Source organism: Streptomyces arenae, from assembly GCF_022343545.1.
Classification (GTDB): domain Bacteria; phylum Actinomycetota; class Actinomycetes; order Streptomycetales; family Streptomycetaceae; genus Streptomyces; species Streptomyces humi.
Genome location: NZ_JAKQYH010000080.1, coordinates 1 through 42,150, shown reverse-complemented (window position 1 = coordinate 42,150; position 42,150 = coordinate 1). Strand labels below are relative to the sequence as shown.

The following is a 42,150-nucleotide window of genomic DNA, read 5'->3' as shown; positions in this document are numbered from 1 at the left end:
CCCCGTGGCCCTCGGCTTCCCCAGTTCCCCCCGATTCCCCCGGACCCCCCGTCCCCTCCCAGGGCACCATGACCGTCGCCACCCCGCACGGGACCTCCCCCGTGGTGTACGGCAGCCGCAGCACCCCGTCCTGCGTCCACACCCCGGCGCCGGCCAACCACCCCTCCGGCGCGGGGAGATGGCACATCCGCCGGCCCCCTGGCCGCCAGGCGCCGACCCAGCTGCCCAGCGGACCCGCGATCCACAGGGCCACCCCGCAGCTCTCCGGCGTCAGCACCTGCCCCGGCTGGATCGCGAACGGCGTCACCGTGCAGTCCGGCACCTGCGGCACCCGCAGGCTCTCCGGGAACCGCAGCGGCAGCGTGCTGCCGAGGACGCCCCAGCCCAACCGTTCCTGCCCGGGAGAGGGCGCGTCCGAGCCGACCAGGATCAGCCCGCTGTCCGGGTCGGCGAGCAGCAGCCGGTCGTCGCTGTCCGCCGCGATCTGCAACAGCGGCGACACCTCGCCGCCCCGCTCCAGATCGACCACGACCGCCTTGGTGCGCCCGCCCAGCTCCCGGTCCAGCGCCAGCATCCGCCCGCGCCGGTCCAGCCAGACCCCGCCCGAACACCGGCCCGGAACCACCGCCAGCCGCTCGGGCCCGAAGGCCCCGCCCGCCACCAGCCACACGGTGGAGGAGCGCGGCCCCACGGCGAGCGCGTAGGCGTGAGCGCCGCCCGGCGCCGGCGGCAGCAGTCGTAGCGAGGCGTCCGGGTCCGGGCACTCCACCGCGCCCAGCGGCAGCTCGCCGGTGCCCGGACCGGTCGGGTACAGCAGGGCGAAGTGGTGCCGCCCGTCCACCAGCCGGCGGATCAGCACCCGTCCGTCGCCCAGCGGCTGCACCTCGGTGTCCGGCTCCTCCGGCTGGTTTCCGGGCAGCGGCACGGCGTACGGCTCGGGTCCGTCCAGCGTCCAGCGCTCCGGGTAGCAGGAACCATCCTGCTGGGCCAGCCGGGCCGCGTACGCCCCGTCCACCGTGATGGTGCAGCCCGCTCCCGGCACGCTGTCGTCCTCGTCCGCGGCCGAGGGGTCGATCGCACAGGCCGTCATCGTTCGGTCACCTCCGGCCACGAAGCTAGTTTTCGCACGCACAGGCGGGGGACCGGCAGCCCCCGGCTTCACACATACGGGTGCACGCTGGACGATTCGCCTGAGGAAACGGGGGCGGATGTGCTGCGGGCCGTCTCCCGCGGGCGAGCGGGTACAGCCCCGCGGAACAGGCAGGTAGCCTTTCCCCGTGCCCCGTCTGTCTGAAGTCATCGCCGCCCTGGAGACCCTGTGGCCCGCCGAGCGGGCCGAGTCCTGGGACGCCGTCGGCACGGTCGTGGGCGACCCCGACCAGGAGGTCACCCGGGTCCTGTTCGCCGTCGACCCGGTGCGGGACACCGTCGACGAGGCGGTGAAGCTGGGCGCCGACCTGCTGGTCACCCACCACCCGCTCTACCTGCGCGGTACGACGACGGTCGCGGCCGGTCACTTCAAGGGCCGGGTCGTGCACACCCTCATCAAGAACGACATCGCGCTGCACGTCGCCCACACCAACGCCGACACCGCCGACCCGGGTGTCTCCGACGCCCTCGCGGGCGCCCTGGACCTCAGGGTCGTACGGCCCCTCGTCCCGGACCCCACCGATCCGGAGGGCCGCCGGGGCCTCGGCCGCGTCTGCGAGCTGGACCACCCGGTGACCGTCCGCGAGCTCGCCGACCGGGCCGCCGAACGCCTCCCCGCCACCGCGCAGGGCATCCGTGTCGCCGGCGACCCCGAGGCCCTGGTCCGCACGGTCGCCGTCAGCGGCGGCTCCGGCGACAGCCTCTTCGACGCCGTGCGGGCCGCCGCGGTGGACGCCTTCCTCACCGCCGACCTGCGCCACCACCCGGCGTCGGAGTTCACGGCGGCCGTCGCCCGAAGCCCCCTCGCGCTGCTCGACGCGGCGCACTGGGCCACCGAATGGCCCTGGTGCGAGCTGGCCGCGGCCCAGCTCGACGAGATCTCCGACCGCCACGGCTGGGACCTGCGCGTGCACGTCTCCAAGACGGTCACCGACCCCTGGACCAGCCACTCACCGTCCCTTGGAGCCCCCAACTGAACGCAGCGCCCGCCGACCAGATCCGACTCCTCGACGTCCAGGCCCTGGACGTACGCCTCCAGCAGCTGGCGCACAAGCGGAAGTCGCTGCCCGAGCACGCCGAGATCGAGTCGCTGACGAAGGACCTCACGCAGCTGCGGGACCTGCTGGTCGCCGCGCAGACCGAGGAGAGCGACACCGCCCGCGAGCAGACCAAGGCCGAGCAGGACGTGGACCAGGTGCGCCAGCGCGCCGCCCGCGACCAGCAGCGCCTGGACTCCGGCGCGGTCACCTCCCCCAAGGACCTGGAGAACCTCCAGAAGGAGATCGTCTCCCTCGCCAAGCGCCAGGGCGATCTGGAGGACGTCGTCCTGGAGGTCATGGAGCGCCGTGAGTCGGTGCAGGAGCGGGTCGCCGAACTGTCCGAGCGGGTCGGCGCCGTCCAGGGCCGTATCGACGAGGCGACCGCCCGGCGGGACACCGCGGCGGAGCAGCTCGACACCGAGGCGGCGACCGTCACCAAGGAGCGCGAGGTCATCGCGGCAGCGGTCCCGGCCGACCTGCTGAAGCTGTACGACAAGCTGCGCGAGCAGCAGGGCGGCATCGGCGCGGCCAAGCTGTACGCCCGCAGCTGCCAGGGCTGCCGCCAGGAGCTCGCCATCACCGAGCTGAACGAGATCCGCTCGGCCGCGCCCGACACGGTGGTCCGCTGCGAGAACTGCCGCCGCATCCTGGTACGCACGTCCGAGTCGGGCCTGTAGGACCACCAGAGGGGCTTGAGGGGCTTACGTGGCAAGGGAGTTCATCGTCGAGGCGGACGGCGGATCCCGGGGCAACCCGGGCCCCGCCGGCTACGGCGCCGTGGTCATCGACGCGGCGACCGGCGAGACGCTGGCGGAGACGGCCGAGTACCTCGGCGTCGCCACCAACAACGTCGCCGAGTACCGGGGCCTGCTGGCGGGCCTGCGCGCGGCCCACGCCCTGGACCCGACCGCCACCGTGCACGTCCGCATGGACTCCAAGCTGGTCATCGAGCAGATGTCCGGCCGGTGGAAGATCAAGCACCCGGACATGAAGCCGCTGGCGACGGAGGCGTCCCGAGTGTTCCCACCGGACCAGGTCGCCTACGAGTGGATCCCGAGAGCCGAGAACAAGCATGCCGACCGCCTGGCCAACGAGGCGATGGACGCCGGCAAGCGCGGTGAGCGGTGGTCGCCTTCGGCATCGACGGCGGAGCTGGACGCACGGGCGTCGGCGCCCCGTGCCGAGCGCGGATCCGAGCGGCCGCGCGTGACGGGGGACGCGGTGGCGGGCGCCGCGAAGGCACGGGCGGCACTCGCGGCGCCCCGAAAGGAGCGCGGGGAACCGCGCGACCAGCCCCCGCTCACCGGCACCGTGACGACGACCGCCGACGCACCCCGCGCCGACACCCGCGCCGCCCGCGCCGTGGCGAGCCCCGGCTGGAGTTCGGCCCCCGACCTCGGCGCACCGGCGACCTTCGTCCTCCTCCGCCACGGCGAGACCCCCCTCACCCCCCAGAAACGCTTCTCCGGCAGCGGCGGCACCGACCCCGCCCTCTCCGACATCGGCCAGGACCAGGCCCGCCGGGTCGGCGAGGCACTCGCCCGGCGCGGCACGGTCGAGGCGATCCTCGCCTCCCCGCTCACCCGCACCCGGCAGACGGCGGCGGCCGTCGCCGACCGCCTCGGCCTCGACGTGACGATCGACGAGGGGCTCAAGGAGACCGACTTCGGCGCCTGGGAGGGCCTCACCTTCGGCGAGGTCCGCGAGCGCTACCCGGACGACCTGACCGCGTGGCTCGCCGACCCGGAGGCGCACCCCACGGGGGGCGGTGAGAGCTTCGCCGAGACGGCCACCCGGATCGCGGCCACCAGGGACCGGCTGGTGGCGGCCTACGCGGGCCGCACCGTCCTGCTCGTCACCCACGTCACGCCGATCAAGACGTTCGTGCGGCTCGCCCTCGGCGCGCCGGCGAAGTCGCTGTTCCGCATGGAACTGTCGGCGGCCTCGCTCTCGGCGGTGGCGTACTACGCGGACGGCAACGCGAGCGTACGGCTCTTCAACGACACGTCCCACCTGCGTCCCTGAGACCGCCGTCGCCGAGGGTGCCGTCGCCGAGGCTGCCGTTCCTGGGGCCGCCGTCTCCTGGGCCGCCGTCTCCTGGGCTGCCGTCTCCTGGGCTGCCGTCCCGTGGGCTGCCGTCCCGTGGGCTGCCGTCCCGGAGTCCCGCCGCCGAGCGTGCCAGTGACTCGACGCGGGCCCAGTCCCGGGCGGCGACGGCATCGGCCGGGATCATCCACGTGCCGCCGACGCAGCCCACGTTGGGGAGGGCGAGGTACTCCGGCGCGTTGCCGGGGCCGATCCCTCCCGTCGGGCAGAACCGGGCCTGGGGCAGCGGTCCGGCGAGGGACTTCAGATAGGCCGTGCCGCCGGCTGCCTGCGCCGGGAAGAACTTCATCTCCCGCACCCCGCGCTCCAGGAGTGCCACGACCTCGGAGACGGTCGACACCCCGGGCAGGAACGGCACGCCGGACCCGGCCATCGCCGCCAGCAGCCCGTCCGTCCACCCCGGGCTGACCAGGAACCGTGCCCCGGCGGCCACGCACCCGGTGACCTGCCCGGGAGTGAGGACGGTCCCCGCGCCGACCACCGCGTCCGGTACCGCGCCGGCGATCTCCCGGATGGCGTCGAGCGCGGCGGGCGTCCGCAGCGTCACCTCGATCGCGGGCAGCCCGCCGGCCACCAGCGCCCGCGCCAGCGGCACGGCGTCGGCGGCGTCCTCGATCACGACCACGGGCACGACGGGGGCGAGGTCCAGCACGGAGGTGGGCATGACGAGCATCCTGCCGACGTGATGCAGCCTCCGCAAAGGGTGTTGCGCATGTTGCAATTAGAGGGTGTTGCTGACGTTAGCCCCTCAAGCGGCAGCGGCAGCGGCCTGCTCCTGCTGCCGCTATAGCCTCAGCGACTGCTCCAACTGTCGCTATAGCCTCTAACTCTAGTGAACCTCTGTAACCAACACGTCCAGTGCCCAGCCCTGCCCCGGCTTCCCCGGCCTCCCCGCCTGACCCGGCGCGGGCGCCGTCACCTCCACCTCGTACCCCAGGTCCCGCAGCGCCTCCACCAGCTCGGCCGGGCCGGCCGGCGCGGCCCCGTCGGTCAGCAGGCTCCGCACGATCCGCCCCTTGGTCGCCTTGTTGAAGTGGCTGACCACCTTCCGCGTCGGCGCGTGCAGCACCCGTACCGTCGCCGTCCGCGCGGCCACCTCGCCCTTCGGCTTCCAGGCCGCCGCGTAGGCCGCCGACCGCAGGTCCAGCACCAGCCCCGACCCGGCCGCCTCCGGCAGCACCTCGGCCATCGGCCCGCGCCAGTGCGTGCCCAGCGCCCCGAGCCCCGGCAGCCGTACCCCCATCGAGCAGCGGTAGGACGGGATCCGGTCCGTCACCCGGACCGCACCCCACAACCCCGAGAACACCAGCAGCGACCGCGCCGCCCGCCGCTTCGCGGCCGGGTCCAGGGACGCCAGGCCGAGGGCGTCGTACAGCACCCCCGTGTAGATCTCCCCGGCCGGGCGCGCGCCCGCCGTCCGCAGCTGCGCGTTCTTCGCGACCTCGCCGCGCAGTCCCTCGCTCAGTCCGAGGACCTCACGGGCCTTCTCCTCGTCGCCCGCGCACAGGTCGACCAGTTCGGCCAGCACGGCCTCGCGGGCCTCCGCGAGCCCCGGCAGCGACAGCGACCCGGGCTTCAGCGGGGCGCCACGACCCGAGGACGCCTTGCCTTCCGAGGGCGGCAGCAGGACCAGCACACGTACTCCTCTTCATGATGGGCCTTCACGACCGGCCTTCACGACCGGCCTTCACGACCGGCCTTCACACTCGACCTTGGTGACCGACGTTCGTGACCGACGTTCGTCATCGACGCTTCGCGCCAGCGTAAGACGCCGGAGCCGGGCGATGTGACTACGCTCGACCTATGCCCCGCCGTCACATCCGCGTCAAGGGTGCCCCCGAGGCCCCCCTCCGGGCCGCGCTCAGCGCGCTCCGGGCCGACCTCGGCGTCCCCGACAGCTTCCCGGTCGAGGTCCTCGCGGAGGCCGAGGGCGCCGCGAAGGCCCCGGCCGTGCCCGCGCACGACGCGACCGACATCCCCTTCTTCACGGTCGACCCGCCCACGTCGAGGGACCTGGACCAGGCGATGCACCTGTCCCGGCACGACGGCGGCTACCGCGTCCGGTACGCCATCGCCGACGTCGCCGCCTTCGTCGTACCCGGCGGAGCGCTGGACTCCGAGGCGCACCACCGCGTGACCACGCTCTACTTCCCGGACGGCAGGGTCCCGCTGCACCCCGCCGTGCTCAGCGAGGGCGCCGCGAGCCTGCTCCCGGACCAGACCTGCCCGGCCGTGCTGTGGACCCTCGACCTGGACGCGGAGGGGCGGACCCGGGCCGCCGACGTCCGGCGGGCCCTGGTGCGCAGCCGGGCCAAGCTCGACTACGCGGATGTGCAGCGGCGGATCGACGACGGGACCGCCGAGGAACCCGTCGCGCTGCTCAAGGAGATCGGCGAGGCGCGGGAACTGCTGGAGGTGGCGCGCGGCGGCATCTCGCTGAACGTGCCGGAGCAGGAGATCGTCGAGCACGACCACACCTACGAGCTCGCCTACCGCGCCCCGCTGCCCGCCGACGCCTGGAACGCGCAGATCTCCCTGCTCACCGGCATGGCCGCCGCCGAGATGATGCTCGCCCACGGCACCGGTGTGCTGCGCACCCTGCCGACCGCCCCCGACGGCGCCGTGGTCCGGCTGCGCCGTACCGCGCGGGCGCTGCGCATCGAGTGGCCGCACCATGTGTCGTACGCGGAGCTGATCCGCTCCCTGAACCCGCGCCGCCCCCGGCACGCGGCCTTCCTCCAGGAGTGCACCACCCTGCTGCGCGGCGCCGGGTACACGGTCTTCCGGGACGGCGTCCGGCCCGCGGTCACCACCCACGCGGCGGTGGCCGCCCCCTACGCCCACTGCACCGCGCCCCTGCGCCGCCTCGCGGACCGCTACGCGTCCGAACTCTGCCTCGCGGCGGCGGCCGGCGAGACCCCGCCGGACTGGGTGCTGATGGGGCTGGACGCCCTACCCAAGGAGATGGCGGAGGGCTCGCGGCGCTCGGGCACGGTGGAACGGGAGTGCGTCGACATCGTCGAGGCGGCCCTGCTGAAGGACCGGGTCGGCGAGGTCTTCGACGGCTGCGTGGTCGAGGTCGAGGAGCACCGGCCGACCGTGGGGCGGGTGCTGCTCCAGGAGCCCGCCGTCATAGGCCGGATCGAGGACGGGGTGCGTCTTCCGCTGGGCGAGCGGCTGCCGGTACGGCTGGTCGAGGCCGATCCGGGCACGGCGAAGGTGCGGTTCGCGCCCGCGTGAGCGCCTGACCGAGCTGTCGTACGAGACCGGTCGCGTCGTCGGCGTGCAGGCGTACGACGCTCACCTCGCGGGCGCGGCCCAGCAGCGTGAAGTGGGTGACGGGCTCGGCGAGTTCGACGGTCACCGAGGTCTGGGAGCCCACGGGCACGTCGAGTTCGGCGGCGGCCTTCCTGTCGTGCAGGTAACGGGTGTCGGAGCGCACGGACTTGATGAGGTGCAGCGGTATGCGCTGCTCCAGCCGGACACCGTTGCGGACGAGCAGGGCGTCCTGGGTCAGCAGGTGCGGGTGGACCACGCTCGCCGCGTGCAGGCCGACGACCATGAGGACCGTGTAGACGTCCAGGACCAGCATCACCCGTTCCACGGCGGGCCAGTCGCGCAGCAGCACCGACACGGCGACCGTCTCGACCACGCAGACGAAGGCCAGCCCGGACATCATCGCGCCCTGGCCCTCGGCGTACCCGAACCGCGTGCCTGTTCCGCTGGTGCGCCGGGCCGCCCACCGCACCAGGCTCGCCATCAGCCGCGCCTCGTGCCGCAGGATCGCGCGGGCCGTCCTCACGGTCCCTCCCCGGTCGTCAGGATGTCGAGCGCCCGGCGGATCGCGGCGGCCTGGGCCGGGGCGAGATCGGCGTAGAGGGCGCGCAGGAAGCTGTTCTCGTGGTCGAAGCCGTGGTCCGGGACGACACCGGCGGGGACGGTGTCGGCGATCACCCGGGCGGCCTCGGCCACCCGGGGATCGTCGGGGCCGGCGTCGGCGAGCGCGTCGAGGAGCGTGTACGCCTCGCGGGCCCTGGCCCTGGCCGTGGCCCGTGCCGACCCCGCCATGGCGCCGGCCAGGGACATCAGCCGGGCCCGTTCCTCGGGGTCCACGACCGTCTCCAGCATGGCGAATACCGCACGGTCCTTGGCGGCCATGGGGGAGTCACCGAGGTGCGGGGCGGTCGCCCTGAACAGGGCGGCCAGTTCGGGCGAGACGGGCCCCTCTGCGGGCGGTTCGCCCGCGTCCAGGAGGGACCGCAGCCGTTGCCGGCGGTCGTGGATCTCGGCCTCCTGCCGGGCGAGGTCCGCGTCGAGCTCGGTGAGCACCTCGACGAGATCCCTGCCGGCCTCGTCCGCGAGCACGTCCCGCACCTCGGCGAGGCCGAGACCCAGCTCGGTCAGCCGCCGGATCCGGGCGAGGACGACGGCGTGCCGGAGGGTGTAGTCCCGGTACCCGTTGGCGAGCCGCCCGGGCTCGGGCAGCAGTCCCTGGTGGTGGTAGTGCCGCACCGTGCGCGTACTGACGCCGACGGCGGCGGCGAGTTCTCCGATCCGCATGCCACCAGTACAGACGTTGACGCCGCGACAGGGTCAAGCCACGGGGTGCCCCCGCGCGGCAAGCCACGGGGTGCCCCCGCGCGGCAAGCCACGGGGTGCCCCCGTGCGGCAAGCCACGGGGTGTCCGTGGGCAGGTGGTGCTGTGCCCGGGGTGAGGTGGTGCTGTGCCCGTGGGTCAGGCGGCGACGTACCAGCGCGTCAGGGTGGCGTCGAGATCGTCTGCCTGGTGGCCCTGGTCCTGGTCCTGGTCCGCGGCCCAGGCGACGAAGCCGTCGGGGCGTACGAGCAGGCCGGTCAGTTCCGGACGTGCGGGGCAGGCCACGGTCAGTACGTCCACCCGGTCGGCGTACCCCTCCGCGCGGGCCCGCAGCTTGGGGTCGTCCGCGAGGTCGAGCAGCACGGCCCGGCCGCCGTGCAGCCGGTCACCGAGCCGGCTGCCGTCGGAGAGCTCCAGGTCGGGGGCGCTGCGCCCGGTCAGCGGGTGCTCGCCGGGCAGGTCGTGACGCTGCCAGACACCGGAGATCCGCCCGACGAGGTACGTCGTCCCGGTCGTCGTCAGCGCCAGGTCGGTGACCACCCGGCGCAGCGCACGGGCGTGCGGGTCGGGCCGCATCACGGCGATCTGGGCGCGGGTCCAGTCGAGCACCCAGGCGCCGACGGGATGCCGTTCGGCGGTGTAGCTGTCCAGGAGGGCGTCCGGCGCGAGCCCGCGCACGACGGCGGCGAGCTTCCAGCCGAGGTTCATGGCGTCGCCGAGCCCGAGGTTGAGTCCCTGCCCGCCGAACGGCGAGTGCACGTGCGCCGCGTCCCCCGCGAGCAGCACCCGGCCCCGCCGGTAGGTGCTCGCCTGCCGGGCGTTGTCGGTGAACCGGGTCGAGGAGTGCACCTCGTGGACGGTCACCTCGTCGACGCCCGACACCCGGCGCAGGGAGGTCTGCAATTCCTCGGCGGTGATCGGCGCCGAGCGGTCGGCGGGCGGCCCGTCGAACTCGACGGTGAGGATCCGGCCGGGGAAGGGGCCGTTGACGTACGTCCCCACGTCGGTGGTGTTCCAGCCGACCCCGAGCCGCTCGCCGCCGCTCATCTCGACGACCGCCTGATAGCCGGTGATCTCCGGTTCGGTCCCCGGGAAGTCGAACCCGGCGAGCTTGCGGACGGTGCTCCGCCCGCCGTCGCACCCCACCAGCCACCCGGCCCCGATCCGCGTCCCGTCGGCGAGGCGGACGACCACTCCGTCGTCGTCGGCGTCGAAGCCGGTCAGCTCCGCGCCGCGGCGGACCTCGACGCCGAGCCGTTCGGCACGGGCGCCCAGGATCCGCTCCAGGTCGGCCTGCGGGACACCGAGGCCGACGCCGTCGGCGGGGCCGATGTCGGCGAACGCCGGGTCGGTGTGGTCGAACAGGTCACCGCGCATCATGATCCCGGCGAAGTGCCCGGCGAACTTCGGGGGCGTGCGGGTCGCGCCTGCGCCCTGGTCCGCGGCCTGCTCCCCGCCCCGCTCCCCGAGGAAGGCCCGCATCCGCCACCGGTTCTTCTCCCAGGCCGCCGCGAGGTCGGGCAGTAGCCCCCGCCGGTAGAGCGCCACCGCGCCCGCCGTGTTGATCCCGCCCGCCTTGATGGTCTCGTCCACCTCGGTCAGCCGCTCCACGACCAGGACCCGCGCCCCGCCGAGCCGCAGCTCGCAGGCGAGGAAGAGCCCGACGGGGCCGCCGCCGGCCACCACCACGTCGTAGTCGCCGCGGTCGCCGTTCCCGCCGTCGCTGTTCTTGCCGTTGCCGTTGCCGTTGCCGTTGCCGTTGCCGTTGCCATCGTTCATGGCGTGTGTCGTCGTCATGGCTTCACTGTAGTCACTAAAAGTTTCGAGCGGCTATAGTTTTCTTGTGATCGATGACAGCAGGCCAGGGGAGTCCCTGCGGGAGCGCAAGAAGCGGGAGACGCGGCAGCGGATCTCGAACGTCGCGACGGTGATGTTCCGGGAGCGCGGCTTCGACCGGGTGACCGTCGCGGAGGTCGCACGGGAGGCCGGCGTCTCCGCGATGACCGTCTTCAACTACTTCCCGCGCAAGGAGGACCTGTTCCTCGACCGCATCCCGCAGGCGGTCGAGGCCTTCGCCGGCGCGGTACGGGGGCGCGCGGCCGACGAGACGCCGCTCGCGGCGCTGCGTGGCCTCGCGTTCCGGTTCATCGACGCGGGGCATCCGCTGGGCGGCCTGGGGGAGGGCTTCGCGGGCTTCTGGTTCGTCGTCGCCGACTCGCCCGCGCTGCTGGCGCGGGCGCGGGAGGGTGCCGAGGAGGTCGAGCGGGCGCTGGCCCGCGCCCTCGCCGAGGCCGGCCTCGGCGACCCGGAGCTGATGGCGGCCGTGTTCGTCGCCGCGTACCGCTCGGTGTGTGTCGTCTCTGTGAGTCGTGAGCTCGCGGGCGAGCCGTTCGAGGAGGTCGCCGTGGACCACCGGGTGCGGATGGCGGCGGCGTTCGACGCGCTGGAGCGGATGTTCCCCGGCGCGTGACGGGCCGACCGGCCGAGCGACTGACCGGCGGCCTTGACGGCTAATGCCGTTAGCCGTACGGTCATGGCTAACGGCGTTAGCCGATATGCCTTCGGGAGGCAGCCATGACCACCACGACGACCACTGCAATCACCGCAACCTCTGCGATCACCGCAACCAGCACCGCCTCTGCAACCAGCACTGCCTCTGCAACCTCTGCAACCTCTGCAACCAGGAGTGCCACCCCCCGGGTCCGCGGCGCCGCAACCGTGGCCCGCCGTACGGCCTGGCTGGCCGGAGCCCTGTTCTGGACGGCCTTCGCGGTACTGGAGGGCGTGAACCACGGCTGGCTCGCCGGCGCCCTCGCCCTGCTCTTCCTCCTCCTCCCGGACCTCACCTTCCTGATCGCCCTCGACGAGGCGCCCCGGATGGCGAAGGGGCAGCTGCCGCCGCGCGCGGTGCCGTACTACAACGCGATGCACCGTGCGCTGGTCCCGCTGGCGCTGCTCACGGCGTACGCGGTGCAGCCCTTCTTCTTCTGGCCCCCGGCCTTCGCCGCGCTCTGCGGCTGGCTGGCCCACATCTCGTACGATCGCGCCTTCGGCTACGGACTGCGGACGAAAGAAGGCTTCCAGCGTGACTGACGACCGGCTGACGGCGAGGGCGCGGGAGATCGTCGCGGCGGCCAGGGAGCTGCTGGAGGAGTCCGGCCCCGCCGACCTCACCATGCGCACCCTCGCCGACCGCCTCGGCATCAAGGCCCCCTCCCTCTACAAGCACTTCCCGGACAAGCACGCCGTGGAGGTGGAGCTGACCGCGCAGATGCTGGAGGAGGCGGCCGCGGCCATGGAGGCGGCAGAGACCCGGCACCCCGGATCCCTGGAGGCCCTGGCCGAGGCGTACCGCGCCTACGCCCTGGCCCACCCCCACCTCTACTGCCTGGCCACCGAACGCCCCCTGCCGCGCACCCGGCTGCCGGACGGCCTGGAGGCCCGGGCCGCCCTCCCGCTCCTGCGGGCCTGCGGCGGCGACCAGGACCTGGCCCGCGCCACCTGGGCGTTCGCGCACGGCATGGTCGTTCTGGAGATCCACGGCCGGTTTCCGGACGACGCCGACCTGGACGCGGCATGGAAACGGGGTGTGAGGGCGTTGCACTCTTAGCGGAGGGGGTGCGAACGTGGCTGAACAGGCACGGTGGACGAGGGCGAGGCTGGGCCGCTGCGGCCCGTCACTCGACCTGCTGACGGCGAACTTCGAACGGCACACCTACGCCCCGCACGCGCACGCCGAGTTCACGATCGGGGTGTGCGTCGGCGGCTCCGAGGTCATCGACTACCGGGGCGGCCACATCAGTACCGGCCCCGGTTCCATCGTCGTCCTGGCCCCCGGCGAGATGCACACGGGCGGCCCCGCCACCGCGACCGACGGCTACGCCTACCGCGCCCTGTACGCGGACCCGGCCCTGCTGGCGGACGGCACCCTGGACGCCGTACCGCACTTCCGGGACCCCGTACTGGACGACCCCGAGCTGGCCGCGGTCCTGCGCCGGACCCACGCCGAACTGGCCGCCTGCCCGGACCCGCTGGAAGCGGAGTCCCGCCTGCCGTGGCTGCTGACGGCCCTGTCCCGGCGTCACTCCACGGCACGGCCGGCGACGGACCGGGTCGCCGGAGCGCACGGCATCTCCCTGCTGGTCCGGGACCGCCTGGCCGACGAGCTGACCTGCCCGCCGTCGCTCGCCGACCTGGCCGCGGACCTGGGCCTCTCCCGCTACCAACTGCTCCGGGCGTTCCGTACGACGATGGGCGTGCCGCCGTATGCCTGGCTGGCCCAGCACCGGGTGAACCGGGCCCGCGGGCTGCTGGAGGCGGGTCTGCGACCGGCGGAGGTGGCGACGCTGGTGGGCTTCGCCGACCAGGCCCATCTGACCCGCTGGTTCCGGCGGGTGCTTGGGGTGACCCCGGCGGCGTACCGCAACAGCGTTCAAGACGCGGCACGGCGCTGACCGCGAGACTCTCCCCATGACTGCACGCGGCTGGCTGTTGTTCTCCCTGATGGGAGTGGTCTGGGGCATCCCCTATCTGATGATCAAGGTGGCGGTGGACGAGGTGTCCCCGTCGATGGTGGTCTTCGCGCGCTGTGCGGTGGGAGCGCTGCTGCTCCTGCCGCTGGCGATCCGGCAGGGCGGCCTGCTGGGCACCCTGCGGGCCCACTGGCGTCCGATGCTGGCTTTCGCCTGCATCGAGATCATGGGCCCGTGGTTCACGCTCACGGACGCCGAACGGCACCTCTCCAGCTCGACGGCGGGCCTGCTGATCGCGGGCGTGCCGATCGTGGGCGTGGTGGCGGCGCGCTACTTCGGCGGCGAGCGGGAGCACATGGGTGCCCGCCGGATCGCGGGCCTCCTGATCGGCCTGGCCGGCGTGGGCGTCCTGACCGTCCCGCACCTGACCGGCGGTGACGCGCGCTCCCTCGGCGAGGTCCTGCTCACGGTGATCGGCTACGCGACCGCGCCCCTCATCGCGGCCCGCCGCCTGAAGGACGTCCCGACGCTACAGCTGATAGCGCCGTGCCTGACCCTGACGGCCCTGGTCTACGCCCCCGCGGCGGCGGTCACCCGGCCCTCCACCCTGCCCTCCACGAACGCGCTCCTCTCCCTCCTCGCGCTGGGCGTCCTGTGCACGGCGGTGGCCTTCGTCGCCTTCCTGGAACTCATCAAGGAGATCGGCCCGACCCGCTCCACCGTCATCACGTACGTCAACCCGGCGGTGGCGGTGGCGGCCGGGGCTCTCTTCCTGGACGAGAGCTTCACCCCGACGATCGCCGCGGCCTTCGCACTGATCCTGACGGGCTCGGTACTGGCGACGATGGCCTCGGCACCGAGGAGGCCGGCCCGCCCGGTAACATGGTCGCCACGGCAGACGAGCCGGGCGGACGGCCGCGTGGAGTCCCCCTAGGGGGCTTCCCGAGGAACGTCCGGGCTCCACAGGGCAGGGTGGTGGCTAACGGCCACCCGAGGCGACTCGCGGGACAGTGCCACAGAAAGCAAACCGCCGGGGACCTCGGTCCTCGGTAAGGGTGAAACGGTGGTGTAAGAGACCACCAGTGCCCAGGGCGACCTGGGCAGCTAGGTAAACCCCACCCGGAGCAAGGTCAAGAGGGGCGCCGTGAAAAGCGCTCTGCGGGGACGTTCGAGGGCTGCCCGCCCGAGCCCCCGGGTAGACCGCACGAGGCCGGTGGCAACACCGGCCCTAGATGGATGGCCGTCACCCCGACTCCCGCGAGGGACCGGGGAACAGAACCCGGCGTACAGCCCGACTCGTCTGCCTTCAGGACTCCGACTTGGCCGAATAGCCCGGTGCGAGCCCTTGCCCTGTCGGGGTGTATCCCGCTTCTACCCAGGAGTCCCCGCGACTTCCCGCGGAAGTGTGCACGCGTTGTGCACCGGCGTGGGCCTTGGTCGGCGGGTTCGGTGGCCGCGGGCGCCGGGTCCGATCAGGGGGCCGCAGCGGGAGGAGCGGCCTCGCCCTCGATGCGTGGGTCGGCCGTTGTGCGCCTTGGTAGTGGTTCGCCTTCCTCTCGGGGATCGCGGTGTCGCTGGCTGCGGAGATCGCTGCATCCCCGGCCTAGACCCGGAAGCCGGCCTCTGCCACCGACGACCCGAAAGTCGTACGCACGTGCGGCGTGTAGACCCTATGATCACTCCGCCTCAGCGTCCGCTGCGGCCACACACGCCCCCGAGACAGGCCGAAGACGATGACGAGCACCGCCCGCAAAGCTCCCTCGTGTGGCTCGCCCGGTCCCGGCGTAACGCCCAGGAGCTGTCCCCTGAGGCCTCGCTCCCGAGTCGGGGCTGGACGATTGGCGCGTGGTTCATACCGGTGGTCAACTTCTTTGTCCCTCGCCGGTTCGTCCTCGACATCGGGCATGCGAGCTCAGCGTCATGGGAGCAGAACCGAGGCGCGAGACTGGTGAACCTGTGGTGGGCCGCCTGGGTCACGCACGCGGTGGTGCTCGTGGTGGGGGACCGGGTGGCCCCGGGATCGATGGCCTTCCTCGTGGTAGCGGAGGCGCTCATGATCGCGGCGGCCGTGCTGCTGGGGCTCGTCATTGAGCGCATCACGGCGTTGCAGAGCGCCGCGTTCGGCACCACCGTCCCGATCGCACCTCTAGCGACGTGACTTGCTACGCGCGTGACCGGCAATTACCTGGCCTCGGTTCTCCGCACGAGCTGTCCGAGGATTGATCAAAAAAACGAGAAGCGCTTCTGACCTGCACCGATCGGACCCAAGCGGGGTCCAGTCAGTCGCTTGGAAAGCTGCACTTCTCAGGTGAAGAAGAGCATTGGGTTGTACCCGCGGGTCCACGTCGAGAGCGCACACCTTCTTCGACTGGCTCTCCTGCCGGGGTCGGTGGCTGTTGTACTCCGAGCGGCCCGGCGCCTGGGTTGCGGAGATCACCGACATTCCCGAACTGAGCACCTGGCCGAAAGACATGAGGCTGATCGTCCGCAAGGAACGGCCGTACCTGGGCGCCCAGTTGTGGTTCACCGACGACGACGGGCTGCGGCTGACCCCTTTCGCAACCAACACAAAGGGTGGCCAACTCGCCGACCTCGAACTGCGTCACCGCCGCCGGGCCCGCTGCGAGGACCGCATCCGAGGCGCGCGCGACGCCGGTCTGCGAACTCTGCCCCTGCACGGCACCGCACAGAACCGGATCTGCCGCTGTGTTCCGCGTCGATGGGTGTGCGGTTCAGTTCCGTCACGCTGGAGTGTGTCTGATCTGGGATCACCGGACGGGCCGTCAGAACTGGAGCGAGCTCCTCCCTCTGTGAGGGTGTGTGCGCAGGCCTTAAGATCAACCAATCTTTAGTCAAGATGGCTGAAAGGAATCCCTGTGCACCACTCCGCCCCGGCCGCCCCGGCCCCCGGCCGACGAAGATCCCGCCGGAGGCAACGAGCCTTGGCGGCGGCCCTGTTGGCCGCTCTCGTATGTGCCCCGCTGCCTCTGCTCAACGAGCCCGCGTTCGCCGACGACGCCGACTCGACCACCGAAGCCCCAGCGGTGCAGCGGACGTCTGGTGCCCGGACCGAGCTCGTCTCGGAGCGCACCGCGTCGACCACCACGTGGGCCAACGCCGACGGCACGACCACCGTCGAGTCGTACACCGGCCCGATCCGGGTCAAGCAGCAGGACGGCAGCTGGCAGCCGATCGACACCACCCTCATGTCCGAGGACGGCGTGGTGCGGCCGAAGAACGCGGCCGCCGACATCACTTTCTCCGGCGGCGGTTCGGGCGAACCGCTGGCCGAGGTCTCCCGGGGCGGCCGTACCCTCGGCCTCGACTGGCCCACCAAGCTGCCCGAGCCGCGCCTGGACGGCCCGACCGCCGTCTACCCCGGCGCCGTCGAGGGCGGTGACCTCGTGGTGACCGCCCTCAAGGAGGGCTTCTCCCACTCCATCGTCCTGCGCCAGCGCCCCGACGGCCCGGTCAGCTATCGGCTGCCCGTCTCGGCCGACGGCCTCACCCTGCACGAGACCGCCGACGAACGGCTGCGCTGGAGCGACAGCAGCGGTCATACGGTCGCCACCGCGCCGATGCCGGTGATGTGGGGTTCGGGCGAGAAGCGCGCCTCCGGTGAGCCCGAGGACCTTGCGGCCATCGACGTCACGGTCGAGCGGGACGCGGACACTGGCGACCAGGTCCTGGTCATGGAGCCCGACCCGGAGTTCCTCGCCGATCCCGAGCTGAAGTATCCGGTCACCATCGACCCGACCGACTCCCTGTTCGGCCCGGTCACCGACACATGGGTCCAGTACGACGACTACCTCACCTCGCAGCGCGGCTCGACCGAGCTGAAGGCCGGTACCTACAACGGCACCGAAAAGGCCCGCTCGTACCTGAAGTTCGACGTGGCGAAGTACGCCGGCAAGCACATCGTCGACACCGACCTGCGCCTGTACTCGTACTACTCGTCCACGTGCTCCACCACGAACTCCGGCAACCAGGTGCGCCGTATCACCTCCACCTGGGACCCGTCGGCCATCACCTGGGCCGACCAGCCGACGACCACCTCGACCGGCGCCGTGACCTCCACCGCAGCCAAGGGCTACAACTCCAGCTGCCCGGCCGGGCACGTCTCCTGGGACATCGACGGGATCGTCCAGGCCTGGGCCGACGGCCAGCCGAACTACGGTGTGCGGATGGCGGCCGTCGACGAGACGGACCCGCTGACCTGGCGCCGCTACTACTCGGCGAACCAGACGGACGGCTCGCACAACGCCGCCTATGAGCCCTCCCTGACGGTCACCTACAACACCAAGCCCGGTACCGCGACGGCCGTCTCCCCGCTGTCCGGCACCTATACCTCCGACACCACGCCCACTCTGTCGGCCAAGGCCGTCGATGCCGATGCCCAGCAGCTCACGCTGACCTTCGAGGTCTGGGCGGCGAACGGCACCGCGGCCCTGCAGTCCGGCACCTCCGGGTCCGTGGCCTCCGGCGCGGTGGCGACCCACACGGCCGGCACCTTGGCGGCGGGCGACTACAAGTGGCGGGCCAGGGCGTCCGACGGCACCGACAGCGGGGCCTGGTCCGGGTGGCAGACGTTCACCGTGGACACCACCGTCCCGTCCGCTCCCGCCATCACCTCCACAAGTCACCCCTCCGCGTCGGCCTGGTACGACGCCACCACGTTCACGGGCACGCTCGCCGCGACGGATGCCTCCGGCGTGAGCGGATACGCCGTCAAGCTCGACCAGAGCCCGACGACGTCCGCCGGAACCACCGTCACGCAGACGACGGCCGACGTGAACTGGTCCGGGCGTACCGACGGCACCTGGTGGGTGCACGCGGCCGCCAAGGACAAGGCGGGGCTGTGGTCCCCGACCCAGCACCGCAGCTTCAACGTCGACACCACCGCCCCGGGCGCGCCCGGCGGCCTGGTCTCCTCCACGCACCCCGTGACGACCAGTGCCTACGCCAACCGCACCGCCTCGTTCAGCTGGTCGGCGCCCACGGACCTGTCCGGCGCCGCTGGTTACGTCGTCACCGTGGACCGTGTCGCGGACACCCTGCCGGCCACCACAGGCACGGTGCAGACGTCGACGAAGCTCACCACCACCGTGAACGCGGACGGCACCTGGTACCTGCACGTGCGGGCCAAGGATCAGGCGGGCAACTGGTCGTCCACCGCCGCGCATCTGCCGTTCCGCGTCGACATGACGCTGCCGCCCAGCCCGGTGATCAGCTCCGCCACGCACCCGGACCAGACGGGCGCGTACAAGAGCGGTTCCTTCAGCGCGACGTGGACCGCGCCCTCCGGCTCCTCCGCCGGGTACAGCATCGTCGTCGACGACACCGCCGACACCACGCCCGACAGCACGGCTGAGACGACCGGCACCTCGTACACGACGACCCGCACCGAGGGCACCTGGTACCTGCACGTGCGCGGCATCGACGGCAACGGCACAGGCGGGGCGACCTCCCACTACCGGTTCACCGTCGACACCACGGCGCCCGGCGCCCCGGCCGTGACCTCCGTGGCCTACCCGTCGAACGCCTGGGCCGGTGGAGCACAGGTGACCGGTACCTTCACGCTGACGCCCGAGGGCACCGACACCCGAAGTCTGACGTACTCGGTCGACGGCGGCACCGCGCAGACCGTCACCACCACAGGCGGCCCGGTGGCACTGCCGATCACCCCGGCCACCGAGGGCAGCCACCAGCTCGTCGTCACCGCGACCGACCGGGCCGGCAACGTCTCGCCCCAGACCAAGCGCGCCTTCCACGTCGGACGGGCGGTCGTGACCGCGCCCGCCAACGGCGAGGTGCTCGTGGGTTCGGCCGATCTCGCGGTCAGCGCCCCGGCCTCGCTCACGGACGTCACCTTCCTCCAGCGAACCGCGTCCGCGGACCCGTGGCAGGTCATCCCGGCCTCCCAGGTCACCCGCGCCGATGGCACCGCCGTCACCTGGCCGGTGCCGCTCACCGGCGGCGCGGCGCCGAAGCTGCTGTGGGACACCTCGTCCCTGTCCGGCAGCGGCAGCCGGCAGATCGGCGCCCGATTCGGCGGGACGTACGCCCCGCCGGAGGCCGAACCGGTCTCGGCAGTGGTCGACCGCGTCGAAGTCATCGACAGCGGCCAGAGCGACACCATGCCGGAATCGGAACCAGCCCAGGCATACGCTCTGGAGCAGGCAGAGGCCCGCGCGGCCGAGAACCCCGATACCTTCGCCCCGCCCTACGTCGACGCGGCGACGGGTGAACTGGTCGCGCCGGTCGCGGAGTCGGCCTCGGCCGACGAGGCGTCCGCCCCGATCCAGGTGACTCAGGCCCCGTCCGACGAGGGCAGCGGACTGCCCACGGACGACACGGAGGACGGCACCAAGCCCGACACCGAGCCCAACGAGGCCGAGACTCCGGCGCCGCCCGCCGACGGGTCCGTGGAGACCACCGGCGAGGAGTCGTTCCCGATGCCCGAGGACACCACTGAGACCACTCCGGCGCCTACCGGGCCGACCCTCACCGAGCAGGTCGTCCCGCGCACCGAAGTGGTGGACCACAGCGTCACCGCGCTGGCGTCCGTGCGCGACGAGGTACTCCAACTGTCGGAGGCGGAACTGCCCGGCGTGAGCGGACTGCGCGTCGCGTCCGTCGACGCCGCGGAGAACCGTGTCGTCGTGGGGACCGAGACGGCCGCCCCTGAGCTGGTCACCGCCCTGGGCGAGCGATACGGCACCGACACCGTGGCGGTGCAGCTCATGTCCGGAGCCGACGGCCTGGAGCCCCAGGCGACCCGCTACAACGACACCTCGCCCTACTACGGCGGGGCACGCATCTACTCGCAGATGACCGCCAGCTCGGCGGCCTGGTGCACGGCGGGATTCGCCTGGAGGTACAGCGGCAAGTGGTACATGGTGACCGCGGGCCACTGCACCTCCGGCAACGGAGCCATAACGAACCCCAGCGGCACCGACTACATAGGTCCCGTCGTCCGGGACAACTGGAAGAACGGGTACGGTTCGGTGAAGCTCTCCGGCCAGAGCTACTACTCGGGTGACCTGTCGCTGTACCGCGTCAACAGTGACAGTTCCGCCTCGGCCCGGATCTACAAGGGCGGCAAGACATCCAGCTCGTCCCGACCGGTCCAGGACTACTGGCGGCGCTGGGCACAAGAGGGCGACAAGATCTGTACGGGCGGCATGATGACCGGCGAGAAGTGCGGCTGGGAGGTCACCGACACGCAGGCGACCGTCCACTATTCCGGCGGTACGACTGCCAAGAACATGGTCGTCGCCAAGAAGACGTCCGGATCCTGCACGATCAAGGGTGACTCCGGCGGCCCCGTGTACACCGTCGACGGCAGCGGACGCGCCTACGCCAAGGGCATCATCTCCGGCGGCGGTGGCGGCGGCAGCGACAACAGCGGCGGGTTCTTCGACCCGTGCTGGCTGTACTTCACCGACATCGGACTGGCCAACAGCGCCTTCCCCGGCACAGTAGCGAGGTACTGACATGCGCCGTGCCCTTCTCACACCGTTGCTGGCAGTGGCCCTGACCGGTTGTTCGCTCCTCGGCCAGGACGCGTCGTGCACCGAGGCCGACGCGGACTCGCAGGTCTCCGCCGTGTGGCGGCCCGCCGACTTCGGCGGCCGGGACGCGGTGAGGATCCGGCTGTGCGTGGACGGCACCTGCGAGGAGCGGACATCGGGCCGTCCCGATGACCCGATCGCCTCGCTGTCGGTCCACCTCCCCGACGACATCGGTGCGTCCACCGTGCCGGTGCGGCTCACCGTGACCTCCGTGAAGAGCGGCGACACGGTCGTCGAGGACAGCACTCGGGCCAGACTGACGGAGCAGCACCCCAACGGCACGTCCTGCCCGCCCACCACTTGGACGGCAACGTTCCGTGCCCACCCGCAAAAGGGCCTCACGTCGCCCAAGGGCATGAAACTCCAGGGCTGAGCCCCTACGCAAGCGCCCGTTCCCCCGGCACGACCGGAGGGACGGGCGCTTCGCGCCGTTCCCCCGCCATGTCGTTCTGATCGCATGCGTCTGAGCTCCGTAGAGTCACGGGAATGACCGATGAGCAGCAGTATGAGCGGGCCGTGGTGGGGGCCTGGGTGAGGATCGAGGCGTGGCTCGGGCGGCACGCGCCTACCGGATCCACAACGGCACCGGTCATCCAGCGGACTTCGGCTGGACGCCCGAACCCGGGACCGGGCTTCCTCCTCAAGGGGAGGGAACAGCCTGGCTGTTGCCGATGCGGCACGCGATCCCCCCCCCGGTGCAGCATCTGCCGGCCTGGGACGAAGGCCCCCACACCATCGGCCGGCCCGCCGACCCCGGCCACAGGACCGTCCGGTCAGGGGTCGGCCGGCTCCGATGACGATCGCGAGGATCGATCAGGCGCTTGCGGCGAAAACCATGGCCGAAGTCATGGTCTGGGAGAGGAGGGAAAGAGGTGAGTCACCTCGTGGGGTGGGTGGGGGCGGAGGGGGTGGTGTGGGGGAAGGGAGGAGGTGCGGGGGTACAACCTTTTGCGGGGTCGGGGGTCTGAACAGGCACAACACACCTGCGCTAGCTACCGGGGGGTAGGCATGCGACGGATAGGTACTGTGCTGGCCGCGATGATGCTGGCTGGTGGTGGGCTGCTGGGCGGTGCGGTTCCGGCGGTGGCCGCGCCGGCCGCCGTGGACTGCGGCGTGACGTGGGGAAGCCTCGACAAGAGCGGGGACTCCGTTGTCAACAGGCGGCTGGTCGGCGTGCGGGCCGGGCAGCACGAGTGCTACGACCGGCTGGTCTTCGATGCCCAGGGCACCTCGGCCGACCCGATCCGGTACTCCGTGCGCTACGTCGACGTCCTGCACCAGGACCCCAGCGACGTCGTCGTTCCCATCAAGGGCGGCGCCATTCTGGAGATCTCGCTGTTCTCCTCGCGCTACGACCCGGCGACCGGACAGCCTTACCCGGCGCTTCCGGCCGTCGACGTCACCGGATACCGGACCTTCCGGGAGTTCAAGGTCACGGGCGGGTCCGAGGGTTACACCCAGGCGGGGCTGGGTGTCCGCGCCCGGCTGCCGTTCCGGGTCTTCCAGACGGCCAACCACCTCGTGGTGGATGTGGCCCACACCTGGTGAAGCCGTGGTGCTGTCGGGGGCGCTCGACATGAGTGCCGAGCGCCCCCGGGTGCCTCGACGGGTTACTGCTCCTTGACCCCGGGGCCGATCTCCACCGTGGGCGGGACCGCCTCGGCCGGGCGGCGGTCGGCGGTTCGCGGGCGGGGGACGCCGATGCCGGCGGCGGGGATCGTCTGGCGGGTGGGGAGCGGGAAGAGGCGGGCCACCCGGGCGGTCGTCTCGGCCGCCTCCCATTCCTCCAGCAGCGCCCGCGTCCGTTGCTCGCCCAGCCGGCGTCCGGTCTGGCGGTGGACGGCCAGCGCGCGACGGGCGAAGTCCCGGGCCTCGGGACCGCCCGGCGTGTGCGTGCGGGCCAGGATCAGCAGGCTGTCGGCCTCCGACATCCGGTAGTGGTGGGTCACCGCCAATTGCAGCGCCTGGTGGGCGTAGTCACGCGCGGTGTCCGGGCGCCCCAGCGCCTCGGCCGTGGCCGCGGCCGCCACCAGGGCTCTGCTGTGCCAGCCCGGGTTCCCCGACTCGTCCGCCAGGACCACCGCCGCGAGGTGTTCCTCCATGTTCCGGTCGACCGTGGCCAGGACGCTGCGTGCCAGCCAGCTCCAGCGCGGGGCCTTCAGACCCCGCGCCAGGCGCCACGCCTGTTCCGCACACTCGCGCGCCGCCACCGGCCGGCCGGCGTCCAGGTGGACCGTGGCCAGCTCGCTGCGGACCGCCGACTCCAGGTCGGCGTCGCCGAACCGCCCCAGGGTGACCAGGGCCCGCGAGTACAGCGCGCCGGCCTCCTCCACGTCTCCCAGGGCGTGTTTCGCGAGCGCCAGGTTGACCAGGACGTACGGCTCCTGGTTCCGCGCGCCCGCCGCCGTGGCCAGTTCCAGCGCCCGGCACCGGACACGCAGCGAGTCGCCCAGCCGGCCCAGCTCGAAGTACACCTCGCCGAGCCGCGACAGCGTGACCACCGTGCCGGCGGTGCCACGGTCCGACGGCGCCGCGGGCAGCACCGACTCCAGGCGGCCCGCCGCCTCGTCGAGGTGCCCGGTGAAGATCAGGATCTGCGCGATGAAGTTCTCACAGCCGTCGATGCCGTGGCGGTGGTCGATGGCCCGCGCGATCGACAGGGCCGACTTGAAGCACCGCATCGCCTTCGCGTAGTCGTTCACGCTCAGGTTCGCGTGCGCCAGGCTGTACCAGCCGCTGAACCGGGCCTCCGCGTTGCCCAGGCGTTCGGCGGCCGTGATGGCGGCGTTGGCGGCGTCGATCCAGTCACCCACGTTCATCCGGCTGGCGAAATAGGGGCGCAGACCGTCGGCGATCCGCCAGGTGTGGGTGCCGATCGGGTCGTCGTGCAGGGCGGCGATCAGGTTCGGGATCTCGTTGTCGAACCAGGCCAGCGCCTCGGCAGCGGTGTCGAAGTCGGCGTCCGGGGAGTGTTCCGCGCCGGACAGCCGGGCGTATCCGGGGTACGCCAGGGTCTGCGCCGCGAGCGTGCGTTCCAGGTACCAGCGGGTCAGCCGGCCCCGGGCCCGCTCCCGTTCCGGCGCGGAGTCCTCCGCCTCGGCGCGTGCCCGTGCGTACAGGCGGGTCAGGTCGTGGAGGGCGAAGCGGTCCGCCGCCGACTGGCCGATCAGGTGGGCGTCCAGCAGCCGGTCCACCAGCCGGCCGGCCTCGGCCCGGCTCAGACCGGCCAGCACCGCGGCCGCCGCTACCGTGAAGTCGGGGCCCGGGGCGAGCCCGAGCCGGCGGAACAGGCGCCGGGCGTCGGGGTCCAGTGCGTCGTACGACTGCCCGAGGACGGTCTGCATCGTGCTGTCGCTGTCGCCGGGGGTCTGGAGCGCGGTCAGCCGGTTGCCGTCGAGCAGGTCCCTGATGTGGTCGGCGATCGACGCCGGCGGATGGTTGGCGATGTTGGCCGCGGCGATGCTCAGCGCCAGCGGTATCCGCCCGCACGCCTCGGCCAGGCTGTGGGCCGCGTCCGGCTCGGCGCGCAGCCGCTCGGTGCCGAGCATGCGCTCCAGCAACTGCTCGGCCTCCTCCGGAGACATCGGCCCGACGGCCACCTGACGCGCCCCGTCCCGCACCACCAGGCCGGTCAGCCGGAAGCGGCTGGTGATCAGGGTCGCCGAGCCCGGCCCGGTGGTCAGCAGGGGGCGGACCTGGTCGACGGAGCGCGCGTTGTCCAGCAGCACCAGCAGGCGCTTGTCGGCGACCGTCGACCGGTACAGGTCGATGAGCTCGTCCGACTCGGCCGGAATGGCGTCCCGGGGCAGACCCAGCGAGCGCAGCGCGCGGGCGATCGTACGGGCCGGGGTCATCGCGCGTTGAGTGTCGTGGCCATGCAGATTGATGTAGAGCTGGCCGTCGGGGAAGCGGTCGGCCATCGTGCGGCCCCAGTGCACGGCCAGCGTCGTCTTGCCGACGCCGGCCGGGCCGACCACCGCGACCGTGCCCGGGGCCCCTTCGTCGGACAGGTTCCCGGCCAGGAAGGCGTCGAGCTGGTCGAGCACGTCCCGCCGGCCCACCAGCGGCGGCGTCGACGGCAGTTGCATCGGCACCGGGGGCGCAGGGGGAGCCGGGGGCGCGACCGGGGTGTCGGGCAGCGCGCCGTCCGACGGGGCGTCGGGGACGGCGACGGCGGGGGCGGGTTCGGGCTCGGCGCGGACGTGCACCGGCTCGGCCTGCGGGACCGGGGCCAGGACGTCCAGCGCGGGATCGGCCCGCAGGATCGCCAGTTCCATGTCGGTGAACCGGCGGCCCGGGGTGAGCCCCTGCTGCTCGGCCAGCAACGAGCGCAGCTCGCGCGCCTGTTCCAGCGCCGCGGTCTGCCGGCCCGAGCGGTACAGCGCGAGCATCAGCTTCGCGCGCAGGTTCTCGTGCAGGGGGTGCGCCGCGACCAGCGGCATCAGGTCGTCGATGAGCGCGCCGTGGTGGCCCTCGCCGATCTCCAGGTCCGCCAGTTCCTCGTACGCGGTCAGGCGCAAGCTGGTCAGCTGGGTCTGTGCCGACTCGGCGTAGCTGACAGCGATGTCGGCCAGCGGTGTGCCCCGCCACAGCGCGAGCGCCTCGCGGATCAGGCGCACCGCCGAACGGGTGTCGCCGCGCGCGGCCTCCTGACGGGCCCGGGCCATGCCGCCGCGGAAGACGTCGAGATCGAGTTCGCCGTCGTCGACGGTGATCGAGTATCCGGGGGCCCGGCTCTCGACCGGGATCCTGGCTCCGGCGTCCCGGCACACCCGGCGCAGCGCCGCGATGTCGGCCTGGATCTGGGAGCGGGCCGTCTGCGGTTCCGAGCCGCCCCACAGCGCGTCGATCAACTGCCCCGTGGAAACGACCCGGTTGGCGTGCAGCAGCAGATAACCCAGAACTGCCCGGCAGCGCGGCCTCTTCACCGCCAGCGGTATGTCCTCGAAGTCGATCCCGACCGGTCCTAGTAATGTGTAATGCATCGCCGTCAGTAACCCCCGTAAGCCGGGGGTCACCCGCCGGGGTCGCCGGCCGGCGCGCCCGGCGTGCGTCGTCAGCTGCCGTTCGCCTGCGTGTGCCCAGCCACCATTGCATGCTGATCGACTTGCAGTCGAGACCCGCATTGCGGACGCATGGCAGGTGCATAAGGCCACTTCGATAGCGTCTTGGGTGAATTGTGAAACCTGTCTGCACAGGCGCGGCGGTTGTTTTCGGAAACGGGCTGGAAACGACGGCGGAACCCGCGAAAAGCATGAATTCGGTGAGAACCGAGCAATGGGCGAGAACCGTGCGGTCCGCAACGGCCGTGCGTTTGTCGGACGTCGAAGACCGCTCGGTGTTCAGGGGGCCGACGGGCCGGGTGCCTCCGTGGGGACCGTCACGGGGGAGGCGAGCGGTGCGGTCCCGGCGGGCGCGGTGGTGTCCTGTTCGCCGACGATGCCGATGGTGCCGTCGGAGAGGCGCTGGACCGAGCGGACACCGGGCGACAGGTTGAGCAGCAGGCAGGGCGTGCCGATGACGGCCGCCGCCACCAGCAGCGTCGTACGCATCCCGAGGAAGTGGGCGACCGGAGCGGCGGCGGCGTAACCGGCGGGCATGGCGATCAGCGAGATCATCCAGTCCAGCGAGCTGACGCGGGCCAGTATCTCCTCGGGGAACAGCTGCTGTTGCGTGGTCGCCAGCACCTCGCCGACGAGCGAGGTCATGATGAAGGCCACGGCCACACCGAGGGCGATGACGAACAGCGGGGCGGGCGGAGCGAGCAGGGCCAGCGGGAGGATGCCGAGCACGGCCGCCGCGTTCGTGGTGACCAGCGGGCGGCGCGGCCGGTAGTGCAGCGCGGCCAGCCCGCCGACGATGGAGCCCACCGAACCGGTGATCATGATCACGCTCCAGGCGGTGGCCCCGCCGTGGCCGTCCTGCATCACGACCGGGCCCAGGACGAAGAAGAACGCTATCGCGAAGTTCCACACGCCCCAGCAGAGCAGGTTGGCCAGATACCAGCGGCGCTCGGCCACCGCCTGCCAGCCGTCGCGCAGATCGGCGAAGAAGTGCTGCTTCTCGGAGCGTTGCACCTGCCGGTGCAGGTGCATGCGGGAGACCAGCACGAAACTCAGCAGGAAGCTGACGGCGTTGACGAGGATCGCGGTGCCCGGACTGGAGACCGCCAGCAGCAGCGCGGCGAGGGCCGGGCCGAGCACCTTGGTGGTGCTGTCGGTCAGACCCAGCAGGGCGTTCGCCGGTTGCAGATGCTCACTGCCGATGAGCTCGGGCAGGACCGCCCGGGACGCCGGCGTGAAGAAGGCCATGGCCATGCCGGCGATGGTGTAGGTGACGGCGAACTGCCAGACCGCCGCCTGGTGCAGGAAGATCATCACGGCGAGCAGGCCGTAGCAGACCGCCTGGATGGCGTCGGTCGCCATCAGCACCAGCTTGCGGGACAGCCGGTCCGCCCAGACGCCGCCGACCGGCAGCATCGCCACCTGGCCGACCGCATGGCAGGTCAGCACCGTGCCGACGTCCAGGGCGCTGCCACCCGAGCGGAGGATGGCGAAGACCACGGTCACCGGTATCAGGGCGTTGCCCAGGGCGGAGATGCTGCGAGCGGTCCACAGGAGTTGGTAGGGGCGCTCCCGTAACGCGCTCAACGACTTCGGCATGGATATGGGCATGGGCGGCACGCTCTCCTTGGTCGGTACGCAACCGTTGCATTGGATCTCGATGTCTACAAGGTCTCCTGGCCGCGGCCGGAACCGACGGCGCTGCTCAACGGCCGGATTCGGCCCTTCTCGGCGACGGCTCTCACGGGCCGACGGCGTACTGGTCGTTCCCGTACAGGACGGTCGCCGGCCCGTCGTTGACCTGGGTCCACCGGGCGGTGCCCGCGATCAGGGTGTGGTCCAGGAGCGACACCGTCTCCCGCACGGCGCAGACCACGGTGACGGAGGCCCGGGTCAGTACGGGCACCCCGTCCACCCGGTGCCAGGACACGCCCGCGAACCGCTCCGCCGGGGTGCCCGAGGCGAACTGGGTCACGAGTCCGCGGTCCGCCCAGGAGAGCACGTTCACCGCGAACCGTCCCTCCGACCGGATGCGGGCCAGCGTGCGGCTCGCGGTGTCCAGGGACAGCAGCACACTGGGCGGGTCCACGGACAGCGACATGACGGCGTTGGCGGTACAGCCGACAGGCCCGGTCGTGGTGATGACCGTGACACCGGTCGGCAGGCGGGAGATGGCGTGACGGTAGTCCTCGGCGGAGACGCTCAGACGGCTCGGCACGCGGTCCGCCGAGGCCGTGCGCACGGTCGCGGCGGCGGAACGCGCCACGCCGTTCATGGTCTGGCTCACCGCGCTGTCCGTGCTGGTCCAGCGCATGTCCGGGCACGGGGAAGCGGTCCTCGGCACCGTCGTCGGCCGCCGCGACGCCGCCTCGCGGGACACCGCCGGGTTCATCACCAACCAGGCCGCGCTGCGGGTCCGGCTGCCCGCCGGGGCGACCTGGCGCGACGCCCTGCGCGTGGCCCGGGAGGCGACCCTGTCCGCCTTCGACGACGCCGACATCCCGTTCCGCCGGGTGGTCGAGCGCCTTGCCCCGGCCCGCCGCCCCGAAGGACACCCGCTGTTCCAGGTGCTGCTCGGCGCCCGCCAGCCGCTGGACGGGCCCGCCGCCGTCGGCCCCCTGACGGTCGAGGCCACCGAGCCCCTCTCCCGCCGCTCGCTGTACGACGTCGAGCTGCAACTCGCCGACCTGCCCACGGGGATGCCGGGTTATCTGCGCTACCGGACGGCGCTGCTGGATCCGGCGACGGCCGACGCGGTGGTGACCGGCTTCGTCGGCCTGCTCGAGGCCCTGACCTCCTCGCCCGACAGCCCGGTGGCCGAGACGGCCGAGGCGGCATGGCCGGCCGGGCTCAGCGGCCCCGCCGAGGCAGGTGCGGGTGCGGGTGTTGCTGTGGGTGCGGCTGTGGCTGCGGGTGCCGGCAAGTCCGGTGACCGGGCCGCAACGCCGGCCACCGGGCGGGCCGCCGAACCGTCCGCCGGCCGGGGCGCCGAGGTGGTGGGCCGACGGACCACCGGGCGCCCGCGCCGTCAGCCGTCCAACCCCACGCAACGACGAGTCGCGGAGGTGTGGCGAACCGTCCTCGAGCAGGTGCCGCCCGGCATCGACGACGACTTCTTCGCCGTCGGCGGCCATTCCCTCAGCGCGGTCCGGGTCGCCTCCCTGCTGGCCACCGAGTTCCGGCTGCCCGTCACGGCCCGTGCCCTGTTCGACCATCCGACCGTCGCCGAGGTCTCCGCGTACCTCGACGGCTGGGCCGCCGCCGGAGCCGGCCGCGCCGACGCGACGGCACCGGCCGTACCCGCCCCGGCCGCACCCGTCGCGGTGACCGAGCGAACGGCGGAGGGCGCGCCGCTCTCCGCGACCCAGCGGCGCATGTGGCTCCTGTCGCAGCTGTATCCCGGCAACGCCGTCTACAACCTGCCGTACGCCTTCCGCGTCGGCGGCGACATCGACGCCCCCGCCCTCGAAGCGGCGCTCGACGACCTCGTCGCCCGCCACGAGGCGCTGCGCACCGTCATCGACGTCCACGACGAGGAGGCGCGACAGCGCGTCCTGCCCGCCGCCAAGGTGAGCCTGGCCGTCGAAGAAGCACCCGCAGCACTCGACGCGTCCGACGCACCCGGAGGTGTCGCGCCGAGTGGTGCCGCTGCCGGAGACCTGGCGGCCTGGGTCGCCGAGCGGATCGACGCCGAGGCCCGGGCCCCCTTCGACCTGTCCGCGGGCCCGCTGATCCGCGCACGCCTCATCGCACCGGGCACCGCATCGGCCGCGCTCGTGGTGACCGCGCACCACATCGCCTGCGACGGCTGGAGCCTGGAGCTGCTCTTCGCCGAACTGGCCGAGCTCTACACCGCCCGCGCCGAGAACCGTCCCAGCACCGCACCGGCGCCGAAGATCCAGTTCATGGACTTCGCCGCGTGGCAGTCGGAGCAGCTGACCGGTGCGCGCCGCGAACGGCTCGCCGAGCACTGGCGCACCGAACTCGAGGGCGCCCCCACGCTCCTGGACCTGCCCACCGACCGGACCCGGCCCGCGCAGCGCCGACCGGAGGGGGACGTGGTCGACTTCGCGTGGCCCGCGGAGGTCGCGGACCGGGTCGCCGAGTTCTCCCGGCGGCACGGCGTCACCGCCTACGCGACGCTGCTGGCCGCCTTCGCCTCGGTCGTCCACCGGCACACCGGCCGCGACGACCTGCTCATCGGCACCCCCGTCGCCAACCGCGTCCGCCCGGAGTTCGCCGGGACCGTCGGCTGCTTCGTCAACCTGGTCCCGCTGCGCCTGCGGGTCGCCCGGGACACCACCTTCCTCGACCTGGCGCGCGCCGCCCACCGCACCATCAGCCAGGCGCAGGAACACCAGGACTTCCCGTTCGAGGACCTCGTCGCACTGCTCCGCCCGGACCGGGACCCCAGCCACGACCCCGTCGTACAGCTGTTGTTCGTCCTCCAGGACGTCGACACCGCCCTCAGCCTGCCCGGCGTCGACCTCACCCCGCTGCCCGCGCACGGCGGGGGCGCGATCCAGGACCTGTCCGTCATCGTCCAGCACGCCGGTGCGGACGCCGGCGGCGGCTTCCTGGGCACCGCCGAGTTCAACACCAGCCTCTACGGCGCGGACACCGTCAGCCGCTTCCTCGGCCACCTGGGCACCCTGCTCGGGGCCGCGCTGTCCGCGCCCGGCACCGCCGTCGCCGACCTGGACCTGCTCACCGGGGACGAACTCGCCCAGCTCGACCGCTGGAACGACACCGGTGTGCCCGCGCCCATGGCCGCGGACGTCCCGGCCCTGTTCGAGCACTGGGCCGACCGGGCGCCGGAGCGGACCGCCGTCGTCGGCGCCGAAGGCGAGCTGAGCTACGCCCAGGTCGAGGCGCGGGCCAACCGGCTCGCGCACCACCTCGCGGAACTCGGGGTCGGCCCCGGGACGGCCGTGGGCGTCGCGGTGGACCGCTGCCAGGACCTGCCGGTGGCGTTCCTGGGCGTGCTCAAGGCCGGAGCGGTCTACGTCCCGCTGGACACCGGTTACCCGGCCGAGCGGCTGGCCCTCATGATCGACGACACCGAGGTCAAGGCCCTGGTCGCGCGGGCCGGCCGTCCGGCGCCGCCCGGCGCCGACCGGCTGCCGGTGGTCTGCCTGGGCGGCCCCGACGACCCGCTGGGCCGGTATCCCGACACCCGGCCGGCCCGGGGCACCGATCCGCGCGACCCGGCGTACATCGTCTTCACGTCCGGTTCCACCGGCCAGCCCAAGGGCGTCGCCATCCATCACCGCGGCGTGGTCAACTCCGCCAACGCGGAACGGGAGTTCGTCGACCCGGAGTCCCCGGACACCGTGATCCAGTTCTCCTCGCCGAGCTTCGACGGCTCCGTCCTGGACTTCACGCTCGCCTTCGCCCACGGCGGACGGCTGTGCGTGGTGCCGCGCGACCGCATGCTGCCCGGCCCCGACCTGGCCGAGACCGTCCGGCGCCACCAGGTGACGATGGCGTTCCTGCCGCCGTCCGCACTCGCCGTGATGCGGCCGGAGGACGTGCCGGGCCTGCGCACCATCCTGGTCGGCGGCGAGGCGTTCCCGCCGGAGCTCGGCCCCCTGTGGGCGCCGAACCGCCGGCTCTTCAACATCTACGGCCCCACCGAGACCACCATCTGGTGCACGCACACCCTCCTGGACGGCACCGAACGCAGGCCCACCATCGGCAGTTCCGTTCCCGGCACCACCTCGTACGTCCTGGACGAGCGCCTGCGCCCGGTGCCGGTCGGCGTCCCCGGTGAGCTGTGCGTCGGCGGCCTCGGCGTGGGACTCGGCTACCTGCGCCGGCCCGAGCTGACCGCCAGGCAGTTCCCGCCGGACCCGTACGCGGCCCGGCCCGGCGCCCACCTCTACCGCACCGGCGACCTGGTGCGCCGCCTGCCCGACGGCAAGCTGGACTACCTGGGCCGCATCGACCGGCAGGTGAAGGTCCGCGGCCACCGCGTCGAACTGCCCGAGATCGAGGCCCGTCTGGAGCGGCTGCCCGGCGTCGGGCGCGGTGTCGTCACGGCGCGCCGCGACCGGCCGGGACCCGGGCCGCTGCGCCTGGTCGCCTATGTCTCGCCCGCCGCGCCGCTCGGTGCCGAAGATCTGGACCCCGTCACACTGCGGCGGCAACTGGCGCAGAACCTGCCGGAGTTCATGGTCCCGTCCGTGATCGTGCCGCTGGCCGCGCTGCCGCTCAACGGCAACGGCAAGATCGACCACGGGAAGCTGCCGGAGCCCCCGCGCGAGCGGACCACCGGAGCGGCCCGCGTCGCACCGGTGTCGCGTCTGGAACGGGAGATCGCGGCCGTCTGGTGCGACCTGCTCGGCCTCGACGAGGTCGGCACGCACGACAACTTCTTCGAGATCGGCGGCGACTCGCTGCTGCTGGCCCGGGTCAGGACCCGGCTGACCCAGGTGCTGGACCGGGACATCGCCGCGCTCCAGCTCTTCACCCACCCGACCGTGCACGACCTGGCCGCCGCGCTCTCCGACGACCCGCCCCGGACCACCGCGGCGGCTCCGGCGGCCCCGGCGGGCCGGCCGAACCGGTCCGCGGCGCGCAGCGCGCTGCTGACGCGATCACGACGCGCCACCGCCGGCCGCGACGACGAGGGGAACGAGACCCGATGAACGCCGCTCCGCCGACCACCGCGACCCCCGGGGCACCGGCGGCACAGGTCTCCGGCGCCGCCCGCGCGGCGCTGCTCGACCGGCTCCGCGGCGCACCGCCGGCCGGCACCTGGCCCGCCGACCGCGCCGTGCCGCGATCCGCGCCCGGACGACGGCGTCCGACGCTGGCCTTCGAGGTCCCGGACGATGTCGCCGACGGACTCGCGGCCGCCGCCCGGGAGCGGCGTGTCCCGGTGCTCGCGACGCTGACGGCCGCGCTCCAGGCACTGCTGTACCGGGTCGCCTCGCCCTGGGAGAACGCCGGGGTCGACGAGATCGTGGTCGGGGCCGGGCGGGACGGTTCGTGGGCCCCGCTGCGGCAGTCCCTCGACCCCGACACCCCGTTCTCGGACCTCGCCCGGCGGGCCGCCGCCGACCTGCGGGCCGCGGCCGGCGGCGAGTTCGTGATCGGCGGGCAGACCGGCGCCCTCGGGGCGGACGTCTGCCGGGCCGCCGTCCTGACCGGCGGCGGTGAGCTGCCGCTGGACCTCGTGTTCGCCTTCGACCCCGGGCCCGTACGGCGTGGCTCGCTGGCGTACGACAGCCGGCGGTACGCGCCGGAGACGGCCGGGCGGGTCGTCGCCGGCTACCTGGAGCTGCTGCGCGCGGCGGTCCGCGACCCGGAGACGCCGGTCGGCCTGCTGCCCCTGGTCCCGGCGCCGGCGCGGAACCCGGTCGGGGAGGCGGGCGACGAACCCGCGGCCGGCGAGTGGGAGGTCACCGCGCACGAGCTGTTCGACCGCGCCGCCGCCCGGTATCCCGAGGCCCCGGCGCTGCGCTGGGACGGCGGCGAGATGACCTACGCGGAGCTGAAGGCCGCCGCCGACCGGTGCGCCGGCCGGATCGGTGCCGCCCGCGCCGTCGCGCTGTCCGGGCCGCGCTGCCCCGAACTGGCCGTCGCCCTGCTCGCGATCCTGAAGAGCGGTGCCGGATACGTGCCGCTCGATGCCGCGTATCCCCGTGAACGCCTCGACCACATGCTCACCGACAGCGGCGCCGAGGTCCTGATCGGCCCGGCCGGCATCGGCGACGCGCTCACCGTTCCCGAGGGCGTCCGCGTCATCGACCTGCACGCCCTGCTCGTAAACGCACCGGCCGAGACGGGCACACCGGCCGGGACGGGCACACCGGCCGGGTGGGGCGCGCCGGGCGGGTCGGGCGCGCCGGACGGATCGGGCGCGTCGGGCGGGCTGGGCGCGTCGGCCGGGTCGTACGCATCCGGCGGGTCGGACGCGTCGGACCGGTCGTACGCATCCGACGGGTCGGGCGCGTCGGGCGGGTCGTACGCATCCGGCGGGTCGTACGCACCCGACCGGTCGGGCGCGTCGGTCGGGTCCGGTCACCGGCCGGGCGGTTCGCTGTCCGCGACGCATCGGCCGGCGTCCGCCGCGGACCTCTGCTACGTCATCTACACCTCCGGTTCGACCGGTCTGCCCAAGGGCGTCGCCATGCCGCACCGGCCGCTCGCGTCCCTGCTGGACTGGCAGTTCCGGCACTCGCAGGCCGGCCCCGGCTGGAACACCCTCCAGTTCGCCGCGTTCAGCTTCGACGTCGCCTTCCAGGAGATGTTCGCCACCTGGGGCACCGGCGGCACGCTGGTGCTGGTCACCGACGAGGTCCGCCGCGACCCGGAGCGGCTGGCCGACTGGCTGACCGAGCAGGACGTGCACCGGCTGTTCCTGCCCTTCGTCGCCCTTCAGCAGCTCGCCGAGACGTCCCTGCACTCAGGCCGCCACCCGGCGGCGCTGCGCGAGGTCATCACGGCGGGGGAGCAGCTGCTCGTCAGCCCGGCCGTGCGCGAGTTCTTCCGGCGCACGGGCGCGTCGCTGGAGAACCAGTACGGCCCTTCGGAGACCCATGTCGTCACCGCCGAACGGCTGTCCGCGGACCCCGCCGACTGGCCGGAGCTGCCCGCGATCGGGGCCCCGGTCGACCGCGCGGTGGTGGAGATCCTCGACGAGCGGCTGCAACCCCTGCCGGACGGCGTACCCGGTGAGATCTGCGTCTCCGGTGCCCCGCTGGCCGACGGGTACCTGAACCGCCCGGACCTGACGGCCGACCGCTTCGCGACCCGCGAGCTGCCCCTCGGGCCCGCCGGGCCGGCCAGGGTCCGGACCTACCGCACGGGTGACTTCGGGACCCGGCTCCCCGACGGCCGGATCCAGTGCCTCGGCCGCCGCGACGGGCAGGTCAAGATCCGTGGCTTCCGGGTCGAGCTCGGCGAGGTCGAGACGCAGATCCTGGCCCAGGAGGGGCTGGCCGAGGCGGTCGTCGTCGTACGGGAGGGGGCGTCGGACAAGCAGCTGATCGCCTACTACCTGCTCGCCGAGGGCTGCGACGTCCCGCCGTGGTCGCTCCGTGACGACCTGGCCCGGATCCTGCCCGGTCACATGGTGCCGTTCGCGTGTGTCCCCGTCACCGCACTGCCGCTGACCCCCAGCGGCAAGGTCGACCGGCGCACCCTGGCCGCCCGCCCACTGCCCGAGGACCTGGACGCCGCCTACGAGTCCGTACTCGAACAGCACACCACCACCGCGCCCGCCACCCCCGCGCCCGCCACCCCCGCCGCTGGGCACGCGGCCGGCTCCGTGCCCGCGGCCGCGATGCCCTTCGTGGAGCTGCTGGTCGAGATCTGGGCCGACGCCCTGGCGCGGGACGGCGTCGGTGTGCACGCCGACCTGTTCGCGCTCGGCGCCGAATCGGCCACCGCACTGGAGGTCGCCGCGCAGCTGACGGAGATCTTCCGGCTGACCGTCCCGGCGCGCGTGCTGTTCGACCGGCCGACCGCCGCCGGGCAGGCCGCCTGGTTCGCCGCCCGCGACGCCGCGGGCGACGGCCGCCTGGCCGGCATCGCGCGGCTGCTGCTCGCCGAAGAAGCCTCCGCAGCCGACCAAGCCTCCGAAGTCGAAGCCTCCGCAGCGCCCGAAGCCTCCGCAGCGCCCGCAGCGCCCGCAGCCTCCGCAGCCGACCAAGCCTCCGCAGCCCTCGAAGTCCTCGAAGCCTGAGACCGCCGTCTCCACTCCTGACCGGGAAGGTCGCCATGGAAGACCACATCAGCACCCTGTACGACGTCTTCGCCGCCACGGCACGGCGTCACCCCGAACTGCCGGCGGTCGAGCTGTCCGCGTCGTCGATCGGCTACGCCGAACTGGAGCGCGCGGCCGAGGCCCTGGCCGAGAACATCACCGCCGCGCACGGCAGCGTCCGCTCGGTCGCCCTGCTGGCCGCGCGCAGCGGTGTCGCCTACGCCGGCTATCTCGCGGCCCTGCGCCTGGGCGCGCAGGTCGTGCCGCTGAACCTCAAGTACCCGCCGCGGCGCAACAGCGCCATCTGCGAGCTGGCCGACGTCGATGTGATCATCGCCGACGCGTCCGGGCAGCAGTGGCTCGAACACTGCCCCGCCGGCACCGCACCGGCGCGCCCGGTCCTGCGGCGCACCGACGAGGAACTGCTGGCCGCCGTCCCGGAGGGCTCGCTGCCGGCCCCGACGGCAGGCCCCGACGACATCGCCTACCTGCTGTTCACCTCCGGCTCCACAGGCCGGCCCAAGGGCGTGCCGATCCGGCACCGCAACGTCCTGGCGTTCCTGGCGCACACCGTCCCCCGCTACGAGGTCGGTCCGGGCTGCCGGATGTCGCACACCTTCGACCTGACCTTCGACCTCTCGGTGTACGACCTCTTCGTCACCTGGGCCGGCGGCGCGACCCTGGTCGTCCCCGAGGCGGCCGAGCTGCTGAGCCCCGTCGACTACGCGGTGAACCGGCGGCTCACGCACTGGTTCTCGGTGCCCTCGGCGGTCTCGGCCGCCGCCGGACTCGGCGGCCTGCCCGCCGGCCGGGCCCCGGAGCTGCGCCACAGCGTCTTCTGCGGTGAGCAGTTCACGTACGCGCAGGCCGAGGCGTGGAGCGCGTTCGCCGCCTCGTCGGTCGTGGAGAACATCTACGGCCCGACCGAACTCACCCTGGCCTGCGCGGAGTTCCGGCTGCCCAAGGACCGCGGGGACTGGCCCGAGACGGTGAACGACACGGTTCCGATCGGCACCGTCTACCCCGGCCTGGAGTACGTCGTCACCGACGACGGCGAGCTGTGCGTGCGCGGTCCGCAGCGCTTCGACGGCTATCTCGACCCGCGCGACAACCGGAACCGGTTCCTCGCCCCCGACACGTCCGGCGGGGACGACACCCCGGCCGGCGGTGCGCCGGACGCGGCGCGGTACTACCGCACCGGTGACCGGGTCCGCCGCGAGGACGACGGCACGCTGGTCCACCTCGGCCGCCTCGACAACCAGGTCAAGATCCGCGGCTACCGGGTCGAGCTGGGCGAGTTCGAGACCCTGCTGCGCCGCCACCCCGGCGTCCGGGAGGCCGTGGTCGTACCCGTGCAGCACCGCGACGCCACCGAGCTGATGGCCTGCTACACCGGCGAGCCGGCCCGCGAGGCCGAGCTGCGCCGCACGCTGGCCGCGGGCATGCCGGTGCACCTGGTGCCGCACGTGTACCTGCACGTGGACGCGCTGCCCCTGAACCCCAACGGCAAGACCGACCGCGCCATCGTGGCGAAGCTCGTCGCCGAGCAGGCCAAGCTCACGCGACCCTGACCCGCCGGGAGCGCCGGCCCGAGAGCAGCACCCGACAGTCGAAGAGAGGGATCGCGAACCGTGCTGACCGTCTATACAACGATGCCGTCCTGGCAGGACCGGACACCGCAGGAGTACCGCCGCAGGGTCGTCGACGTGGCCCGCTGGACCGAGCAGGCGGGCTTCCGCGGCGCGCTGGTCTACACCGACAACACGCTCGTGGACGCGTGGGCCGCGGCGCAGCTCGCCATCGACAACACCGAGCGGTTCGTGCCCCTGGTCGCGGTCAACCCGGTGGACACCCACCCGTTCGCCGTCGCCAAGACGATCAGCACCCTGGCGTTCCTCTACGGGCGGCGCGTCGACCTCAACCTGGTCACCGGCGGATTCTCCCGGCACCTGCGGGAACTGGGCTGCGAACTGGGCCACCGGGAGCGGTACGACCGGCTGGCCGAGTACGGCGAGATCATCAGGCAGCTGACGGCGGCGCCGACGGCGGTGACGTACACCGGCAAGTACTACGCGCTGGACGCCGCCGTGGTCAGCCCGCCGGCCGATCCCGCCCTGGCGCCGGAGCTCTACGTGTCCGGTGCCTCCGACGACTGCCGTGAGGTCGCGGGGCTGCTCGGGGTGGGCCGGCTGTCCTACCCGCACCAGATCGACAGCTATCAGGGTGACCGGCCGCTCGCCGGCTGCGGTGTGCGCCTCGGTGTCATCGCCCGCGACGACGCCGAGGAGGCGTGGCGGATCGCCCACGAGCGGTTCCCGTCCAGCGAGTCGGGGGAGAGACTGCACGAGTGGGCGGTCGGCAAGGTCGAGTCGCACTGGCACCTGAAGCTCTCGCGCGACGCGCTGCGCTCGCACCTGCCCAACGGGGTCTACTGGCTGTATCCGTTCCGGGCCTACCAGACGTTCTGCCCTTACCTGGTCGGGACGTACGCCGACGTCGGTGCGATGATCCGGCGGTACATCGACCTCGGCGTGGACACCCTGGTCCTGGACGAGGTCGTGGAGCACGAGGACCTGCAGCACACCACGACCGCCCTGAACCACGCCTACGCGCAGGCCGGGTGATCCGGTGAGCACGCTGATCCACACCCCGTCCGAATGGCTCCGCGGCTACCAGGAGCGGCTCGACGCCCGGGTCCGCATGGTCTGCTTCCCGCACGCCGGCGGTTCCGCGGCCTTCTACCGGTCGTGGCACCAGGGCCTGCCGCCCCTGGTGGAGCTGTACGCGGTGCAGTACCCGGGGCGGGGCGAGCGGCGTCTGGCACCGCCGGTCGCCGACGTGCGGACCCTGGCCGGACACGTCGTGGACGCCCTGGCCCCGCTGCCCGACCGGCCGCTGGCCCTGTTCGGCCACAGCATGGGCGCCTTCGTCGCGTACGAGACGGCACGCCTCCTCGACGAGCGCGGCACCCCGCCGGTGCACCTGTTCGTCTCGGGGCAGACCGCGCCGTGGATCCCGGGCGACGGGCCGGACGGCCCGGAACGGACCCGCGGCGACCTCGCGGACGCCGGTATCGCGGACGCCGACGACGAGGAGCTGGTCCGCCATCTGGAGCGCCTCGGCGGCACCGACGCCGAACTCCTGGCCGATCCCGGGATGCGCGAGATCTTCCTGCCCTACATCCGCGACGACTTCCGGCTGCTCCACTCCTACCGTCCGACGGCCGGTCCGCCGCTGACCACTCCGATCACGGCGCTCACCGGCGCCGACGACCCGGTGGCCACCCCTGTCGTGGCCGCCCACTGGCGGGACATGACGTCCGCGCGCTTCGCCCTGGAGGTCTTCCCCGGCGGCCACTTCTTCCTGCTGCCGGAGCAGGACGCGGTGCTGGACCTCGTCGCCACGCGGCTGGCGGCGGACCGGGAGGCCGCTGCCTGAGAGCCGTGCGGACCCGGTCGCGCATCATGGGGCGTCCGAGTCCGCCCGTCCCGTCAGGAGCGCCCGCCATGCCCGACACCCCCGGTGCCGACGCCCCGTCGCCGGCCCGTCTCGCCGGTCACGTCCAGGACTTCGAGCGGCTGCTCGTGACGTACTTCGACTCGCTGCGCGACAGCCTCGACGTGCCGTCCTGCGGCGATCTCGCCCCGGAGTGCCTGGAGCTGGTGCGGGAGCTGGCCCTGCGGGGCGGCAAGCGGATCCGGGTCGTCGTGCTGAGGGAGGCGGCCGGGCTGGTGACCGGTGACCCCGTCGCCGGGCTGGACCAGGCCGCCCTCAGCCTCGAACTCCTGCACACCCACGGGCTGATCCACGACGACCTCATCGACGACAGTGCCGTCCGGCGCGGTGGTCCCTCCACGTACTACGCCTACCGTGCGCGGTTCCCCGGGCGGCCGCGGACGGCGCTCGGCCTCACCGTGCTCGCCGGTGACCTGGCGTTGGCGCTGGCCGTGCGGGTGCTGCTCGGGTCGGAGGCCGACGCGTCGGTGCGGCAGGCCATGGTCGAGGAGCAGACCCGGGCCGCCGCCGAGACGATCATGGGACAGGTCGCCGACCTGGAACGCGACCTCGGCGACACGGTGCCGGACGACGAGACCCTGCACCAGGTCGCCGACTTCAAGTCGGCCCGGTACTCGCTGCTCGCTCCGCTGCGGCTGGGGCTGCTGGCGGCCGGTGGGCAACCGGCGCACCACGAGCAGGAGTTGCGTCGTTACGCGCGGCTGGTGGGCATCGCCGCGCAGATGCGCGACGACTATCTGGACCTGTTCGGTGACGGCGAGGAGACGGGCAAGCCGATCGGGACCGACTTCCGGGACGGCAAGCGCAGTTACGTCGTCGCGGCCCTCCTGAACACGCTCACCGGGGCCGAGCGGTCCGTGGTGGAGGCGGCTCTCGGTGCTCCCTCCTGCCCGGCCGGGACGATCGCCACGATCCGCGGGATCGCCGAGGAGCGTGGGGTGGCCGCCCGGCTGCGGGCCGGGATGCGCGACCACGCCGAACAGGCCGCCCGCGTCGCCGGCGGCTGGCGGGGGCGGTGGCGGAGCGAGGCGGTCGGGTTCTTCGAGGCGCTGCCGTACTGGAGCGTCGAGCGGTCCCGGTGACGGCGGGGCGGGTCCGCTGCGGCGGGTGCCCCTTCGCGCGAAGGGTCTTCACCATCGGCCGGCCATGTCCGGAACCTTCGGGGAGCCGTCGGGCACGCTGATATACACGGCGGGTGCAAGCGCGCGCCGCGACCGGACACACACCCCGGACGACGCATCCGCCCCACATGTGATCGGAGTCCGACCATGGGCCGCAGGAACCCGCTGCTCGGGAACAAGGCCGGCGCGGAGCCGCCGCGTGCGGAGCCGCCGCGTGCGGAGGGCGTCGGCCGGGGGGCCGGCGGTCCCGCCACCGGGTCCGCTCCGGCACCGGTCCCGCTGACCTGACGGCATCCGTCATTCGGGGGCGGGTGTGTCCGGGTCCTGGGCCGGCGGCTTCGCCGGGTGCCCCTCGCGGAGCTGTTCGGCCGCCCAGCGGGCCCACTCCTGCTCCAGGACGCGCTGGCGCAGACCGTGTTCCAGGACGAGCCGGCCGCACTCGGTCAGCGCGTCCTTGTCCCAGGCCTCCGAGTCCCGCAGCGCCACCAGCTCGTCGTACTCCTCGGCCATGGTGTCCGCGTGCCGCAGCAGCCGGGCGACGGCCTCCTCGCGCGGCAGCAGTCCCAGGAAGAACGTCTGGAGGAGCATCGGGTTGCGCTGCGGCCGGTGCTCCTCCGTCTCGGCCAGCCAGCGCCGCGCCTCCGTGTGGCCCTCGGGGGTCAGCGAGTACTGCTTACGGCCCCGTGGACCCTCGTCGGTGACCTTGATCAGGCCCGTCGCGTCCAGCTTCGTCAGCTCGCCGTAGATCTGGCTCTGCTTGGCCGGCCACACGTAGCCGAGCGAGGTGTTGAACATCTTCAGCAGGTCGTAGCCGCTGCCGGGACGGAAGACAAGCAGACCCAAGAGGGCGTGACGAAGGCTCATGGCGGCAACTCTAGACCCTCTCCCTCCAATGTTGACAGGTCAGGAGATACCCCTGCCCGTCTTACGGAATCCTGACGCCGACGTTCCGATCTTGACATGTAGATATAGGAGCTTCTACGTTCCACATGTCAAAGTTGGAATCTCGACGGCGGTGTCCCCGCTCCGCGGCCGCGACACCGCCCCCGACCCACCACGGCCTGCCACCCGGGCCGTTCTCCGGTCGCCCGCACCGACGCGTCCGGAAGACGGCGCCAGGAGGGGAAACTCATGCTTCGGGAAGTCACCAGCACCACACCGGCCGAGGACGCCGTGCTGACACGGGCCGCCCAGGCCGGCGAGATCGCCGCGCTCGGGGCCCTGCTGGAACGGCACCGGGCCGGCATGCGCGCGGTCGCGCTGAGCGTGCTGGGGCCGGCGGCGGATGTCGACGACGTGCTCCAGGACGCGGCTCTGACGGCACTCCTGCGGATCGGCGACGTACGCGACCCGGCGGCGGTCGGCGCCTGGCTGCGGATGGTCGTGCGCAACGCCGGCCGGTCCGTGCTGCGTCACTCCGCCCTGGTACGGCCGGTGGCGGAGCCGCCGCTCGTGGCACAGGCCGCCGGGCCGGAGCAGTGGCTGGAGCGCAACGCGGTACGGGACTGGATCTGGGAGGCGCTGGAGGAACTCTCACCGGTGCTGCGGATGCCGCTGGTGCTGCGCTACTTCACCGCGGAGGGCGCCTCGTACGAGCAGATAGCGCTCGCCTGCGGGGTCCCGGTGGGCACCGTCCGCAGCCGGCTCAGCCAGGGCCGCGCCAAACTCGCGCTCGCCCTCGCCGCGACCGCGGACACCGCGCACGCCGACGCCGGGCAACGCGTCCGGGCCAGCCGCGTCGAGGCCCGCCGCATGCTCGCCGCCGCCCGCGACCGATCCCACCCCCACCCCCACCCC

At 72.9% G+C, this 42,150-nt stretch carries 30 protein-coding genes, 1 other RNA gene and 3 pseudogenes; 23 read left to right on the top strand and 11 right to left on the bottom strand.

What is annotated here, in order from left to right; translation table 11 throughout:
- A partial coding sequence (locus tag MB828_RS38455) for a hypothetical protein (RefSeq protein ID WP_301652209.1) occupies positions 1–1,090 on the bottom strand: 1,090 nt, incomplete at its 3' end.
- 187 nt (positions 1,091–1,277) lie between these two features.
- On the opposite strand from MB828_RS38455, the gene MB828_RS38450 reads away from it, so the two are divergent.
- Genes MB828_RS38450 through MB828_RS38440 form a run of 3 tightly spaced genes read left to right on the top strand, consistent with a single transcriptional unit; the run spans position 1,278 to position 4,214 of the window.
- A complete protein-coding gene (locus tag MB828_RS38450) occupies positions 1,278–2,126 on the top strand; it encodes a Nif3-like dinuclear metal center hexameric protein (protein WP_133022202.1) in 849 nt (282 codons plus the stop codon).
- Positions 2,123–2,866 carry a zinc ribbon domain-containing protein gene (locus tag MB828_RS38445; protein WP_133022389.1) on the top strand — a complete coding sequence of 248 codons (744 nt, stop codon included), beginning with the start codon at positions 2,123–2,125 and terminating at the stop codon, positions 2,864–2,866. Before MB828_RS38450 ends, MB828_RS38445 begins: the two co-directional genes overlap by 4 nt.
- Positions 2,867–2,894: 28 nt before the next feature.
- Entirely contained in the window at positions 2,895–4,214 is a 1,320-nt protein-coding gene (locus MB828_RS38440; protein WP_301652208.1) for a bifunctional RNase H/acid phosphatase, read from the top strand.
- Between the two features lie 124 nt (positions 4,215–4,338).
- Here the strand turns inward: MB828_RS38440 and MB828_RS38435 are convergent.
- Both MB828_RS38435 and yaaA read right to left on the bottom strand, forming a co-directional pair.
- Positions 4,339–4,968 (bottom strand): annotated as a pseudogene (locus MB828_RS38435) (bifunctional 4-hydroxy-2-oxoglutarate aldolase/2-dehydro-3-deoxy-phosphogluconate aldolase); the annotation flags it as partial.
- A gap of 156 nt (positions 4,969–5,124) precedes the next feature.
- Positions 5,125–5,931 carry a peroxide stress protein YaaA gene (gene yaaA, locus MB828_RS38430; RefSeq protein WP_301652207.1) on the bottom strand — a complete coding sequence of 269 codons (807 nt, stop codon included), beginning with the start codon at positions 5,929–5,931 and terminating at the stop codon, positions 5,125–5,127.
- A gap of 167 nt (positions 5,932–6,098) precedes the next feature.
- Here yaaA and MB828_RS38425 point away from each other — a divergent pair, with 167 nt between their 5' ends.
- Complete coding sequence (locus MB828_RS38425) at positions 6,099–7,535, top strand: RNB domain-containing ribonuclease (RefSeq protein WP_301652206.1); 1,437 nt, start codon at positions 6,099–6,101, stop codon at positions 7,533–7,535.
- Here the strand turns inward: MB828_RS38425 and MB828_RS38420 are convergent.
- The 3 genes from MB828_RS38420 to MB828_RS38410 all read right to left on the bottom strand — a co-directional run bounded on the left by MB828_RS38420 (position 7,426) and on the right by MB828_RS38410 (position 10,689).
- The gene (locus MB828_RS38420) at positions 7,426–8,097 is read right to left on the bottom strand and encodes a hypothetical protein (RefSeq protein ID WP_301652205.1); all 672 of its coding nucleotides are present in this window, start codon (positions 8,095–8,097) and stop codon (positions 7,426–7,428) included. The genes MB828_RS38425 and MB828_RS38420 overlap by 110 nt on opposite strands.
- Positions 8,094–8,855 carry a MerR family transcriptional regulator gene (locus MB828_RS38415; RefSeq protein WP_301652204.1) on the bottom strand — a complete coding sequence of 254 codons (762 nt, stop codon included), beginning with the start codon at positions 8,853–8,855 and terminating at the stop codon, positions 8,094–8,096. The genes MB828_RS38420 and MB828_RS38415 overlap by 4 nt, the downstream gene beginning before the upstream one ends.
- A 175-nt stretch (positions 8,856–9,030) precedes the next feature.
- Complete coding sequence (locus tag MB828_RS38410) at positions 9,031–10,689, bottom strand: FAD-dependent monooxygenase (RefSeq protein ID WP_301652203.1); 1,659 nt, start codon at positions 10,687–10,689, stop codon at positions 9,031–9,033.
- Positions 10,690–10,822: 133 nt separating this feature from the next.
- Here MB828_RS38410 and MB828_RS38405 point away from each other — a divergent pair, with 133 nt between their 5' ends.
- A complete protein-coding gene (locus MB828_RS38405) occupies positions 10,823–11,362 on the top strand; it encodes a TetR/AcrR family transcriptional regulator (RefSeq protein ID WP_430381492.1) in 540 nt (179 codons plus the stop codon).
- Positions 11,363–11,438: 76 nt separating this feature from the next.
- Here MB828_RS38405 and MB828_RS38400 read toward each other — a convergent pair whose 3' ends face one another.
- A complete protein-coding gene (locus MB828_RS38400; RefSeq protein WP_301652201.1) occupies positions 11,439–11,585 on the bottom strand; it encodes a hypothetical protein in 147 nt (48 codons plus the stop codon).
- A 25-nt stretch (positions 11,586–11,610) separates the two neighbouring features.
- Between MB828_RS38400 and MB828_RS38395 the strand changes: the two genes are divergently transcribed.
- From MB828_RS38395 to MB828_RS38345, 10 genes and pseudogenes are all read left to right on the top strand, one after another.
- Positions 11,611–11,985 (top strand): DUF4260 family protein, encoded by a 375-nt coding sequence (locus tag MB828_RS38395; RefSeq protein ID WP_301652200.1) that lies wholly within the window; start codon positions 11,611–11,613, stop codon positions 11,983–11,985.
- A gap of 7 nt (positions 11,986–11,992) precedes the next feature.
- Entirely contained in the window at positions 11,993–12,502 is a 510-nt protein-coding gene (locus MB828_RS38390; RefSeq protein WP_133022393.1) for a TetR/AcrR family transcriptional regulator, read from the top strand.
- A gap of 16 nt (positions 12,503–12,518) precedes the next feature.
- Positions 12,519–13,346 carry an AraC family transcriptional regulator gene (locus MB828_RS38385; RefSeq protein WP_301652199.1) on the top strand — a complete coding sequence of 276 codons (828 nt, stop codon included), beginning with the start codon at positions 12,519–12,521 and terminating at the stop codon, positions 13,344–13,346.
- A 16-nt stretch (positions 13,347–13,362) separates the two neighbouring features.
- Positions 13,363–14,148: pseudogene (locus MB828_RS47025) on the top strand (DMT family transporter); the annotation flags it as partial.
- A 115-nt stretch (positions 14,149–14,263) separates the two neighbouring features.
- An RNA gene (gene rnpB / locus MB828_RS38370) (RNase P RNA component class A) lies at positions 14,264–14,667 on the top strand.
- A 369-nt stretch (positions 14,668–15,036) separates the two neighbouring features.
- A complete protein-coding gene (locus MB828_RS38365; protein WP_301652196.1) occupies positions 15,037–15,522 on the top strand; it encodes a DUF4328 domain-containing protein in 486 nt (161 codons plus the stop codon).
- 250 nt (positions 15,523–15,772) lie between these two features.
- Positions 15,773–16,063 (top strand): annotated as a pseudogene (locus MB828_RS38360) (IS1380 family transposase); the annotation flags it as partial.
- Positions 16,064–16,321: 258 nt separating this feature from the next.
- Positions 16,322–20,860 carry a DNRLRE domain-containing protein gene (locus tag MB828_RS38355; RefSeq protein WP_301652195.1) on the top strand — a complete coding sequence of 1,513 codons (4,539 nt, stop codon included), beginning with the start codon at positions 16,322–16,324 and terminating at the stop codon, positions 20,858–20,860.
- 1 nt (position 20,861) lies between these two features.
- Positions 20,862–21,311, top strand: a complete 450-nt coding sequence (locus tag MB828_RS38350; protein ID WP_301652194.1) for a hypothetical protein — start codon at positions 20,862–20,864, stop codon at positions 21,309–21,311.
- Between the two features lie 635 nt (positions 21,312–21,946).
- On the top strand, positions 21,947–22,486 hold the full coding sequence (locus MB828_RS38345; protein ID WP_301652193.1) for an AMIN-like domain-containing (lipo)protein: 540 nt from the start codon (positions 21,947–21,949) through the stop codon (positions 22,484–22,486).
- A 62-nt stretch (positions 22,487–22,548) separates the two neighbouring features.
- Here the strand turns inward: MB828_RS38345 and MB828_RS38340 are convergent, their stop codons facing one another.
- From MB828_RS38340 to MB828_RS38330, 3 genes are all read right to left on the bottom strand, one after another.
- The gene (locus MB828_RS38340) at positions 22,549–25,923 is read right to left on the bottom strand and encodes an AfsR/SARP family transcriptional regulator (protein WP_301652192.1); all 3,375 of its coding nucleotides are present in this window, start codon (positions 25,921–25,923) and stop codon (positions 22,549–22,551) included.
- Positions 25,924–26,280: 357 nt separating this feature from the next.
- A complete protein-coding gene (locus tag MB828_RS38335; RefSeq protein WP_133022227.1) occupies positions 26,281–27,612 on the bottom strand; it encodes an MFS transporter in 1,332 nt (443 codons plus the stop codon).
- A gap of 130 nt (positions 27,613–27,742) precedes the next feature.
- On the bottom strand, positions 27,743–28,267 hold the full coding sequence (locus MB828_RS38330) for a flavin reductase family protein (RefSeq protein WP_301652191.1): 525 nt from the start codon (positions 28,265–28,267) through the stop codon (positions 27,743–27,745).
- Here MB828_RS38330 and MB828_RS38325 point away from each other — a divergent pair.
- The 7 genes from MB828_RS38325 to MB828_RS38295 all read left to right on the top strand — a co-directional run bounded on the left by MB828_RS38325 (position 28,236) and on the right by MB828_RS38295 (position 40,641).
- Positions 28,236–32,651, top strand: coding sequence for an amino acid adenylation domain-containing protein (locus MB828_RS38325; RefSeq protein WP_301652190.1), 4,416 nt, complete (start codon positions 28,236–28,238; stop codon positions 32,649–32,651). The two genes, MB828_RS38330 and MB828_RS38325, sit on opposite strands and share 32 nt — an antisense overlap.
- Positions 32,648–35,695, top strand: a complete 3,048-nt coding sequence (locus tag MB828_RS38320; protein WP_301652189.1) for an AMP-binding protein — start codon at positions 32,648–32,650, stop codon at positions 35,693–35,695. The genes MB828_RS38325 and MB828_RS38320 overlap by 4 nt, the downstream gene beginning before the upstream one ends.
- A gap of 35 nt (positions 35,696–35,730) precedes the next feature.
- The gene (locus MB828_RS38315; protein WP_301652188.1) at positions 35,731–37,287 is read left to right on the top strand and encodes an AMP-binding protein; all 1,557 of its coding nucleotides are present in this window, start codon (positions 35,731–35,733) and stop codon (positions 37,285–37,287) included.
- A gap of 60 nt (positions 37,288–37,347) precedes the next feature.
- A complete protein-coding gene (locus MB828_RS38310; RefSeq protein WP_301652187.1) occupies positions 37,348–38,340 on the top strand; it encodes an LLM class flavin-dependent oxidoreductase in 993 nt (330 codons plus the stop codon).
- A 4-nt stretch (positions 38,341–38,344) separates the two neighbouring features.
- A complete protein-coding gene (locus tag MB828_RS38305) occupies positions 38,345–39,154 on the top strand; it encodes a thioesterase II family protein (RefSeq protein ID WP_301652186.1) in 810 nt (269 codons plus the stop codon).
- A gap of 68 nt (positions 39,155–39,222) precedes the next feature.
- Complete coding sequence (locus MB828_RS38300) at positions 39,223–40,314, top strand: polyprenyl synthetase family protein (RefSeq protein ID WP_301652185.1); 1,092 nt, start codon at positions 39,223–39,225, stop codon at positions 40,312–40,314.
- Between the two features lie 186 nt (positions 40,315–40,500).
- On the top strand, positions 40,501–40,641 hold the full coding sequence (locus MB828_RS38295) for a hypothetical protein (protein ID WP_301652184.1): 141 nt from the start codon (positions 40,501–40,503) through the stop codon (positions 40,639–40,641).
- A 9-nt stretch (positions 40,642–40,650) separates the two neighbouring features.
- Here the strand turns inward: MB828_RS38295 and MB828_RS38290 are convergent, their stop codons facing one another.
- On the bottom strand, positions 40,651–41,217 hold the full coding sequence (locus MB828_RS38290) for a PadR family transcriptional regulator (protein WP_301652183.1): 567 nt from the start codon (positions 41,215–41,217) through the stop codon (positions 40,651–40,653).
- Positions 41,218–41,484: 267 nt separating this feature from the next.
- On the opposite strand from MB828_RS38290, the gene MB828_RS38285 reads away from it, so the two are divergent.
- Positions 41,485–42,150: RNA polymerase sigma factor (locus MB828_RS38285; RefSeq protein ID WP_301652182.1), on the top strand; the 666-nt coding region annotated here is incomplete at its 3' end.

Excerpts from the sequence above, each read along its gene's own strand:
- MB828_RS38315 (WP_301652188.1), top strand. The coding sequence starts at position 35,731 with ATGGAAGACCACATCAGCACCCTGTACGACGTCTTCGCCGCCACGGCA.
- MB828_RS38405 (WP_430381492.1), top strand. The coding sequence starts at position 10,823 with ATGTTCCGGGAGCGCGGCTTCGACCGGGTGACCGTCGCGGAGGTCGCA.
- MB828_RS38335 (WP_133022227.1), bottom strand. The coding sequence starts at position 27,612 with ATGCCCATATCCATGCCGAAGTCGTTGAGCGCGTTACGGGAGCGCCCC.
- MB828_RS38300 (WP_301652185.1), top strand. The coding sequence starts at position 39,223 with ATGCCCGACACCCCCGGTGCCGACGCCCCGTCGCCGGCCCGTCTCGCC.
- MB828_RS38340 (WP_301652192.1), bottom strand. The coding sequence starts at position 25,923 with ATGCATTACACATTACTAGGACCGGTCGGGATCGACTTCGAGGACATA.
- MB828_RS38320 (WP_301652189.1), top strand. The coding sequence starts at position 32,648 with ATGAACGCCGCTCCGCCGACCACCGCGACCCCCGGGGCACCGGCGGCA.
- MB828_RS38425 (WP_301652206.1), top strand. The coding sequence starts at position 6,099 with ATGCCCCGCCGTCACATCCGCGTCAAGGGTGCCCCCGAGGCCCCCCTC.
- MB828_RS38365 (WP_301652196.1), top strand. The coding sequence starts at position 15,037 with ATGATCACTCCGCCTCAGCGTCCGCTGCGGCCACACACGCCCCCGAGA.
- MB828_RS38350 (WP_301652194.1), top strand. The coding sequence starts at position 20,862 with ATGCGCCGTGCCCTTCTCACACCGTTGCTGGCAGTGGCCCTGACCGGT.
- MB828_RS38290 (WP_301652183.1), bottom strand. The coding sequence starts at position 41,217 with ATGAGCCTTCGTCACGCCCTCTTGGGTCTGCTTGTCTTCCGTCCCGGC.
- MB828_RS38345 (WP_301652193.1), top strand. The coding sequence starts at position 21,947 with ATGCGACGGATAGGTACTGTGCTGGCCGCGATGATGCTGGCTGGTGGT.
- MB828_RS38410 (WP_301652203.1), bottom strand. The coding sequence starts at position 10,689 with ATGACGACGACACACGCCATGAACGATGGCAACGGCAACGGCAACGGC.
- MB828_RS38295 (WP_301652184.1), top strand. The coding sequence starts at position 40,501 with ATGGGCCGCAGGAACCCGCTGCTCGGGAACAAGGCCGGCGCGGAGCCG.
- MB828_RS38415 (WP_301652204.1), bottom strand. The coding sequence starts at position 8,855 with ATGCGGATCGGAGAACTCGCCGCCGCCGTCGGCGTCAGTACGCGCACG.